This is a genomic window from Psychroserpens luteus (genome assembly GCF_015319355.1).
Lineage (GTDB): Bacteria > Bacteroidota > Bacteroidia > Flavobacteriales > Flavobacteriaceae > Psychroserpens > Psychroserpens luteus.
Genome location: NZ_JADILU010000008.1, coordinates 1 through 57,671, shown reverse-complemented (window position 1 = coordinate 57,671; position 57,671 = coordinate 1). Strand labels below are relative to the sequence as shown.

The following is a 57,671-nucleotide window of genomic DNA, read 5'->3' as shown; positions in this document are numbered from 1 at the left end:
TCCACTCTCAGTTCCTGGCACTTTATAAACTTTAATTGCTTCGTTATTTCTATCCCATGTTAAAGGTGATCCTGAGACACAAGTTTCTGGCTCAAAATCTGTAACACAATTAGCTTGTAAAAAGTAAGCAAACTCATCATAAGCTGGATATTCACCATAGACATAAGCTTTCCCGTCTGGCTCTACGCAAACTGCTGTGTATTCATTACAAGCAATTCCGAAGGAACGTGTAGCATTATCTGTAGCTATTCTAGCTAACATTACACTATGTCTTGCTCTTCTATCTGGATCGTCATAATGAGAATCTGTAATAACATTATTCAAATATGGGATATCCAAAAAATCATTTTCTCCTATGGCTACTCTAGGATGATAAGGGTTACTTAAAGCTACTGCATTAGTAAGCGTGCCATATTGAGCAGAAAAATAATTACCACCTAAAATTGCAAGTCCTGCACTTGTACCTCCAATAACTCCTTGTTTTACATTAACAAAATTATTGAGTGCATCTTCCATTGCATTGTCTTTAAAATAGCTTACATAATCATATTGATCGCCTCCTGCAAACCAAATCGCTTCTGCATTTTCTACGCTTTGTAATACATAAGGATCTATAGCTCCTGCTACATTATCAATCACAAATGTGGTTACTGAATTAATTGTAACACCCAAATCTGTATAAAAATAATTATTATAACCATCGCTTCCTGATGCTCTCAATACTACAACATCTCCTCCATCTGCTTTATTTAAAAACCAAATCATGGCATCCTCTTGTTCTGTAGCTCCTCCCATCAAACAAGCTCCAGGTTGGTGATTGGTTATAACATCTGTCGTACTTCCTGTTTGGTATTCGGTATAATTTTGAGCTACAACAATGTGTATACTAAATAAAAATAATAGTGTAATTTTTCTCATTGTTTTTTTTGATTTATTACAGTTTAGAATTTACTAATCTGTACATTAATACTGCTGTTATTTTTGCTTGAATAGCGACAGTTTTTAAATTTCCAGTTTCATTAATAGTATGGTCTCCTCCTCCACCTGTAAGTCCAAGACCATCAATTGCCATGTCTACATATTCTGAAGTAAATGATATATCTGCTGCACCAGCATTTCTTGGGTTTACAGCAGTTACTGATCCAAAACCTAAATCTTGACTCACTATATTAAAATACTCTAACAATTGCGTATTTCCTTTAGTTAAAGTTAATGGTGGATAAGCGCCTTCACCAAAAATAAGTTCAGCATTCGTTTTTGGATAGTTTTCTGAAACAATTTTTTTCATTGTCGCTTTTGCCTTTATGAGTTGATTTAAAGACACAGCTCGTAAATCTCCTCTAACAATAGTTTCTTGTGAAACGACATTAGTTTTTCCAAAAGCAGAACCGCCAGTTTCATCTGCTTCTGGCTTTAAGGTTGTACCTCCAATAATAAATCCTGGATTAAACGTTAAGTCCTTCTCTTTTGATAATTGAAGATAAAATTCATTTAAAATTCTTGAGGTTTCATATATTGCTCCTGCTCCAATATCGTCGGTGAAAATTTGAGACGAATGTGCAGGATTACCTGTAACTTTAAGTTCCCAATCTGCAGATCCTCTTCGAGACACTACAATGGTTTTTGGGTTGTTATCTCCATTTTCAAAACCTAAAGCAATGTCTGCACGTTTAGCAGCATCAATCAAATCTTTTTTAGAAAGTTCTAATGGATCTCCACTTTTTTCTTCATCGCCAGTCATGACAATTTCTATAGACATATCATCTAAAACACCTGCTTCTTTTAAGGCTTGCATTGCTAAAATTATAATAACATCTCCACCTTTCATATCTGCAACTCCTGGACCTTTCATTATAGAATCGTTGAGCATGGTATACTCTTGCAACGGACTTTCTAATTCAAAAACGGTATCTAAATGACCAATTAAAAGAAATTTTGGTCCTTTATTTCCTTTTCTAGTAGCTACTAAATGTCCTGCTCTACCATAAGCGTCTCCATTGGTAAGCTCTGTTTTAAAACCTAATTTGTCAAGTTCTTTTTGAAAAAGAGCTCCTACTTCTCTAACACCTTCAAAATTCATTGTACCACTATTTATGGTAATGGCTTTTTTCAATAATGTAATTGAACTTTCAGTATGATTATCTACAGCTTTTATGATTTTCTTCTCCTTTTTATTGTTTTGAGAAAAACCTAAAAGTGAAAAGCAAAAAAGTAATGTAAAAACTAAACTTTTATAATTGAATTTTAAAATCATCATATTAATCTATTGTAAATGTTTCACCTGGTAAATATATATTCAATATAATACCTTGAGCACCAAGTTTGTCATTAAATGTGTTTTTTGATTGTTCCGGATTTTTAAAAACAATCACTTGAGAGTCTCCAACAACTTCCATAGTATTACCTGTCACTAATATTGCTGTGGACTCATCTATACCAATTCCTACTAATTCAGGATATTCGATTATTGCTGTTAACAAACGATTATATCTACTTCGTTTTACAAAATGCTGGTCGACAATAATAGTAGTTATCAGACCTAAACCTGTTTTAGTTTCTATGTTTTCAGATTCTAAATTTCTGAATGTAGAAGCATATTTAGGATGCTTTAATTCGGTTCCAGTAATCATCATTTTACTCATTACCGCTGCTCCTGCACTTGTTCCCGCTATAAGTGATCCATTTTTATACGCTTCATGAATTGCTTTTTCAATATCTGTTCCTCCAACAATATCCATAAATCTATTTTGGTCGCCTCCTGAAATATAAATAAGTTTTGCGTTTCTAATAGAATCGAGTTTTGATGCTGTTAATTTTTCATCTTTAATAAACTGTAAACCATAAACATTTTTGACTCCTTGTTTATAGAATTGATTAGTCGCATAATAAGCAGAAGAATCTGGTATTGAGCTGGACATTGGTAACACAATTCCGTAACCACTTTTATCAATGCCAGATTCTTTAACAATACGATCTACCATAGATGCTGGTCTTGAGCCACCACCTATGATAAATAGTTTTCCTTTTACTTCAGTATTTTGGGCATTACCTTGAAGCATGAACCCAAAAAACAAACTAAGTAGTATTATTTTTTTTATTATCATGCTATTCTAATTCTCCAATAACAATTCCTCTGGTATCTCCTGTATGCGTAAACCATACTTCTGGACTAGAACCATCTAAATTAGCTCTCATCATCACATCTGTATTACGATCTCCCCAATAAATTTTATCTTCGTTAGCATCGTAACCTATTCCATAAACAACTCTACCAATATTAACTGCTATAGTTGTAATGTTAGTCCCATCTAAGTCTGCAGATTTTAACCTAATATCTCCAGAAGCGACATATTCATCATAAAAAATTCGATTACCAACGACTAACATGCTTCCTCCTTCAATAGCTGGAATTAGTTCAGACTCTCCTGTACCATCTAAATTTTTCACCCAAACGCCTCCATTGTAATTGATCCAATAAAGTGTTCTGTTTACTAAATCTATTGACAATCCGTCTGGATCATTAGCTTGTCCTGTGACAAAATCTTCTACTTGATTCACATCTGAATCATCAATATCTCCTCTTTGAATTCCAGAACTAGTATCCCAATAAATTTGGTTTTCTTGGTAATCAATGGTCATTCCGTTAGGTCCATCGACGCCAACTCTAAAGTCTTCAAAATTACTTCCATCTAAATTGGATCTGTAAATTTTATCTGCACCATAATCACTAATGTAAAGCTTACCGTTCACATTATCAATCACCATTCCGTAAGACGATTGTGCTACGACACCATTTAAAGGCGTAAAAATTGGAGCTTGTGTGTTTATTAATCCTTGATAAACCTGAACACCATCAATAAAATATATAGGTACTCCTGTTGCATTTGGATCTTTAATCACAATTGTTTTTGTGACTTCGTTTATTTCTAAAGACTCAGAAGTTGTCACAACCAAATTCACACTATAAGCTCCAGGCTCAGTATATAAGTGCGTTGGATTTTCTTCGGAAGTAGATTCTCCATCACCAAAATTCCAATAATACGTAGCTGCACCAACATGGGTTGGCACAATAGAATTATTTGTGAACGTAACTGTTGCAGGTGCAAACTCATCGTTATCAATTACAAACGTAAATTCAGGAACTGTACTTGCAGGTGGCACTGGAAAATCATCATCAGAACACGACTGAAACATCCCAACAGTACAACACATTGTGATTATAAAAATTAAATTTCTCATCTGTTTAAACTATTATTTTATTAAAGCTATTCCTCTAGGGCTTGCGATTCCTGTTCTTAAAACTACTCGATCTGTACCATCTAAATTTGCACTGTACAATTCTCCAGAGTCACGTCCAGACCAATATAATTTTCCAGCTTCGTGATCAATTTGCATTCCATAAATCCTTGTGCCTTCAGCATCAATAGTTTGAATATTTGATCCATCTAGATTAGCCACTTTAAGTAAATCATCATTTTGATCATCAAAATAAATTTTGTCATTTACGGTATCAACTAGAAGTGCATAACCATAGTTTCCTGTGATAATTACATTAGGGTTTGTTCCGTCTAAATTAACTTCATAAACCTCTTCAATATTTACATCATAAACATACATTTTGCCATTTTCAACATCTAAAGAAATTGCTCTCCAGTTCACTCCTGGTAAATTAAAAAATCCGATTTCCGGATTAGAACCATCTAAATTTGCTTTTGACACATTACCCTCATCATCAACCCAGTAGATTTTGTTTCCAGCAACATCTAAAGCAATCGCATAAGGATCACCAATATTTGTCGCAATAGCTTCAATTCCTGTTCCGTCAAGGTTCATTCTCCAGATATTTCCGAAGGGGTACGTATCAAAATCACTGAAATATAATTTCTCATTCACCTCATCATAAGCCATACCAACACCGCCTTTACCAACAGCATCATAAACATCATTTACAGTTCCTGAACCATCTAAAATCAGGTTTCTAATATATTCATCTCCAATTGCCATATAATATAATTCGGCTGGTGCTTCTGGAGCTTCGCCTATAACAACGTCTTTTGAAAATATTTGTGAACCAAAAGCGCTACTTGCTGTTAAACTTACTGTAAATGTTCCAGCAGATGGATAAGCAAACTCTGGGTTTTCTTCTGTTGACGTCGAATTATCTGCATCACCAAAATTCCAAGAATAACTATCTGCACCTTCAGAGATATTCACAAATTGAACTGGTATTGTTGCAATAAGATCTTCTTCATTTTCTACGGAAAACAAACTTGCAGGTGTTACTGTAATCTCCATATTAGAAATTGTAGAACCACCAGCTCCTGTTGACACTAAGCTCACTAAAAAGACATTACTAGTCTCATACGTTTTTCTTGGTGACACTTGATTTGATGTTGTACCATCTCCAAAACTCCATGCATAAGCTGTAGCATTTTGAGAATTATTAGTGAATTGAATTTCCTCACCAACAGCAACTTGAGTTGCACTAGCAGTAAATTCTGCTTGAGATTGTGGTGGTACAGTGTCATCGTCTTCACAAGTAAAAAATGTGAAAGATAATAGAGCTATAAAAATGTAGCTGAAATATTTAGTTGTCATAAATTTTATTTTAATCATGATGAGTCGTTTTTAGTATCCTGGATTTTGAACCATTCCTGGACTGTTATTAGTTTGAATTTCGTCTGTAGGTATTGGAAAAAGCATTTGGTTAGTGCTATTTACATTTGGTAATACCGTAATTGCGCGATCTGTTCTTACAAGATCAAACCAGCGTTGACCTTCAAAAGCGAATTCTATTCTTCTTTCGTCTTCAATAATTCTAAGTAATTGTGTAATAGAAGATTCAGATGTTGGCTGCAAGTTTGCACGAACTCTAATCTCGTTGATATCAGATTGAACAGATGATACATTTGGCGCTTGCAAACTCGCTTCTGCTTCTGCTCTAATAAGATACATATCTGCTAATCTTAGCACAATAAAGTTTCCTGTTCCTAAACTTAAATCGTCGTATTTAATGGCGTAAGCTTTATCACCTTCAAAAGCAATACTCGCTTCAAATCTTTCGTCATTAGCTTCGTAAGCGTCTAATAAATCTTGCGACGGTTCTACTTCTCTTCTTCCATTAAGTGAAGTAGGAAAATTATACTCTGCAATACGGTTTCTTTCTAATTCTGAAAATGATATTTCAAAAATAGATTCGTCTGATTCATCATCTTCAAATACATCACGATAATTATCTGGTAATGTGTAACCACCATCTGATATCACTTCCGAAGCCATTAAAATCGCTAAAGGATATTCTTTTTTATACAAATATACTTTTGCCAATAACGCTTTAGCAGCAGCATTAGACGCTCTAATTTTTGTACTAGATACAGGAAGATGCTCGACAGCAAATATTAAATCGTTTATAATTTGATTATACACTTCTTCTTCAGTATTTCTAGGTGCATCCAGATTATTAACGCCAACAGTTGGTGCTACTTTGATTGGAACTCCTCCAAAATAGTTTAACAGATTAAAATGATTTAAAGCTCTAATAAAATATAACTCTGATAAAGCCTCATTCTTTTCTTGTTCTGTCATATCTGTAATAGTTGGTACTTTATCAATGACATTGTTGGCGACATTAATACCATCATAAGCAATACTCCAAATCCCATCTACCGATCCATTTTCTGGTAGAATACTATTATTATCAACTTCTGCGTACGCTGTAGCTGTAGCATCAACAGGATGTGAAAGGTTATCTGCAGCTAGGTCTGAAAATATTCCAAATGTTCTTCCGTAGTAACTTAAACTCTGAAACGATGCATAAGCACCTAAAATTCCTTTATCTATATCTTCTTTTGTATTAAATGCTTCTTCCGCAGAAATAGAATTTTGAGGTTCTACATCTAAAACATCACACGAAAGTGCTGTACATAAGATTAAGGTTATAAAAATTATCTTTTTCATCTTTTAAAATTTTAAATTAACACCTAGAGTTACTGTTTGCGCTTGTGGATACGTAAAGAAATCTGTACCAATAACAGAGTTATCATCACCTCTATAATTCACCTCTGGATCTAAACCTGAATAGTTTGTAAACGTGAATAAGTTTTGTGCACTTACATACACACGTAAACTAGAGAACATTGTTTTCTCTAACACCTTTTTATCAACCGTGTAACCAAGCGTTACATTTTTAACTCTCATGTAAGAACCATCTTCAATAAAACGAGATGACACGCGCTTATTTTGTGCTGACGCAATAGGATCTGTGGTTGCTCTAGGAATATCTGTAATATCTCCAGGCTGTTGCCAACGTCTTGTTATGGATGCTAATTGATTATCACCTCCTTGTAAAGATTCTAAGAACAATCTAGATCCATTGAATACATCGTTACCATAAGAACCCTGTAAAAAGACACTTAAATCAATGCCTTTATAAGAAAAGTTATTTGTTAAACCGAAAATGAAATCGGGATGTGGATTACCAACTATTGTTCTATCTGCTGATGTGATTTCACCATCAAAATTAGTATCTGCATAAACAATATCTCCTGTAGAAGGATCAACTCCTAAAGACTTATAACTATAGAAAACACCTATAGGTTGACCTTCCATAATTCTATTTCCTCCACGACCAATATCATCAATAGGTTGACCATTATAAAGCTCTAATACTTTATTTCGGTTGCCAGAGATATTAAAATTTGTATCCCAAGTAAAGGTTTCTCCAATAAAGTTATTAGTCGCAATTGAAATTTCAATTCCTTTATTTTCTACGCTACCTACATTTTCAGTAATTGAAGAAAAACCAGAACTAGAAGGCAACGGTCTGCTTAGTAATAAATCTTTGGTTTGTTTATTATAATAGTCTGCAGTTATGGTGATTCTATCATCAAAAAGCCCAAAATTCACTCCTAAATTAAACTGCGCAGTACTTTCCCATTTTAAATCTGGATTTGGGATATTACTAGGGTAAATAGCTGGTTGTCCACCGTAAGATGTATTTCCGTAGAGTTCTGAAAACAAAAACGGACTAATATCATCGTTTCCTGTAAGACCATAACTCACTCTTAATTTAAGATCTGAAACAATCTCTTGATTTTTTAAAAAGTTTTCTTCGGAAACACGCCAAGCTACAGAAGCAGCTGGGAAAAATCCAGTTCTATTATTCTCACCAAACTTTGTCGATGTATCAAAACGACCAGAAACTGTGGCAATGTATTTATCGTCAAAATTATAATTTACTCTCCCTAAATAAGATCTTATACCAGCATCTGATGCATTAGCACTTGCAGAAACTATTGTAGAAGCAGAACTTATATATTCTAAATTATCATCTACATAATCCTGACCTCTAATAAATGAAGATCTGTATTGGTACTTTTCAAAAGTATAACCCACTAAGGCTTCAAATTTATGGTTGTTGATTTTCTTATTATACTTTAATAAGTTGTTAGATACAATATTTGAAACGTTACTATAAGTTTCAAAACCTAAGCCATTATATTTTGCACCTTGAACCGTTTTAGTAGACTCATAAGCATGTTCTCTAAAATTTAAGAAATCAATTCCCCATTTTGTTGAAAAGGTTAAATCTTCAAAAATTTCATAGTCTAAATAAATATTAGAATTCGTTCTATAAGAAAAGTTTTCATTAATAGCTTCGTTTGCAATAGACACTGCATTAGAATATGGACCACTTTGATTATAAGATCCATCTTCATTATATACCGAATATATTGCTGGTGTCGAGATTCCATTAGGTAATGGACCATGAAGCGTTTGATCGCTTTCTACACGATTTGTTTTTGCATAAGTCAACCCTATACTTGTTCCTATTTTGACTTTGTCAGATAATTGATGATCTACATTAACACGCGCATTTATTCTTTGATAATCTGTACCAATTAAAATTCCTTCTTGATCAAAATATGTTCCGCTCATAAAAAATTTCGTCTTTTCAGAACCTCCTATTGCAGACAACTCGATACTATTTATTGCTGCGTTTCTAAAAATAACATCTTGCCAATCTGTATCTACTGTAATATTATTCATTTGTTCTTCAGTAAAAACAGTGCTATTAGTAAGATCATTTCTATACTCCATCCATTCTCTAGCATTTAACATGTCTAACTTATTCCAAGCACGTTGTACACCAGAATACACATTGACATTAACTACAGATTTTTGCTCTTTACCACGCTTTGTAGTAATCAATACAATACCATTTGATCCTCTAGCTCCATAAATTGCAGTTGCTGATGCATCTTTCAAAACACTTATAGATTCAATATCACCTGGATTTAAATCTGCAAGTGCACTTGAGCCTTGACCAGAGTAACCAATTTGTCCAAAATCACCAGTAGTAACTGGTATTCCATCAATAATATAAAGTGGCTGATTAGAACCACTGATAGAACTTAGCCCACGAATTCTCACAGACATTTCTCCACCTGGAGTCCCAGAATTTTGTTGTACTTGTACACCTGCTGCCTGACCTTGAAGAATCCCATCTACTGACGAAACTGGCAAATCTTTTACTTGTTTAGAACTGATAGAAGTTATCGCATCACTTAATAATGCTTTTTTCTCTGTACCATAACCAATAACCACGATTTCATCTAAAGCAGCATTATCTGGCATCATTTTAACATCAATAATAGTTTTGCCAATAATCTCAACTTCTTGAGGAGAATAACCTAAATAAGAAATAACTAAAGTTGTTGTATCATCAGGAACCGACAATTCAAAATTACCATCAAAATCTGTGATGACTCCAGTGTTAGCGCCTTTAACCATCACTGTTGCTCCAACCAAAGGCATACCTGTATCATCAACAACCTTACCTGTAATGGTTTTTGTTTGCTGAGCACTTTTAGAATTATTAGCTTTTACATTAACATCTTCTTTAATAACAACTTGTCTTTCATCTACTTTATAAGTTAAATTAGTCCCTGCTAATGCAGTGTCTAAAATTGTAGAAAGTGTTGCGTCTTTAAGATTTAATGACACATTATATTTTAAGACATCGTCTTTGTAAAAAAATATAAATTCGCTTTTACTCTGTATATCTTTAAATAATTCTTCTAAAGTTACATTGCTTACGTTTATATCTATTTTAGTCTGAGCATTTGTAGTATTTGCAAAAGCAGAACTTAAACCAATGGTTATTAATAATAGAAAGATTCTCATAATATTTACCAAATAGTATCTTAAAGGCTTTGTGCGTTCAAAAGCACAAAGGTTCTTATTTTTATTCATAATTTTGTTTTAGTGGTTAATATTACTGCTTCATGCAGTTGTGTTAATTTTTTAAGCTAGAAGGTGTTGGCGCATCTTCTAGTTTTTCACTTCTACTGATTTTGTTTCATAATAGCTCGTTTTTTAATTTATGATTAGTTGATTGTTTTTTGTCAGTTCATATGTAAAGGGAGACGTTTCTGCCTCATTAATGATTTGCAATACATGATCTAAATCTTCATTTACATCCAAATAGCCTGAAAATGTTTGATTAGATAAATTATCGTCATTGATAATGATATCTACATTATAATACCTTGATAGTTTTTTCATTATCGTCTTTAAGGCATCATTTTTAAAGATAAAAACACCGTCTCTCCAAGAAAAATAGGTTTCTACGTCTACCGTTTTTGTGAAAACATTTTTATCTTTTTTATTATAAGTTGCTAACGTATTTGGAACTATCTTTAAATGACTTTTAGATGAGATTAGGTTGTCATTATTATAGTGTATTTGAACGCTTCCACTTTTAAGTACTGTGAATATAGAATCATCATCAGCGTAATTACTCACATTAAATATGGTACCTAATACCTCAATATCTTGATCTTTTGATTTTACTATAAACGGTTGTTTTTTATTGTGAGTCACTTCAAAAATAGCTTCTCCTTCGAGATAGACTTCTCTTTTTTCTTTGGAAAAAGAAGCAGGAAACACTAATTTTGAACCAGAATTTAACCAGACCTTACTACCATCAGACAATACAATTTCTGAACGTTTGCCATAAGGGACAATTAATGTATTAAAGACGATTTCTTTTTGTGCTGAAAGCTCTTGACTTATAGTTTTAGAATTTCCGAAGGAAACATTTTGACCATTATTAGAATAGGTTATGGCCGAATCATTTTCGGGAATTTCAATATCCTTTGCATCACTTAAAATAAGTTTTACTTCATTTGATTTGCCTTGATCCTGTGTTGTGTTTACAAATTCCTCTATAGGAGAAACATCTTGTTTCATGTAATTAAAAACACCTATAGAAAATAAAAGCACTACTGATGCTGCAACAAAACTCATCGTATATTTTACACGACGTTTTTTCTGCCTATGGAGATGAGCAGAGTTTATTATTTTATCTTTTAATTGAGATTTCTCTTCTTTAGATATCTCATCAAAATTCATTTTATATGACCTATTATCTTTCATCTTTTTCTAAAACTATATTTAAGACACACTGATTTAAAATATAAAACCTAGTGGTCTCTATCATAATAAGTCCAACATCTAAAAGACATAGACAAAAAAAATGAGAAATTTTAATAAAAAATTTGAAACAGAGAAAATAAAGAGGCTAACATATTCTTTCTTAGAGATTTAATCGCTCTATAAATAATAGTTCTGGAAGTTTGCACAGAGACATTCATAATTTTAGCAATGTCTTCATAATCCTTTTCTTCGTTAAACCTTAAAAACAAACCTTGTCTTTGCTTTTTACTTAACAAGTTTATGGATTTAGATAACCTATGAGTGCGTTCGTTTTCAATCTCACTAACAATAATTTCTTCTTCTGCGGAAGCACTAAAATCTGATAAAGAAAGAACATTATCATCAATAGACTCTATTTGGAACGTCCTTTTACTCTTTTTAAGTATTTGATTTTTTAATGATCGTAGTAAATAATATTTAACGTGATTTGTATCTGCCAGATTATTTCTGTACTTATAAAGGTTTAAGAATACATCATGGATACTATCCATAACCTCAGTTTTATTATAACTAAATTGAATCCCATAACTAAATAAATCATCAATATAAAGGTCATACAACTTACCTAAAGCCTCAATATTTCCGTCTTTGAGTTTTGCCCACAAAAGAAGATCTATATCTTTTTTAGATTTCAAAATTATATAAGCTTTAGATTAATTAATTTAAAATAGTGATAGGTAGACAGCTATTTACTTCCAAATATATAAATAACAATAATGATATAGAACAAAACCAAGAGATCTAACCAAGATACTTTGAATAATGACATTTCATTCTAATATGGAATATACCAGATTTTAAAAAAACTAATGGAACTCCAGGATATAAATGGTTAAAAATGTGATATTACTATGTATTATTGAAGTCTTAAGAATTTTCTAAATTGGTCCTGAATAGTAAATAGAATGCTCAATAAAATAATGGATATGATTCTTAATTCATATAACCTTTCTCAATATTTAGTAATTGAAATATCTGATTCTTATTCTTGATGTAAATAATTCTTTTATCTACTTCAATAATCCCTTCATCCTTAAACTGCTTGAGACTCCTGCCCAAACTTTCAGGTGAAGTGCCAATAATATTAGCCAAATCCTCACGTGTTAAATCAATACCTCCTTCTTTATAATGTTTTTGGAATCGATTTTCTAAAATGAGCAAATTAATAGCTAATCGTGCATTTAAATTCTTTTGAGCTAGTACTGTGATAATATTAGCCAAAACCCCGAACTCATGACCTATATTTTTTATAAAAGTTCGTTGTAAAGCAGGAATATCCTGTAACAATTTTAAAAAAACATCTTTAGCTATGAAATTAACTTCCATGTCCTCTAAAGCTTCACAAGAATCTTGATAACGCTCTTCTCCAAATAAAGCATGATATCCTAATACATCACCAGTTGTGTAGATATAGAAAATTTGTTCTGTTCCAGAAAAACCACGTTTAAATTTCTTCGCTTTCCCTTTCTTAATTTGAAAAATACCAGTAGGAACACCTTCTTCATAAAACAAAAGGCTTCCTTTCTTTATGATTAGAGGCTCCATTGAATTATACACTATTTTTTTTTCTTCAGAAGTTAAAACCTCGAAAAGTAATTCACTTTGAAAATCAAATTGCGAATAAAAATTTTTCATCGTCCAAATATATAATAAATAACATATAAAAATATAACATTTGTTATGTTTTTATATAACATTTAATGTATTTTTGTATTAAATTGAACATCTACGAATTATGAATGAAAGCAACATCTATCTCATTAATGAAAAATTACATGTCCCAAACAAACCCATTATCCCCTTTATTGAAGGGGATGGTATTGGGTCAGATATTTGGAAAGCTACCAAATTAGTAATTGATAGTGCTGTACACAATGCCTATGGAAATTACAGAAAAATTAAATGGAAAGAAGTGTATGCAGGTGAGAAGGCTTTCGAAAAAACAGGTGAATGGTTACCTAAAGAGACCATAAAAAGTATTGAAAAATACTTGGTAGCGATAAAAGGTCCATTAACAACACCTATAGGAGGTGGTATGCGATCGCTTAATGTGGCTTTACGTCAACAACTGGATTTATATGCTTGTGTACGACCAGTAAAATGGTATGAAGGTGTGCCCTCTCCAGTAAAGCATCCTGAAAAAGTAGATATGGTTATTTTTAGAGAAAACACTGAAGATATTTATGCTGGAATAGAATGGTTAAATGGTACTCCCGAACTTGAAAAAGTAAAAAACTTTCTAATCAATGAAATGGGTGTAACTGCAATCAGGTTTCCTGATACCGTATCTATTGGTATTAAACCGGTCTCAAAAGAAGGAACCGAGCGTTTAATGAGAGCTGCTATTCAATATGCTATTGATAATGAAAGAAAATCGGTCACAATTGTTCATAAAGGCAATATTATGAAATTTACCGAAGGTAAATTTAAAGAATGGAGCTATCAATTAGCCAAAGATGAATTTGGCGCAAAAGATCACGAAGGAGGTCCTTGGCAAGTTATTACGAAAAACGGACATCAAGTAATTATCAAAGATGTTATTGCCGATGCATTTTTGCAACAAATCATTTTAAGACCAGAACAGTATGATGTTATTGCAACTCTTAACTTAAATGGTGATTATATTTCTGATGCTTTGGCTGCTATCGTAGGTGGAATAGGAATTGCACCAGGTGCCAATATAAATTATCAAACAGGTGTTTCTATATTTGAAGCAACACATGGTACTGCACCCAAATACAAAGACCAAGATAAAGTGAACCCTTCTTCCGAAATTCTTTCTGGTGTCATGATGTTAGAATATTTAGGCTGGCAAGAAGCAGCAGACTTAATAGTTAAAGGATTAAAGGGAGCTATTCATAAAAAAACTGTAACCTATGATTTTGAGAGATTAATGAAAGGTGCTACACTACTTAAATGTTCTGAATTTGGGGAAGCTATTGTTAACAACATGTAAGTCTATCAAAGCCAAACATTTGATATCATCACTCAGAAAATAGTCTATGAAAAAGGGAACCAAGCTTTACAGTATTTTAAAATTAAAATGTCCACGCTGTCAAATTGGAAATTTATTCAGCAATCCAGGATTAATCGTGTTTTCAAGAATTTTAGAAATGCCTGACAAATGCCCTCATTGTGAACAGAATTTTAAATTAGAACCTGGATTTTATACCGCTGCTTTATGGATTAGCTATCCCATTGTTCTTATTGTTCTTATTCCATTATTAACATTAGGGTTTTTATTGGATAGCATGAATAGTTTTTTCAAACTTCTTTATCCATTAATTATACTATTTAGTTTCATGTTACAGATTCCATTAATGCGCATTGCAAGAGCTATTTTACTCAATATGATCATCGATTATACAACGAAGTGGTAAACTAAAGTGAAAGTTTAATAAGAAATTAATCAATAGTACGATGTACAAAGAATTTGTCCCAAAGCTTTTTTCTCTTTTAAAAGAAGGCATTTCGAAAGAAATAGTAACAAAAGATATTCTTTCGGGAATAATAGTGGGAATCGTTGCTTTACCCTTGGCAATTGCTTTTGCAATTGCCTCTGGAGTCTCTCCTGAAAAAGGAATCTTAACCGCAATTATTGCAGGTATAATCATTTCAACATTTGGCGGTAGCCGAGTTCAAATCGGAGGCCCAACAGGAGCTTTCATTGTAATTGTTTATGGTATTGTTGAACAATATGGGACAGATGGTTTAACCATAGCCACTTTTATGGCTGGTTTTATTATCATTGGATTTGGATTGGCAAGGTTAGGTAATTTATTAAAGTACATCCCATATTCTCTAATTGTAGGCTTTACCAGTGGGATTGCACTCATTATTTTTAGCTCACAAATTAATGACTTTTTTGGTCTCCATATTTCTAAGGTTCCAGCAAATTTCATAGATAAATGGACGGTATATTTTAATAATATTCACAAAATAAATTGGTATGCTATTAGTATTGCTCTCGTAACTATATTTATTACTTTATATTTTCAAAAACTAATAAAAAAAATCCCAGGATCTATTGTAGCTATAGTATTATCAACCATAGTTGTATTGCTATTTGACATTCCTGTAGATACTATTGAGAGTAATTTTGGGACTATTCCAAATAAGTTAGGGCTTCCGCATATACCAAATGTTGATTTTGACACCATCAAATCACTTATCCAGCCCGCATTTGCCATTGCTATATTAGGAAGCATAGAATCGCTCCTTTCTGCTGTGGTTTCAGATTCAATGATTGGAGGAAAACACCGTTCAAATATGGAATTAGTAGCACAAGGAGCAGCGAATATTATGTCATCGCTCTTTGGTGGCATTCCTGCTACAGGAGCTATTGCCAGAACAGCTACCAATGTTAAAAATGGAGGAAGAACACCAATTGCAGGTATCGTCCATGCTTTAGTCTTATTGGCTATTATGCTTTTATTTGCTCCTTACGCGAAATTAATTCCTATGTCATGTCTAGCTGGAATTTTAATGGTTGTAGCATATCATATGAGTGAATGGAAACAATTCAAATCTATTTTAAAAGGGAATAGAATGGATATTATTATTCTGCTCACTACTTTTTTTCTTACCGTTATTTTTGACTTGGTAATTGCCATAGAAATTGGAATCGTATTATCTAGTTTCATGTTTATGAAACGAATGAGTGAATCAGTTAACATTCAAAATATTTCTTCTAAAAACAAAAACAAAGAACACCTTTTTGATGAAGAGCTACTAGATATACCTAAAGGAGTATTGTTATATGAAATTAATGGACCTCTATTTTTTGGAGCAGCCAGACAATTTCAAGAAACTATTACCAATACGCAACTGCAACCTAAAGTTATCATTATTAGAATGCGCTACGTACCGTTAATAGATGCTACAGGATATCAAAGCATAAAAGAAATATTAAAAACCTATAAGGCACGAAAAATAAAAGTAATAATTTCGGGTATTAAAAAACCATTGAGGAAAAGTTTTGAAAAAAATGAGATGTTTTTATTTATAGAACATGATCTTGTTGTTGAAAATATACATACTGCCATTATGAGAGCTAAAGAAAATTTATAGTATTATTCTTTTATACTTCACGTAATCTAGTAACGAATAATTTTAGTTCTTTTATTGCAATAATCTCATCTTTATTAATAGGGTTAGATCTGTTTTTCAGAAAACTTAAAAAATACAGCTGATAAATGTCGTCAGTTAAAATATTAAGAATGGTAACATTTTCAAAACCAATGATTTTAAGCTTTTCAACACCTTGTATTAATAATTCCTTCTTGCTTTTTTGAATGTGATTTTCATGTTCATTCATAACAATCAAAATTTCTTTTCCCAAAAATTTAGTTTACCATTATAGGCTGTAAATTCTAAATCAAAACCCTCTGGAATTTCCGACCACATACTCCAATACGTAACAAGACGTGTTCCTACAGGTGTGTTTTTCAATTGATTTTCTACATATTCTGAATATGAAAAATATAATTTTTCATCTATAATAACTTTATTGTCTATTAAAAGTGAATCGTCTATGTTTTCATAAAAGGGATTATAAAAATAAAAGGCATTATAATCGGAAAAAGATATTTGTGTAATGTTGGAGTGAATGAATTCTACGTTATTGACATTATTTGTTTTCGCTATCTTTTGAGATAACTTTACAAGACTATCTCGTTGCTCAACACCATAAAAACGACCTTTTGTTGTGGAAGCTCCTATCAAACAAAACTTTCCTGCTCCAGAACCAATATCTAAAACTTTGCAGTTTGGTTTATCTACTAAGTAATCGGCAGCCAGTTTAGCTACTTCTACAGATGTCCAATGTCGCTCAGAAAGCTTTTTGATTCGTAAAGGGTAAAGTGTATTAAAAAGGTGATCATTAATCTCTATATTTAAATGTAGGTTTTTGAATATCATAACTTTAACTGTATAATCTTTAAAATCAATAGAGAAACTGGATCTATTTCTATTCGTAATCGTTTATGTTTAAATTGTTGAAGGTGTTATTAATTGTTTTTTTTGCGATTTAGGACATGACACATCACTATACACACAATATACACAACAATCACTCATATTGTTTATTCCAAAAACAGTATGACAAAAAACACATTCACTATTGATGTGCTTTCCTATCTGTGGCATTATTTTTTTGTATTTAGAACCACAAATAGGACAGCTCATTATAGCTTCCTTATTAATTTTAATCATGTACTATGCTTTTTCGAGATTGACAGCTACTTTAGGTGCTCCAGATCGGATTTCACCATTCGCAAAAGATTGATACATTTTAAAGTTTTCATTGAATTGTGCCGCAAGTTTTTCTGCAGTTTCATCATATTTTTGCGGATTCTCCCAAGTATTTTTTGGGTTTAGTATATTGGATGGCACACCTTCACACTCTATTGGCATTTGCAAACCAAAAACAGTATGCTTCAAATAATCAACTTGATCTAATTTTCCGTCAAGCGCAGCTATAATCATTGCTCTCGTATAACTTAATTTGATACGTTCTCCAATTCCGTAAGCACCACCAGACCAACCTGTGTTAACAAGCCATACATTTACATTATTTTCTTTCAGTTTTTTCCCTAATAATTCTGCATATTTTGTTGGATGTAATGGTAAAAATGGTTCTCCAAAACATGCTGAAAACGTGGTTTGAGGCTCTGTAATCCCAGCTTCAGTTCCTGCGACTTTTGCAGTATACCCAGAAATAAAATGATACATCGCTTGCCCTACTGTTAATTTAGAAATTGGAGGTAATACTCCAAAGGCATCACAAGTTAAAAAGAAAATATTTGTAGGTGCACCACCAATAGAAGGGTTCTTTGCATTATCTATGAAATTAATTGGATAGGCAGCTCTGGTGTTTTCAGTAACTTGAATATTATCATAATCAACGATATCTGAACCTTCATAAAAGCGAACATTTTCAAGTAAGGTTCCAAAACGCACAGCAGAAAATATTTGTGGTTCTTTTTCTTCACTTAAATTTACACATTTCGCATAACAACCTCCTTCAAAATTAAAAACATTTTCTGAATCCCAACCATGTTCATCATCACCTATAAGCGCTCTGGATGGATCTGCAGATAAGGTTGTCTTCCCTGTTCCTGAAAGTCCAAAAAAGACTGCTGTTTTTCCATCTTTACCAATATTTGCAGAACAATGCATTGATAGTACATTTTTATCGTGTGGTAAAATATAATTTAAAATAGTAAAAATTCCTTTTTTTATTTCACCAGTGTACGCACTGCCTCCAATTAGGATTACTTTTTTTGTAAAATTGATGATTGTAAAATTGTGTTGCCTAGTTTTATCTATTTCTGGATCTGCCTTAAATTCTGGAGCAGCCAGTATCAACCATTCGTGTTCAAAAGTCTCCAATTCCTTTTTTGAAGGTCTTAAAAAAAGATTATTCACAAATAAACTTTGCCAAGGCGTCTCTGTAATAACACGAACATTTAATTGATACTCTTTTTTACTTCCTGCTTGTGCATCTTTAATATAAATTTCTCTATCAGAAAGGAATGCTGTAACACGGTTGTACAAATTATCAAAATCTTCTGTTGAAAACGGATGGTTTACATTTCCCCACCAAATAGAGTCTTCAGTAACACTATCCTTAACAATATATTTATCTTTTGGTGACCTACCTGTAAACTCTCCAGTATCACAAGCTAAAGCTCCTGTGCTTGTCAATACACCTTGCTTTCTTTGAAGGGTATGTTCTACTAATTTAGAAACTGGTAAATTCCAGAAGTATTCTTTTCTAGGATTAATTCCAAGCGCATTTAATTGTTCTATTTTTTTCATAAAAATGATAATTTCATTGTAGTTACAAAACTACAATGCTCAAACACAATAGCTATTGACTCAAATCTTGGTAAAATTTGATTTAAATCAAATTTTAGATTAAAAAGCAAATAAGACGTAACTTTGAAACTCAATTATGATCACTAAATTCACATTCAATAGCCAGTATATTTTAAGCGAATTACCTTTGCCTGACAGAGAATTTCTTGAAAACATTATGGTTGACAAAAAGTATCGTAAAAACCAGCCTATATTCACAGAAGGCACATTACCTTCTGGTATTTTTTATTTACAAAGTGGTAAAGTAAAAAAATACAAAATGGATAATGATGGGAGAGAACAAATAATATACATTTATAATGCAGGTGAATTTTTTGGCTATTCATCCGTTTTAAGTGAAAGCACTTATGGAGATACAACAGTTTCCATAGAAAACTCTATAATCTCATTTATAACCATAAATGATTTTAATAAAATACTTGAAAATTCTTCGTCATTTTCACGTTTGCTACTAAAAAGTTTAAGTCACGAATTTAGTGTTCTGGCAAATCTTATGGCAGTATTATCCCAACGTACCGTTAGAGAAAGAGTAGCACTTAATTTATTAATTTTACATGATAAGTATAAAGTTGATAATGTAGATATCACTTATATCATGCTTTCTCGCTCTGATTTAGCAAATATGACAGGCACTGTTATTGAAACCTTAGCTCGTGTACTACACGATTTCAAAGATGATAGTCTCATTTCTACAGATGGTCGTAAAATTGAATTACTAAATATTGAACGTCTTATCCAGATTGCTAATTTTTATTAAAAATCTCATTTACAATAACATTAGATAAATAAATTTTAAGCAATAGCAGTTTAATTGCAGAGTTGTAAGCACATAAATTGAACACTCAGTTGCTCCTTTTATACAAATTTTCAATGAATAATAAACTTTCAAAAGATCCTATATTGATCATTTAGTGGCTCAATACAATACATACTTGAGGTTCGATTTACAATTAAGATAAAGGCTCTGTTATATAATACATTAATCTATTTTTGAATCAATTTGTTAAATTAATCAAGAACTTATATGAGTTTTTTGGATACAAAAAAAACTTCTAATCTATAAAAGATTGAAGGTTTATCTCTACTGAAGACTTAAATTGACTGCGTCGAATCCTATATCAATATCTTAAGAAAATCGGATTCAAAAAATATTAAATTGTTTTTTTTGTTTAAAAAAGCTTCCTTGAATGCAAGCATGAGCTGTTTTAATATAACAAAAACGGGAATTGACTGCGTCGAGTCCCATATCAACTTCTTGAGAAAAGTCTATTCAAAAAATTGAATCACTTTTTTGGTTTCAAAAAGCTTCCTTGAATGCAAGCATTCGGAAACTTTTTAAAACCAAAAAAGTCGAAACTTTCGTTTCGACTTTTCATCTGTACTGAAGACGGGACTTGAACCCGTACGTCCTAATGGACATTGGATTTTAAGTCCAACGTGTCTACCAATTCCACCACTTCAGCTTGGTATATTTTAAAGTTGTAGAGCGAAAGACGGGATTTGAACCCGCGACCTCCACCTTGGCAAGGTGATGCTCTACCCCTGAGCTACTTTCGCATTATAGCAATTTATTAAATGAACGTTTGTAGTAATTGCGAGGGCAAATTTAAGATTTTTCTTTTAAAAGCAAAGCCTTTTAAAAGAAAAAATAAACTTTTTTTATGCACGCTTCTTTTTCAGCAACATACGCTTGATTTCATTGAGTTTCATAAGTGCTTCTACAGGTGTTAATGTATCAATATCTATGTTTACAATCTCTTCTTTGATCTGTTCTAACAAAGGATCATCGAGATTAAAGAAACTTAACTGCATTTCATCATTCAAAGTTTTCATCTTATCTGTCAATTCTTCGGTAGAATGTGATTTCTCTAATTGCAACAATATTTTATTTGCGCGATGGATGACTTGTTGTGGCATTCCTGCCATTTTAGCAACGTGAATTCCGAAGGAATGGTTACTACCACCTGCGACTAATTTCCGAAGAAATAATACATTATCCTTTAGTTCCTTGACAGAGACATTGAAGTTTTTGATACGATCAAACGTTTCAGACATTTCATTAAGCTCATGATAATGCGTTGCAAATAATGTTTTTGCTTTACTTGGATGCTCATGTAAGTATTCGCTTATCGCCCAAGCAATGGAAATTCCATCATAAGTACTTGTACCACGACCAATTTCATCGAGAAGCACTAAACTTCTATCTGAGATATTATTCAAAATAGAAGCAGTTTCATTCATCTCTACCATAAAGGTTGATTCTCCCATAGAGATATTATCACTCGCTCCTACTCTTGTAAAAATTTTATCGGTTAACCCTATAATAGCTGTTTCCGCAGGAACAAAACTTCCCATTTGAGCTAACAACACAATTAAGGCTGTTTGTCTCAAAATTGCTGACTTACCAGACATGTTTGGTCCAGTAATCATAATGATTTGCTGCTCCTCTCTATCTAGATATACGTCATTAGCAATGTAAGGCTCGCCATGAGGTAATTGTTTTTCTATGACTGGATGGCGACCGTTTTTGATATCGAGTTCATAACCCTCAGTTAAGGTTGGTCTCGTATAATTGTTTTCTATAGCGAGTTGTGCAAAACCAGTTAAACAATCTAGTTGTGCTATTAATGCTGAATTTTTTTGAACTGGCTGAATAAAATTAATAATCCAATTCACCAACTCTCCAAATAACTGTTGCTCTATTAATAAAATGCGTTCTTCGGCTCCAAGAATTTTGGTTTCGTATTCTTTAAGTTCTTCGGTGATATAGCGTTCTGCACTAACGAGTGTTTGTTTTCTAATCCAATCTTCGGGAACTTTGTCTTTATGTGTGTGACGCACTTCAATATAATATCCAAATACATTATTGGATGCTATTTTAAGTGAAGTGATACCAGTGCGTTCACTTTCGCGCTCTAGCATTTTATCGAGATAATCTTTTCCGGAAGCCGATAAACCACGAAGTTCTTTTAATTCCGAAGAAAAATCTGATGAAATCGTATTCCCTTTTAAAATATTTACTGGAGCTTCTTCATTTAAAGTCGCTTTAATTCGAGTACGCAACTCCTCACACGAATCCATTTGTTCACCTAACTGTTGTAATGCTTTATTTTTAGTATTGAGTGCTAGTGCTTTTATAGGAACAATCGCTTCTAAAGCATTTTTTAGTTGAACAACCTCACGAGGTGAAATTTTTACTGTAGCCACTTTTGAAATGAGTCGCTCGATATCGCCAATTTGTTTTAATTGCTGCTGAAATTTGCCCAACATCAAACTATCGCTTTTTACATACTCAACCACATGATGACGCTGATTTATTTGCGCCAGACTAACCAATGGCAACGCTAACCAGCGCTTAAGTAATCGTCCACCCATTGGTGAAATTGTTTTATCAATTACATCAACAAGCGTTACTGCATTTTGGTTTGTAGATTGATATAACTCTAAGTTTTTAATCGTAAAACGATCCATCCAAACATGCTCTCCTTTTGTTAAGCGCTGAATAGATGTGATGTGTTGTAATTTATGATGTTGCGTTTCTCCTAAATAATGTAAAATTGCTCCAGAGGCTACGATACCTTCGTATAAATCCTCAATCCCAAAACCTTTTAGAGACTTTGTATTGAATTGTTTCAACAACGTTTCATTAGCATAATCATCTTGAAACACCCAATCTTCCAAATAGAATGCATGAAAATCATTACCAAAAGCCTCGTTATACTTTTTACGATTAGGTTTTGAGACTAATACTTCACTTGGTCTAAAATTTTGAAGGAGCTTATCTACATATTCGCTATTACCTTGAGAGATAAAAAACTCTCCTGTAGAAACGTCTAAAAATGACACACCAACGCTGTTAAAAACCGTTCCGTTAGATTGCGAAGCAGAGCTTGTAGAAGGAAAATAAACTGCAGCTAAAAAGTTATTTGTTTTAGAATGTAAAATATCATCATTAAGTGCTACTCCTGGAGTTACTAACTCTGTAACACCACGCTTTACAATATTTTTGGTCAGTTTAGGATCTTCTAATTGATCACAAATTGCAACACGTTCACCTGCTTTTACCAACTTTGGTAAATAGTTATTTAATGAGTGATGTGGAAAACCAGCCAACTCAATTTCGCTCTCGCTTCCTGCACTTCGTTTGGTTAAAATAATGTCTAAAATCTTAGATGCTTTTATAGCATCCTCACCAAAGGTTTCATAGAAATCTCCAACTCTAAATAATAACAATGCATCAGGATATTTTACCTTGATGGCATTATATTGCTTCATTAAAGGCGTTACTTTTTTTGCTTTTTTAGCCAAGTTGCTTCTCTTTTAAATTATGAAGTAATTTAAGCCTTTTCCCATTCGCTAAAAAAACGCTTTTTCACCCACTTTTTGTCTTTTTGTATTTGCGTAGCGATGCTATGCAAATAAAGAAAGTCTTCAATTGGTCAAAAAATCAATAATTTTCACTTAAATGCTAAAAGTTTAAATCACTTCCTTGTATTTTTACTTCGGAAATTCTCAAAACCGTAAGATTGCTAAAGTACTTATATTTTGATGTTTTCTGAAATGTGAAACCTAGAAGTTATCTACAATTATTGGTAGATTTCAACAATAATTATCATTCTTGTCCAGACAGGAATGACAGATTAAAAAAGAATACCGCTTTCGCGGAAACTAAAGATGAGAAAACTAAAAAATAGCGAACTCGATAGATTAAATGTGGACGAATTTAAACAAGCCACAAAAACACCTATCATTATAATTCTTGATAATATTAGAAGTCTAAATAATATTGGCTCTGTATTTAGAACGAGTGATGCGTTTTTGGTTGAAAAAATTTATCTCTGCGGAATTACAGCAACGCCTCCACACAACGATATTAGAAAAACCGCTTTAGGAAGTACTGAAACGGTAGATTGGGAATATGCTGAAAACACAATAGATGTTGTTAATAAACTAAAATCTAAAAACGTCAAAGTGATTTCTATTGAGCAAGCAGAACGTGCAACGATGCTCGACACATTTCAACCTGAAGCGAATCAAAAATATGCACTAGTTTTTGGAAACGAAGTAAAAGGTGTAGCTCAAGATGTGGTTGATACTAGTGATCTTGTGATAGAAATCCCTCAGTTTGGAACAAAACATTCGCTTAATATTTCTGTGAGTTGTGGTGTAGTGGTTTGGGATTTGTTTTCTAAAATGACTTTATAAAAATTATCGATGTCATTCAGAAGGAGGCACGACTGAAGAATCTTTTTAATTTAGTAAGACAAGAGATTCTTCGCTGCGCTCTGAATGACAGAATCACAATTTTTATATTCTTTATTCTAACGTCTAGCTTTCTCCTTCGCAATTATTTATCAGCCCAGTGCTCAATCTTAACCAATACTTTATCTGCCCATTGGATTTGATTTTTATCTATAACTTTTAAATAGTGGTTTCTCAAAATAGTTTTTCTCAATTCAGAATTAGTCATTTTAGGAATTTCGACCCTGAAATTATTATTTTTCAAATTACTTATAGCAAGGGTTTTAGTTGTAATTTCCAGTTGTTTTCTTTTATCAAGAAAATTCATAAATCCAATCCTCGCAAATACATAAAACTCTTCAATACTTTCAGCTTTAACATCATTTAGCTCAAAAACATTTGAAGTACTATTTTCTAAAAAATTATTATTGCTGTAGCCAGAAATCACAAAAAACAAAGAACTATCAAGTCCTTTTTCTTTTAATTCACTAATTAACGGGCTAACTATCTCAATTTTTACTCCAGAAATATCCGGATTATAGGATTCAAATAACTTTGTATCAAATTCATTATCATATTTATCTATTTCCGAACTTAAATTAAGAAAACCATTATCTAATTTATATGAACCATTTGATAATGTATCTATTTTTGAAGTAGGAATATCATAACTTAGTAAATAATAATGACCTGAATTATCAAATTTTAAAGCGCCAATATAGACATCATTACTATTATAATAAGTCCCAACAAATGCATTTTTATTTATAGAACATGATAAACACAAAATACCTAATACAATTATTAATATTATTTTTTTCATAGTTTATATTCTAATAGGTTAAATCAAATTTACACTCAGTAGTTAGACTACTTTTTTATTTAAAAAACTAGAGATTCTTCGCTTCGCTCTGAATGACAAAACGACAATCTTCTGTCTTTAGACTTCAAACTTCGGTCTTCTGTCTTCTAGCTTCTTTCCTCTCCACAAATCTCACCCAAAACCCATAAATAGTCTGCACGATTATTCACGAAATCTCGATCTGAAATATCGATGATTTTTACATTGAGTTCGCTTTGATTTTTTAAGAAGTCTAAATAACCTGAGTTGATTTTCTCAAGATACTCATCGTCTATATTTTGCTCGTAATCTCGTCCGCGTTTTTTGATATTTTCTTGTAGTCGTTCTGTATTTTGATACAAATAGACATACAATTCTGGTTTTGCGATGTCTTTGTACATTAAATAGAAGAGTTTACGATAGAGCTTAAACTCATCTTCTGGTAAAGTAATTTTTGAAAAAATTAGTGATTTGTAGATATCATAATCACTCACGATAAAATCTTTAAACAAATCTAATTGCGATAAATCATCACTAATTTGCTGATAACGATCTGCTAGAAAAGACATTTCTAAAGTAAAGGCATAACGTTGTGGCTCTTCATAGAATTTTGGTAGAAAGGCATTATCTGCAAAACGTTCTAAAATTAGCTTTGCATTAAAATCTGATGCGATTTGATTTGCCAAACTTGTTTTCCCTGCACCAATATTACCTTCTATTGCAATGTAATTGTATTTTGAAAAATCAAATTGCTTTGAAGGATTCTTTAACCATATATTAATTGCTTCTACATCGCTCTCATCTTCGCAAGACTCTAAAAGCTGCGCAACGGTTTTTTCTAGTTGTGGATGTTTCAGTTTTGAAGCGATGTCGTGCAATGGTTTCAACACAAACTTGCGTTTTGGTAGTTGAGAATGTGGTACGTTTAAATTTTTAGAAGCAATAATATCACAATCAAAAAGCAGGATATCTAAATCTATGGTTCTTGATTCATAACCTTCGGTTTGTTTACGCTCACGACCTAATCGTTTTTCTATAGTTTGGAGTTTTTCTAAAACTTCTTCCGCAGAAAAAACAGATTCAATATAAATACAAGTGTTTAAAAAATCGTCGCCTTCAAATCCAAAAGCTGGTGTATTGTAGACTTTTGCAATAGCGTTTACCTTGCCTATTTCAGCAAAAATAGCATCAACAGCGTCTTGCAGATATTTTAATCTGTCGCCTTTATTGCTTCCAAGAGCGATGTAAACGTGGTGGATCGTATTCATATTGAATCTTCAAATTAATGAAAACAAAATGGTATTAACGTATATTTGCACCAAGTTTTTATTCACAATTTATGACCATAAAAGACAAACTTTCTGCTCAAAAAATTTATTTATTTCTTGCTGCACTGTTTATCACGTCTTTGGTGGTTTCAAATTTAATATTTCAAAAGTTTTTTTATTGGTATCCTTTTGATATTGAAATTTTTGGTTCTAAGCTTTTTGAAATTTCGGTTGGGATTTTACCTTATCCTATTACGTTTCTAATTACAGATTTAATTAGTGAGATTTATGGGAAGAAGCGAGCGAATCAAGTTGTAGTTGCTGGAATTTTTGCTTCGATATTTTCGTTGCTTATTATTTTTGTAGCAGATAGTGTTCCTGCAATTCCTAATTCTCCAGTTCAAGATTCGCTATTCACTAAAGTTTTTGGCAATTCAATTATAGCTGTGTTTGCGAGTATGAGTGCTTATTTGTTTGCTCAGTTTATTGATATTCAAGTGTATCATTTTTGGAAGAAACTCACAAAAGGGAAACATTTATGGTTGAGAAACAATTTCTCAACATGGTTTTCTCAATTTATAGATACGTTTTCTGTATTATTCCTATTATGTTCTTTTGAAATTCTACCTTGGACAAGTTTCAGAGGTCTATTAATTAGCGGTTTTATATTCAAAGTGCTTGTCGCCTTTCTTGATACACCATTTTTATATTTTGGCGTTTATTTATTTAGAAAACGCTTTAATTTAAAAGTTAATGAAGAAATTGAATTAATCTAACACATCAATAATCATTTTAAATGGGTTAAAGTTTTATTAAACTTTTGTTTTTATTGGGCTTAATATCTACTCTAGACGTATATATAGAACCAACTAATCGTTTTCTTCAAATTACGAAACCGAAAATAAATATTAAATGAGCCGAACATGCTAAAAATACTATTAGTTAAGAGAATGATTAATAGCAAACAGCACGTGACTACTAAAATACAATATATATAAACACATGAAAAAAGCATTAAAAATAATTGGTATTACTTTATTAATTATCCTAGCCTTATTAGTCGCTATTCCTTTTGCCTTTCAAGGTCAAATTAAGGACATGGTTAAAACCTTTATCAATCAAAACCTCAACGCCAAAGTTGAGTTTAGCGATGTGAGTTTGAGTTTTATTAGAAGTTTTCCGCAAGCTCATGTAAGCGTAGAAGACTTGGTAATTACAAATTTTAAACCTTTTGAAGGCGAAACTTTTGTGACTGCAAAAAATATTTCTTTTGACATGTCTATTAAAGAACTCTTCAAAAATGCAAGTGAAGATCCAATTGTTGTAAATTCTATTTCTATTGACGAAGCGTTGTTAACTTTAAAGACCGATGCTTTAGGGAATAATAATTATGATATCACTAAAGAGAATGAGAATGAGAATGCTCAAGCAACTACAGATTCTTCAAGCGGATTTGCTTTCGATATCAAAGATTATAGTATTAATAAAAGCGCATTAACATATATCGACGAGAAATCTAAGACCCAAATGTATATTACAGAGCTTAATCATTCTGGTAACGGGACGTTTTCCGAAGAAAAATCGCAACTCGACACAAAAACCGAAGCGAATGTGAGTATGAGCATGGACAGCGTACAATATCTAAATCAAAATAAGATAAAATTAGACGCGCTTATTGGGATGAATCTCAAGGAGCAAAAATACACGTTCATGAAAAATGAAGGTATGATCAACCAATTACCTCTTGTTTTTGATGGCTATGTACAAATAATAGAAGGTGGTCAAGATATTGACATCACGTTTGAAAACCCTGGATCAACGTTTAAAGATTTTCTGGCTGTAATTCCAGAAACGTATTCTAAAAATGTTGAAAATGTAGAGACTACAGGAGATTTTAAGGTTAAAGGTATTGTGAAAGGGAAAATTACAGAAGAAACAATCCCAACTTTAGACATAAATATTTCATCAACTAATGCATCATTTAAATATCCAGATTTACCAAAACGTGTGAGCAATATTAATATTGATACGTCTATTAAAAATACGACTGGTAATGTTGATGACACATTTGTAGAGATTAAGACACTCAACTTTAAAATTGATGAAGATGTTTTTAAATCTAACGCTGTCATCAAAAACCTAACTAAAAACATGTTGGTTAATGCTAATATTGATGGCACTTTAAATCTAGCGAATATCACCAAAGCCTATCCTATTGACTTTGATAAGGAATTGAGCGGGATTTTAAAAGCAAAACTCAATACATCTTTTGACATGAATGCGATTGAGACTAATGCTTATGCGAGAATCAAGAACTCTGGAAGCGTAAATATTAGTGATTTTATTTTTTCTTCGGAAGATATTGTCAATCCAATACAAATTAATAAAGCAGACATGACATTTAATCCTGAAAGCGTATCTCTCAATAGTTTTGACGCCAAAACAGGAACTAGTGACTTTAAAGCTACTGGAACCATTAAAAATATTCTTGGGTTTCTATTAAGCGATAAAAAACTACAAGGAAATTTCAATTTAAATTCTAATAACTTAGTGGTTAGTGATTTTATGGTTGAAGATAAAGATGCTTCGGAAACATCTAATAAAACAACTTCAGCTGCTCAATCAATGAAAATTCCTGATTTTCTAGATTGCACAATCAATGCGAAGGCAAATACTGTTATATATGACAACCTTACTTTAAAAAATGTTGACGGAACATTATTAATTAAAGATCAAGAAGCAGATTTAAAGAATCTAACATCTAATTTATTTAATGGTGTTTTAGCCTTAACAGGAAAAATATCTACAAAAACAGATACACCAGTTTTTGATCTTAATATAGGAGCAGATGGTTTTGACATTGCTCAATCATTTCAAAGTTTAGAATTACTGCAAAACTTAGCACCAATTGCAAAGATATTACAAGGAAAACTTAATACTGTAATCAAACTCCAAGGAACTCTAGGTAGTGATTTTACGCCTAATCTAAATACAGTTTCTGGTGATGCTTTTGCTGAGTTATTGACAACAAGCATTAAAGAGAATGAATCTTCTGTTTTAACCAAGTTAGATGGCGCTTTAAATTTTATAGATTTTAGCAAATTAGATTTGAAAGACATAAAAGCCAAATTAGACTTTTCTAACGGTCAAGTCAACGTTAAACCTTTTGATCTTAAATACAAAGACATCAATATTGTAGTTTCTGGAAGTCATGGTTTTGACAAAACATTAAAATATAATGCTGTTTTTGATGTACCTGCTAAATATTTGGGTAGCGATGTCAACCAATTGCTTGGCAAAATCAGTGATCCAGAAGTTAATAAAATTACAATACCTGTAACTGCAAATATTACTGGAAGTTATACAAACCCAAAAGTGCAAACCGATTTAACTAGTGGTGTTTCAAATTTAACAAAACAATTAATTGAGATTGAAAAACAAAAACTTTTAAATAAAGGTAAAGATAAGGTCACCGATTTATTAGGTGGACTATTAGGAGGATCAAATAATGGAACCACAAAAGATTCTGCCACAATAAAAACAGATTCCACAAAAACCACAACCACTAATACAGTAACCGAAGGTGTGAAAAACATTTTAGGAGATTTATTAAATAACAAAAAAAAGAAACAAGATTCAACCAAAAAACAGTGATTTTAGGGGTCTAATGTTAAAATATTCATAAAAAATCGTCTTTTTTAGCGAATTTTCATAAAGAAGACAACTTTTATTTGCTTTTGTCAAATTAAAAGTTACATTAGACTCTTGCAAACTTTTTAAAACAAGACAGAATATATGAGGCAATTAAAAATTACCAAGCAAGTTACCAACCGTGAATCAAAATCATTAGATAAGTACCTACAAGACATTAGTAAACTCCCAATGATTACTGCTGAAGAAGAAGTTGAATTGGCTCAGCGTATTCGAGAAGGTGATCAAGTTGCACTTGATAAGCTCACGACCGCTAACTTACGTTTCGTAGTATCTGTTGCAAAACAATATCAAAATCAAGGACTTACACTTCCAGATTTAATTAATGAAGGAAATGCAGGACTTGTAAAAGCAGCAAAGCGTTTTGATGAAACCAGAGGTTTTAAATTCATTTCTTATGCTGTTTGGTGGATTAGACAAGCAATTTTACAAGCTTTAGCAGAACAATCTCGAATAGTTAGATTACCTTTGAACAAAATTGGTTCTATAAACAAAATTAATAAAGCATTTTCGTTTTTAGAACAAACGCATCAAAGACCTCCTAGTGCTCAAGAAATTGCGCAAGAATTGGATATGACGGTTTCAGAAGTGAAGCAGTCTTTAAAGAATTCTGGGAGACATTTATCAATGGATGCACCTTTAAAAGAAGGTGAAACATCAAGTTTATATGATGTTGTCAAATCTGGTGAATCACCAAATCCTGACAATCAATTGATGAAAGAGTCTTTAAATGTTGAAATTAACAGAGCATTAGACACATTATCACAAAAAGAAAGTGATGTGATTCGTTTAAACTTTGGATTAAGTGATGAGCCACCAATGACACTAGATGAAATTGGAGCTACATTTGATTTAACGAGAGAGCGTGTTAGACAAATTAGAGAAAAAGGAATCAAACGTTTACGTCAAGATTCAAAAAGCAAAATATTAAAAACGTATTTAGGATAGTCCTAAACCAATAATTACAAGTATTACAATGATTAAAATTTTAGTAAAAGAAGGAGAAAGCATTGAACGTGCTTTAAAACGTTACAAAAGAAAACACCGTAACGTAAAGACGATGCAAAATATACGTGAAAACCAGTTTTTCACAAAACCATCGGTAAAAAGAAGACGTGAAATCCAAAAAGCTGGATATATCCAAAACATGAGAGATCAGGAGGATATTTAGTAGTTTTTTTGCTTTATAACATATATAAAAGGTGCATCTAAAATAGATGCGCCTTTTGTTGTTTTTTATTGTTTGTAAGTTTTTCCGAAGAAAACCTACCAACACTACATGGTTATTTTATATTTTTTAATAGGAGTTTTTGCGAGTTTTATTGGAGCATTGCCATTAGGTGCTTCTAATATTGCAGTCATTAACACAACCATCAAACAAAATGCAAAGCAAGCTTTCAAAATAGCTATTGCAGCTGGTGTAGCAGAAGTACTATTGTCATACTATGCACTACATTGTAATATGATAGTGAGAGATTTTTTTGATCGCAACATGTGGATTCAAATTGTAATCGTCATTATATTAATGTTTGTTGGTAGCTTTTTACTTTTCAAGAAAGAAAAAGTTCCTGAAAAAAGTAAATTTACATCCTCAAAATACGTAACTGGGTTTCTTTTAGGGATATTAAATCCGCCAGTTCTAATATATTGGATTGTCGCTTTCGGTATCATTAATAACAATAACTTAATGTTATCACTAAGTTCTCCCTTATTGGTGCTTTTCTTATTTTTTACAGGTGTTTATCTAGGTAAGACATTAACATTATATCTCTATAGCAAGTTTAGTATAAAACTAAAAAGTAAGGTTCAAAATATTGGGCTTATAATCAACAAAGTTACAGGGATTTTACTCATCGTTATTGGAATTGCTCAAGCAATTAAATTAAGTCTTTAGATAATTATCATACTCTCTAATAGGGTGATCTTCGTAATAATCTTCAAAGCTTTTATTTGTTGTATAATTATCTTTTAATACTTTATAAACCATAATCACTACAAACATTTGACCAATACAAGTTAAATAAAAGATCCAATTTAGAGGTGTATTTAAATTGACTGCAATAGTAATAATTACTAATAGCAATGTCGTAATTGCGACATATAACATAACAGGAATTTTCATATTGTTTTATTTATAAGATACTAAATAACAATAATTTAACACAATATGGTTTTATAAAATTTCGTTAATATTTAAACGATAGAAAATCTAACCACCAAACCCTCATTACCTCTCACGTTAAAAACTCTATCATCTTCAAAAATGAGGTATTGCCCTTTTATGCCAACTAGTTTACCTGTGTAAGATTGCTCTTTCTCAATATTGAGACTTTTAGGTTTTTCTGGATATTTTATAACAGGAAAATTAATATTAGTTTCTGTATTAGAAGCGATATAATAATCTTGAGCTTCCGCAGGAATAAAACCCTTTAAACGCTCTCTCCATTCTACTAGATTTTCATCTTCGATATCATTTTTCAACATTTTTCGCCAATTGGTTTTATCTGCAACATGATCTTTTAGAGCAATCTCAGTAATACCAGCAAGATATCTATTTGGAACTTCAACAATTTCTATTGCTTCATGAGCACCTTGATCTATCCATCGTGTTGGTACTTGCCCTTTTCTGGTGACACCAACTTTGACATTACTAGAATTAGCTAAATAGACGATATGTGGTTGCAATTGAACTTTCTTTTCGTATTCTAAATCACGATCTTCTTTTCCTAAATGTGCAGTACTTAGCTCTGGTCTCATAATCCAATCTCCGGCTTGTGGAATATCGAAAAAATCATCTTTACAGAAGCCTTGACGGTAAATAGGTTTATCTAATCCGCATTTTAAACATTGGTGTTTTACGAACTCCATTGTGATGGTTTTACCTAGTAACTGATTCATATTCAAGAAATCATTCTCCAAGATTAAGTAATATTGAATGGGCTCAGCGAACTCTGTTTGCATTTTTGTTAAAACACCTTGATAAAACATATGAAAAAAAGTATTATTTTTAAAGCAGAAAGATAATTAAAATATGTCGATTCCATTAGTAAATTCTATTGCTTCGTGGTTTTTAAAAAAACGATTTCATCAAATTGAATTGTTTTTAAAATACCCAAATGAAGTCCAAAACGAATTGCTTTTTCAGCTCCTCGCAACTGCAAAGGACACTGAAATTGGAAGGAAGCACGAATTTAGCACCATTTCCAATTACAAAACATTTAGTGAGCGTGTTCCTATTTCAACTTATGAAGAGTACCAACATGTGATTGAACGTTCTCGTCAAGGCGAGCATAATATTTTTTGGCCTAACCCTATAAAATGGTTTGCTAAATCTAGCGGAACAACAAATGCAAAAAGCAAATTCATACCAGTAAGCACAGAATCTTTAGAAGATTGTCATTACGCAGCAAGTAAAGATTTACTATGCATGTACCTTAATAATAATGAAGACTCACAATTATTCACAGGTAAAAGTTTACGTTTAGGTGGTAGCAAAGAGCTCTATAAAGAAAACGGGACAGCCTTTGGAGATTTATCTGCAATACTAATTGACAATATGCCATTTTGGGCAGAGTTTAGTAGTACACCAAGCAGTAAAGTGTCCTTAATGAATGATTGGGAACATAAAATGCAAGCCATTGTTGAAGAAACCCGAAATGAGAATGTAACCAGTTTAGCTGGTGTGCCTTCATGGATGCTTGTATTACTTAACAATGTTTTAGAAACTACAGGAAAAGATAGCCTATTTGACATCTGGCCTAATCTAGAAGTCTATTTTCATGGTGGTGTGAGTTTTGTACCATATGTTGACCAATACAAAGCTATTTTACCTAAATCTAATTTTAGGTATTATGAAATTTATAATGCTTCGGAAGGATTTTTCGCCATCCAAGACCAGAATAGTAGCAGTGAATTATTGCTGATGTTAGACTATGGAATTTTCTATGAGTTTATCCCTATGGATTCCTACGGAACATTGGACCAAAAGGTTATCCCGTTGAGTGACGTTGAAATTGATAAAAACTACGCAGTAATTATAACAACTAACGCAGGACTTTGGCGTTACAAAATTGGAGACACTGTAAGATTCACATCAATTAACCCTTATCGTATTAAAGTTTCTGGACGTACCAAACACCATATTAACGCGTTTGGAGAAGAACTCATCATTGAAAATGCAGAAGACGCACTTAGAGAAGTTTGCAGTACGACACAGTCTGAAATTGTAGATTATACTGCTGCTCCAATTTTCATGAAAGGCAGAGACAAAGGATCACATGAATGGTTAATAGAATTCAAAACACCTCCTCAAGACCTCAAGACCTTTAATGAATTGCTAGACACCAAACTCAAATCGCTAAATTCAGATTATGAGGCAAAACGTCTTAATAATATGACCTTGAATATGCCAACTGTTCATATTGCTAGAGAGCGTTTATTTTATGATTGGTTAAAACAACATGATAAACTTGGCGGACAACATAAAATCCCTAGACTCTCTAATAGCAGAGAATATATTGATGAGCTTTTACAATTGAATACAACTTCTTAATTTTTTAGGAATTTAACTGTTAAGAAAACACTTTAATTCACAAAACAGCTTTAATTACCGTTAAAAATATAAAGGATTTCAATAAATATTCGACGAACAACAACTTATTTTCCCAAACAACGAGAATATATTAGTGTTCATCCAAAATGAGTGGAAGTCCTTTTTTTTATGGACTTAATGCAGTTATATTTACAAAGTCTTATCTAAGCAAGTATATAGAATTACTTGTTATAAGACCTAAATTAGAAACAAAGTATTCAAAATATTGTTAAGCAATATTAATTATTAAATCCAATAAAAAACCACTCTCGGGAAAAGAGTGGTTTTTTTATATGTATTTAAAGCTATATTTTTCTACGATACTGCTTTCAACTTTTTAATTGTTGTTTTAGACAGTTTTCCCTCAGCATAAGATCTTGTTACATTCAATTTTTCATCATCATTACTAGGCATTTCAAACATCGCATCTGTTAAAATTTCTTCGCATAGTGAACGTAGTCCTCTTGCTCCTAACTTATACTCTATAGCTTTTGTAACTATGAAATCTAAAGCACCTTCTGTAATAGTCATTTCTACATCATCCATCTCAAACAGTTTTTTATACTGCTTGATAATGGCATTTTTAGGTTCGGTTAAAATTGCTCTCAATGTTTTAGCATCTAATGGATCCATGTATGTCAAAACAGGAAGACGACCAATAATTTCTGGAATTAAACCAAAATCTTTTAAATCTTTAGGTATGATATATTGTAATAAATTAGTTTTATCTATAACCTCACTGTCATTGGAAGCAGCTTTATATCCCATAGCTGCCATATTTAACCGTTTTGAAATTTTCTTATCAATACCATCAAATGCTCCTCCTGCAATAAACAAGATATGCTCAGTATTTACTTCAATGAACTTTTGGTCTGGATGCTTTCTCCCACCTTTTGGAGGTACGTTAACAACTGTTCCTTCTAAAAGTTTCAATAACGCTTGTTGTACACCTTCACCAGAAACATCTCTAGTGATAGAAGGGTTATCACTTTTACGCGCTATTTTATCAATCTCATCAATAAAAACGATACCTTTTTCTGCCTTTTCTAAATTGTAATCTGCAGCTTGAAGTAAACGTGTTAGAATACTTTCTACATCTTCTCCAACATAACCAGCTTCTGTCAATACAGTAGCATCAACAATTGCTAATGGCACATTTAACATTCTAGCGACAGTTTTTGCCATTAGAGTTTTACCTGTACCTGTTTCACCTACCATGATAATATTTGATTTTTGAATCTCAATATCATCATCACTTGGTGGTTGTAATAAACGTTTGTAGTGGTTATAAACTGCAACAGACATTACTTTTTTAGTGTATTCTTGACCAATAATATATTCATCAAGAAAGTTTTTTATCTGTTGTGGTTTTTTAAGCATTAAATCTGAAGACAACTCTTCATTACCAGCTTGTTTAGATTCTTCTATAACAATACCATGAGCTTGCTCGATACAACGATCACAAATGTGTGCATCTAAGCCTGCTATTAATAAACTGGTTTCTGGCTTTTTTCTTCCACAAAACGAACATTCTAATTCTTCCTTTGCCATTCTTTAAATTTAAAATTTATAGTTTATAATTCTTAATCGAATTCAACTACAACTTTCTTTTTATTGTTTTTATATATTCGGAAAACATCAAAACTCTCAAAATCGTAATGCTATTACAAGATGTTTGAGAATTCCAATTTCCGAAGTAAATGATAGTTTATCCTCTTGATAATACTTCGTCTATCATACCGTATTCTTTAGCTTTATCTGCTTTCATCCAGTAATCACGATCACTGTCTTCATAGATTTTGTCGTAATCCTGACCAGAATGCTTACTAATTATTTTATATAATTCCTCTTTAAGGATTAATATCTCACGAGCTGTAATTTCTATATCACTCGCTTGACCTTGCGCACCTCCTAATGGCTGGTGAATCATTACACGAGAATGTGTTAAACCACTACGCTTACCTTTTTCTCCTGCACATAACAACACTGCTCCCATTGAAGCTGCCATTCCTGTACAAATCGTTGCTACGTCTGGCTTAATTAACTGCATTGTATCGTAGATACCTAAACCTGCATAAACACTTCCTCCTGGAGAGTTAATGTAGATTTGAATATCTTTAGTAGCATCTGCACTTTCTAAAAATAATAATTGTGCCTGTATAATATTTGCAATTTGATCATTGATTGCAGTACCCATAAAAATAATACGATCCATCATCAAACGTGAAAACACATCTAATTGAGAAATATTTAACTGACGTTCTTCTATAATATAAGGTGTCATACTAGTTGGATACATACTGCTAACAATCTTGTTGTAATATGTACTGCTGATACCTTGATCTTTTATTGCGAATTTTTCAAATTCTTTTCCGTAATCCATATATCTTTTTCTGAAATTTTATTGTGAAACAAAAAAGCGTAAAACTTATAAAGTTCTACGCTCAAATATACTAATTATAAATATAATTTTTTAGCTATAAAACTCTTTTACGAATTCGTCGTAAGTTATTTCTTTTGTCTTTAAGTTAGCTTCTGCTTTGTAAAGATTTAACAGTTTAGTGCTCATTAATTGTTCAGATAAACGCTTCACCTCATCTTTATTAGATAAAATTCTTGCTGCAATCCCGTCTAATTCTTCATCACTAGAATTCATTTGACCAAATTGTGCCATTTGCACTTTAATCATTTCTCTAGCGTGAGCTTGTAAATCTTCAAATTTTACTTGAAGTTCATGCTTCTCAATTAATTTACCTTCAATTAATTGGTAACGCATGCTTTTTTCTGACTTTTCGTATTCTTCTTTAGCTTGATCTGCATCCATTTGAGTCTCACCTGCAGTTTGCATCCATTTTTGCAAGAATGAAGCTGGTAAGTCAAATTTTGTGTTTTCTACTAAATTTTCGGTTACGTCATTTAATAGTTTTTGATCACCTTGCTGTAAAAATTGCTTTTCAGAATCTTCTTTGATTTTGTCTTTAAGCTCTGTTACTGATGTTACAGCTCCTTTTCCGAAGAGTTTATCAAACAATTCTTGATCTAAGTCTGCTAATTCTCTCTCATTAATTTCATTAATTGTGAAATTAACTTCGATATCTAAACCATGAGCATCATCATGAGATACTTTTAAAAAGTTCATCAAGTCATGATCGTCATTAAATAATCCTTTAGTTTTTAAAGTAACAACATCCCCTACTTTAGCACCTATAAATTGCTTCTCTGTTGATTTACCTTTAAATTTATCTAAGGTAATCATTATAGAGTTGTTGATTTCTTTTTCTTCGTTTTCAAAAACCCCAGTAATCTCAGAGTCTTTTGCTACTTCTGTTTGAGGTGTTATTTTACCGTATTGTTTTCTAATATGAACAATTTGGTCATCAATCATTTTTTTATCTGCAACGATATTGTAATGAGTGATTGCTTTTTTACTTTTTAAGTTGACTTCAAAATCTGGTGCTAAACCTAATTCAAATTCAAAAGAAAAATTATCGCTATCCCAATCTAAATCATCTTGAGGTTTTGGTAACGGGTTACCTAAAACATCTAATTTCTCTTCTGTTAAATATTTACCTAAAGCATCTTGTAACAACTTATTAACCTCATCTACCAATACAGCTTTACCATATTGCTTCTTTACCATTGTCATTGGCACATGTCCTTTTCTAAAACCAGGTATGTTTGCCGATTTACGGTAATCTGCTAATATTTTTTCTACTTGATCGCTATAATCTTCTTTAGCGATGTCTACTTTTACAACTGCATTTAATGCATCGATGTTTTCTCTTGTGATGTTCATTTTAAATCATATCAAAATTGGGCTGCAAAAATACGTATTTTTTTGCAACTCGACAATAGTTTAACTTCTGTATATCAGACTATTTTTTATCGTCGCTCAAAAGCGAATAGGCAATAGATTGACAGATGGATAATAAAATACTAAACAGTAAGGCGATCCAGAAACCGCTCACGCCAAATCCATCAATAAAATTATCTGCCAGTAAAATGATACATGCATTAATGACGAATAAAAATAATCCCAATGTCACAATGGTAATTGGAATCGTTAAAATAACAAGAATTGGTTTTACAATAAAGTTAAGTAGTCCCAATACAATGGCAACAATAAGAGCTGCAACAAATCCTGTAACTTCAACACCTGGCAGAAAATGTGCCAAAAGCATTACAATTCCTGCTGTAACTATAAGTCTGATTAATAAATTCATTTTAAAAAAGTTTAATTGATTATGAGTTTAAGGTAATAAATTTAATCACAGCGTCATAGAAATCTGTTGGGTTTTCTGCATGCAACCAGTGACCTGCATTACTTATGGTTTCTATTTCTGCTAATGGAAAATGTTGTTTTATGAGTTTCTCATCTGTTGGCATCACATATTCGCTTTTATCACCTCTTAAAAATAAAGTTGGTTTTTCAAACTTTGAATGGATTGGTAGAGCTTCTCCAACCTCAGCAACATTATCTTTTAATACATCAAGATTAATGCGTAGCGCAAGTTGCCCTTTTTCTATCCAATATAAATTTTTAAGTAAAAACATACGTGTACCAATCTCGTGTACATATTTAGATAATTGCTTATCTGCTTCTCCTCTACTTTTTACTTCGGAAAAATCTAAAGCAGACAATCCCTCTAAAATAGCATCATGATGAACTGGATAAAAACGCGGACTGATATCTGCTACCAACAATTTAGAAACTAGTTCTGGATATTCTGTAGCAAAAAGCATTGCAGTTTTTCCACCCATGGAATGACCTAATAGAATAATATCTTCAAGGTTGTGGTCATTGCAATAGGTTTTTAAATCTTTTGCTAATACTTCGTAACTAAAATCGTCATCGTGGAAACTTCTACCATGATTTCTTTGATCTACAAGATGCACCTCAAAACCTGCTTCACTGAATTTATTTCCTAAGGTTTTCCAGTTGTCGCTCATACCTAAAAATCCGTGGAGGATTACGAAGGGTTGACCTTGTCCTATTATTTGGGAGTGTAGTTTCATTTTTTCTTTTTAAATAATGAGATTTCTCATAAGCTGTACTTAGCTACTTTCAATAAAAATTACTTTTCACTTCAGAAATGTTCAAAACGACAAAAATCAAGATTTTTTATTTAAGTCTCTGTAAATACATCTGTACTACATTTTCAATCCCTAAGTATAAACTTTCAGCAATCAAAGCATGACCTATAGACACTTCTAATAATCCTGGAATATTGTCTTTAAAAAACTTTATGTTATCTAATGACAAATCATGTCCTGCATTGATACCTATACCTATTTCATTAGATAACTCTGCAGCTTCAGTAAAAGGTATAATTGCTTTTTCGTTTCCTAGACTGTATTGATGCGCAAAACTTTCGGTATAAAGCTCAATTCTATCTGCTCCTGTGAGTTTTGCACCTTCTATCATTTCTAGTACTGGATCTACAAATATTGAGGTACGTATTCCGTGGGAATTAAATTCCTGAATCACTTCTGTCAAAAAATCTTTGTGCTTAATCGTATCCCAACCAGCATTCGACGTCAACGCATCAACAGCATCTGGCACTAAAGTAACTTGCGTTGGTTTTACCTCTAAGACCAAATCCATGAATGATTTTATCGGGTTTCCCTCTACATTAAACTCTGTATAAACCTCTGGTTTTAAATCTCGAGTATCTTGATACCTAATATGTCTTTCATCTGGTCTTGGATGAACCGTAACACCTTGCGCTCCAAAACGCTGCACGTCTTTTGCAAACTGCACCACGTTTGGTGTATTACCACCTCTAGAATTTCTTAGCGTAGCAATCTTATTAATATTTACACTTAACTTAGTCATATATTCATAATTTACAGATACAAAAATACAAACAAGTTGATGCTTATTGTGGTTATTTTTAATTAATTTGCAATAGAATTAAACACGAATATGCCATTACAAGAATACATCATAAACGATATAAAACCGCTTAACATTAACGAAAAGGTAAGCGATGCTCAACTCCTGTTTAACGAGTTGACATATTCTCATATCCCAGTAGAAAGAGATGGAGTTTACCTAGGCTGTATTTCAGAAAATGATGCACATTGCTTTGAGTCACAAAAAATTATTGCTGATTGTAATTATTCTATTGAAGGCTTCTTTGTGAGACCTGAAACTAATTGGTTAGACGTTCTTGAAACCTTTGCTCAAAACTCGTGTAATATTATGCCTGTTCTTGACAAAAACAATAACTATCTAGGATATTATGAGCTTGGTGATATTATTGGTTTGTTTAATGAAACACCATTTTTTGCAGAACCTGGTGGTATACTAATTGTTGAAAAAGGAATACAAGATTATTCGTTTAGTGAAATTAGTCAAATTGTAGAATCCAATGACGCTAAATTATTAGGTGCTTTTATCTCTAAAATGGATAATGATTTGGTTCAAATCACCCTTAAAATTGGCAATACAGGACTAAATGATGTGGCACAAACTTTTAGGCGTTACAGTTACAATATCATTTCTGGTCATGAAGAAGATACATATATAGAAAATTTGAAGGAACGGTCTGACTACCTCAAAAAATACTTAGACATATAATTATGAAGGTAGCGGTTTACAGTTTGTATTATCCTGAAAAATCTTTAGAATGTTTTGAAGAGCTTATTGATGTTCTTCGGAAAAATAACGTTGACATCCATATTGAGAGTAAATTTTATGAACAGCTCGTTTCCGAAGAAAAAAAAACGGATACGATCCAGACGTTTTCAAAATTAGACGAAAGTTTTGACCTCTTAGTTAGTGTTGGTGGTGATGGTACTATTTTAAGAGCCATTACCTTTGTTAGAGATTTTTCTATTCCAATTGTGGGAATTAACACTGGACGTCTTGGTTTTCTAGCCACTATTCAATCTGATGAAATTGAAACCGCCATTGAACATATACTAAATGGTAACTACAAAACATCTGATCGCACTTTATTAAGTGTAGAAACCAATACTAAAAATGAGGCTTTAACCGAAACAAATTTTGCGCTTAATGAGATTGCTGTAAGTAGAAAAAACACAACCTCTATGATAACTGTAGAAACACATCTCAATGATGAGTATTTGACGTCTTATTGGGCTGACGGACTTATTGTAGCTACACCAACAGGGTCTACAGGGTACTCCTTAAGTTGTGGTGGTCCAGTAATCACACCAGATGCAAACAGTTTTGTATTAACACCTATTGCTCCTCATAATTTAAATGCAAGGCCATTAATTATACGAGACGATACAACGATACAATTACAAGTTGATGGTCGTGAGGATCAACACTTAATGTCTTTAGATTCTAGAATCATTACGCTAACCAACGCAACCGTCATTACAATCAAAAAAGCAAGTTTTAAGATAAAAATGGTAGAACTGCTTAATGAGAGTTTTATTGATACCTTAAGACAGAAATTACTTTGGGGAGAAGACAAAAGAAATTAAGAGTTAAATACGCAATAAATCCTTATATATTCTGTTTTTAGGAAGACTATTTGCCTCAAATTACCAAAGGCAATTCAGAATTATTATATTTGCAAACTTTTAAAAATTTATGAGGTATTTAATCTTATTTTTATTGGGTCTATTTTTCACACAGACAAGCCACTCTCAAATTTATGAGGTTGGAGTGTTTGCTGGTGGAAGTAATTTTATTGGTGATATTGGTTCTACAACTTACATAGCACCAAATGCACCAGCACTTGGCGTTATTTTAAAATGGAATAGAAGTCCAAGACATTCTTGGAGAGTCTCTTTAATATATTCAGATTTAGTAGGTGAAGATTCAAAATCTGATGATCCTAGACGAAAAGCTAGAAATTATTCTTTTGATAGTAATTTACTAGAAATTTCAGCAGGAATGGAATATACGTTTTGGGATTTTGATTTGCATAAAAGTGGATTAAAGGCTGTTCCTTATTTATATTCTGGAATAAGTACAGCTAAATATAATAACTATTATTTTAATTCGGTAGGACAATATACATCTGAAGGAACAGATAGTTGGGCTTTTGGAATCCCAATGGCTTTAGGTATCAAATCTAACATTACTAATCATTTAATTTTAGGATTTGAGGTTGGTGCACGATATACGTTTACTGATGAATTAGATGGTAGTGTTCCAGATGCAACAGAACTAGAAGGATTTTCCTTTGGAAACATAAACAGTAATGACTGGTATGTATTTACTGGTTTTACATTAACTTATACATTTGGTCAACGACCATGTTATTGCAATTTTTAAATGGATTTGAAAGATCAAATACAACTCAATAAATTACCTCGCCATGTTGCTATCATCATGGATGGCAATGGTCGTTGGGCAAAAAAACAAGGATTGCTTAGAGTCATTGGTCATGAAAATGGAACAAAATCTGTAAGAGATGTTATTGAAGCTAGTGCCGAAATTGGCATTAAAAACTTAACGCTTTATGCTTTTTCTACGGAAAATTGGAAACGACCAAAACTAGAGGTTCAAACCCTTATGAAGCTTTTAGTAAAATCATTAAAGAAGGAAATCAAAACACTCCAAGATAATAACATAAAATTATCTGCCATTGGAAATCTAAATGATTTACCTAAAAACGCTCATAAAGAACTTTTAGAGGTTATTGAAAAAACAAAAGACAATACTCATATGACCCTAACTTTAGCACTTAGTTATGGATCAAGAGAAGAGATTGTTAACGTTATCAAAGAATTAACATATAAAGTTAAAAATAATATAATTTCTATTGAAAGTATTGACGAATCAATTATTAATAAGCATCTTTACACGCAAAATTTACCAGATGTTGATTTGTTAATTCGAACCAGTGGTGAACATAGAATAAGCAATTTTTTGCTATGGCAAATCGCTTATGCAGAATTATATTTTACAGATATTCTTTGGCCTGATTTTAAGAAGAAGGACCTATATGAAGCTTTGGTTAATTATCAAAAAAGAGAACGACGATTTGGAAAAACAAGTGAACAACTTAGCTAACAACTTACTTTTGAAAACATATATTAAGCCACTGCTTACAGCATTTATTTTTATTACATCTTTTGTAGTAACTGCACAACAATCTGATTTTAATCAAGGTAAGAAATACATCTTAGAAGATATTCAGGTTACTGGCAATACAAATTTTAATCCATCTACAGTTATTTCTTTTTCGAGATTAAAAGTAGGCGAAGAAATTGTCATTCCTGGAGAAGAAATTAGTAATGCAATTAAAAAGCTTTGGGATTCTAACCTCTTTAGTAGTATAGATGTATATCTAGCCAAAACAGAAGGCAACAAAGCTTACTTAGAAATTAATCTTGTTGACTTACCAGAATTAAATGAGGTGACAATACAAGGTGTCAAAAAAGGTAAAATTGAAGGTCTAATAACTGAAAACAGCCTTACTAAAGGAGCTAAAGTAACCGAAAACTTAGTAACAACTACACGTAATTATATTTCCAATAAATATAAAAAGCAAGGTTTTTTAAATGCTAAAACTACAGTAACTACTAAAGAAATTACTGGTGATTCTATTGAGAAAGCAAGAGTAAATATGCTTGTTTTTATTGATAAAGGTCAAAAAGTAAAAATTGACCATATTAACTTTAATGGTAATGATAAGATTTCTGATAAAAAACTCAGGAAATCCATGAAGAATACCAAGCAAAAAAATCCAATTCGTATTTTAAAACGTTCTAAATATATTAAAGAAGATTACAAAGAAGATTTAGTAAGCGTGATTGATACTTATAAAGAAAATGGTTATCGTGATGCGAGAGTTATTGGAGACTCTATTGTTTATCGAAATGACAAGACTGTTAGTCTGTTTATAAATGTAGAAGAAGGTGAACAATACAAATTTGGTAAAATTAAGTTTGTAGGTAACGCTGTATTTACTGACGAGCAACTTCATTCTATTTTAAGGATTAAGGAAGGTTCTACTTACAATGGAGTAGAATTGCGTAAACGTATTGCAGATGACACTAAACCTGATGCAGTTGATATAACAAACCTATATCAAGATAATGGTTATTTATTCTCTACTATAAATCCAGTAGAAACAAGTGCTGTAGGAAATGTTATTGATATGGAGATTAGAATTTCCGAAGGAAAACCAGCATACTTTAATAATGTAAGTGTTAGTGGTAATGATAAAACAAACGATCATGTTGTTTATAGAGAATTAAGAACTAAACCAGGGACATTATACCGTAAAAGTGATGTGATTAGAACTATTAGAGAACTAGGTCAACTAGGATTCTTTGATGCACAACAATTAACTCCTAATATGAAAAACTTCAACACACAGGATGGTACTGTTGATATTGACTATGAAGTTGTTGAGCGTGGATCTAGCCAGATAGAACTGCAAGGTGGCTATGGTGGTGGAGGTTTTATTGGAACTTTAGGATTATCATTTAACAACTTTGCAATAAAAGATATTTTTAATAAAGAGGCTTACAAACCAATACCATCTGGTGATGGTCAAAGTTTAGCTTTACGCTTACAAGCTTCTCGTTTTTACCAAACCTATAGTTTCTCATTTTCTGAACCTTGGTTAGGAGGAAAACGTCCTGTTCAATTATCAACATCTATATCGCATACCAAACAATTTTTATATAATGCAGTAACTCAAGACGCAGATAAGGATAAACGATTTAATATTACAGGGATTTCTGTAGGGATTGCAAAACGTTTAAAAGTACCAGATGATTACTTTACACTATCTCAAGCAGTAGCATTTCAACATTATAACTTAAAAAATTATAATACTGGTCTATTTACATTTGGAAATGGATATTCTAACAACCTATCTTATACTATTGGTTTATCTAGAAACAATTTATCTGTCGATCCTGTTTATCCAACAGGAGGTTCTAGTTTTTCTATTACAGGAAAATTATCATTACCATACTCATTATTTAATAATGTTGATTATGAAGCGCTAATTAATGAACGTGATGAACTTGACGCTACAGATGCAGATGATTTGGTTAGAATTGGAGAAATAGATCAAGAACGTTTTAATTGGTTAGAATTTTATAAAGTAAAACTCAAAGGAGATTGGTACACTAGAATTTGGGATAAATTGGTTATCAAATCTGGAATGGAATTTGGTTTCCTTGGTGCTTATAACCAAGACAGAGGTGTTGTACCATTTGAGCGTTTCTTCCTTGGTGGTGATGGCTTAGCTAATTATGCACTAGATGGAAGAGAAGTTGTTCAACTTCGTGGATATCCAAACCAATCGTTATCTTCAACAGATGGTGGTACGATTTACAACAAATTCTCGATGGAGCTACGTTATCCAATTACATTAGGTGCTCAAGCAAAAATTTATGGTTTAACCTTCATAGAAGCAGGTGCTTCATTTGATAACTTTAGAGATTATAATCCATTCGACCTTCAAAGATCTGCAGGTGTCGGACTTAGAATCTTCATGCCAGCATTTGGATTATTAGGTATTGATTTTGGTTATGGATTTGATGCTTTACCTGGAGAAACTCAAAAGAATGGTCAAGAAATTCACTTCATTATTGGACAGCAATTTTAATCTTGGCACGATATTTTCTATTAACAATTTGACGATTTAATGTGTGTGTTAAAATTTTTCTAAATATATTTCGTTAATTTGAAAAACTAAACACAATGACAGAATCGTAATTTAATCTGTCTTTTTAAAAGTTTATAGTAAATACATAACTAATAAAATTATACAGATGAAAAGTAAAGTTCTTTTTTTAGTGGCCATAATAAGTCTAATGAGCTTTGTTTCCAATGCACAACGTGGTGTTAGAATAGGTTATATAGATACTGAATATATTTTAGAAAATATTCCAGAATATCAACAAGCTAATTCTCAACTAGAGAGTAAAGTTCAACAATGGAAAACAGAGATTGAGCAACGACTTACTGCGATTGATTCTAAAAAGAAACAATTAAATAGTGAAAGTGTTTTATTAACCAAAGAGTTATATGAAGAACGTTTGGAAGACATTTCATTTGAAGAAGCAGAGGTTTTAGACTATCAACAAAAACGATTTGGACCAAATGGAGATTTGATGATTCAAAAGAAACAGTTGATTCAACCTATCCAAGATCAAATTTTTGCTGCAGTTCAAGAAATTGCAGGTGGTAAAAAATATGATTTCATCTTTGATAAATCTGCAGATGTTGTGATGTTGTACTCAGCAGAGCGATTTGACCTTAGCGAGCTTGTTATAAGAAGTATTACAAGATCTTTTAAACGAACACAAGCAAAATCTAGATCTGAGCGTAAAGAAGCAGAAAAAGAAGATGTTGTACCTATTGTGAATAAAGAATTAGATGAACGTCAACAAGCCATTGAAGATAAAAAATCTGCACGTGAATCTGAAATAGCTAAACGTCAAGAAGCACAATTAAAAAGAAGAGATTCTTTAAAAGCTGCTGCTGCAGAAAGACGTCAAAAAATATTAGACGAGAGAGCAGAGGCTAAAGCAGAAAGAGATAGTACAAATGGTGAAAAAGTTCAAACCTCAGAAAAAGGTGAAAACACTAAAAAACAAGATTCTAGTAAAGCTAAAGTAAATACTGGAACTAAAACTCCAGCTCAAGTAGCCGAAGAGAAGAAACAAAAAAAAATAAAAGATCGTGAAGAGCGTAAAAAAGCACTCGAAGAGCGAAAAAAGAAAATATTAGAAGAGAGAAAAAAAGCAAAAGATGAACGAGAGGCAAAACAAAAAGAAACTGACTCTGTTCCTGACGATAACTAAAAATAATAATTATAACACGTAACAAATTTAAAAATGAAACATTTAAAAACCCTTGTATTAGCAGCTATACTATTTGTTGGAACAACAACTCTTGCAACAGCACAAAGTAAAATTGCACATATCAACACTACTGAGTTAGTACAATCTATGCCAGATATGAAAGCTGCTCAAGCTGAAATTGAAAAATTATCTAAGACTTACGATGCAGATTACAAAACGATGGTTACTGAGCTTCAAAACAAAGTAACACAGTACAGAGCAGAAGTTGATACTAAAACTGAAGAAGAAAACACAAAACGTGCTCAAGAAGTTCAACAAATGGAACAAAGCATTCGTGAGTACCAAGCAGGAGCTCAAGAAGATCTTGGTAAAAAAGAAGCAGCTTTATTAAAGCCTATCTTTGAAAAAGCTAAGGCTGCAATTACTAAAGTATCTAAAGCTCAAGGTTTCCAATATGTATTAGACTCTACTCAAGGTGGTGGTGTACTAGTTGCAGATGGTAAAGACCTTTTAGCAGATGTAAAGAAAGAATTAGGATTCTAAGAGAATTCTAAAATAAATCACAAGGAAGCCACTTTTAATAAGTGGCTTTTTTATTTTTGTTATATGAGTAAACAAGCCATAGGTGTTTTTGATTCTGGAATTGGAGGCACATCCATATTCAAGGAAATCAATGCGCTATTGCCTCATGAAAACACCATCTACTTAGCAGATAGCAAAAATGCGCCTTATGGTAATAAATCAAAGGATGAGATTATTGCTTTGAGTATTAAAAATACAGAGTTACTCCTAGAGAAGAATTGTAAAATTATTGTTGTGGCTTGTAATACAGCTACAACAAATGCTATTTCTCATTTACGCGAAACCTATAATATTCCATTTATTGGTATAGAGCCTGCAATTAAACCTGCTGCTTTAAACACACAATCTAAAGCCATAGGGATTCTTGCTACAAAAGGAACGTTAAGCAGTGCGCTATTTCATAAAACTACAGATTTATATAGTAATGGCATCAAAATTATCGAGCAAGTTGGCAAAGGTATTGTAGAATTAATTGAAGCGGGAGAAACGAATAGTGATGAGATGAAATCACTTTTACACGTATATTTAAAACCAATGCTTAGAGCAGATATTGACTATCTCGTTTTAGGTTGCACACATTATCCATACCTTATTCCATTATTATTGGAAATCCTTCCTAAGCATGTCAAAATTATCGATTCTGGTTTGGCAGTTGCAAAGCAGACCCAGGCTGTTTTAAGGCAACATGAGCTTCTAAATATGACGACTCAAAACACTGAGAATATTTTTTATTCCAACGGAAATGTAACTGTCCTGAAAACTATTTTAGATGATAAGTTTATTGTGAAGAGCTTGGATTTTTAGTAATCATCCCGATAATTATCGGGACCGAAGTTATTTTTAAAAGAATAATTATCATTCAGAGCGTAAGCGAAGAATCTATTGATAAATATTAGATTCTTCAGTCATTCTTCCTTCTGAATGAAATTTCAACTATTCTTTAAACCAACTAGAATACTCCAAATAATTATCTGCAATACGATTAATCTCACCAGAAATTAATTCTTGACTAATATCCTTTACCTTTTTTGCTGGAACGCCTGCGTAAATACTGCCAGACTCTACAATTGTATTTTTAGTCACTACTGCTCCTGCAGCAATAATACTATTGCTTTCTATGATGCAATCGTCCATAACAATGCTTCCCATACCAATAAGCACATTATCTTGAATGGTGCAACCGTGAACTATCGCGTTGTGACCAATTGAGACATTGTTACCAATAGTTGTAGGGGATTTTTGATAGGTCGCATGAATCACTGCTCCATCTTGAATATTAACCTTATCTCCTATTTTAATAAAATGTACATCACCTCGAATAACAGCATTAAACCAAATACTACATTGTTTTCCTATAGAAACTTCACCAACAATGGTTGCGTTTTCTGCGATGTAACAATCATCTGAAATTTGTGGATGTTTTCCTTTTACTGGTTTTATAATTGGCATATTATTCCTTTAAAAAAAGGAATCTCTTTTGGTTTAGATCATTCCTTTCTGATTAGACTATGTTTTAGTTTTTCTATTATGAGATCCCTTTTTTCAAAGGGATTGATTATTTAAAATAAGACAACAAATCTGATTTCTTAGAGGCAGATACCATAATTTCCTTTCCGTTGCTTAAAACAACGCTTCCTCCTTTTCCTTTGATGTATTTGGTAACTTCATTAACGTTGACCAGATAACTTTTATGAACTCTTGCAAAACCACTTTCAGTCAATGCATCTTCAAAATACTTTAAGGTTTTACTAACGAGTTTCTTTTTATTATTATTGAGATAGATTTCTGTGTAATTATCATCTGCTTTACAATACATAATGTCTGCTGTTTGTAGAACTTCAAACCCATCTTGTTGTGGAATGGTAATTTTACCATTGACAGTATTCATTTTTGGAACTAGAACTTGATCTTGTAGTGCGTCTTCTTTTGTTCTGATTTCGGTCACATAATCTACCGCTTTAATGAGTTCATCTATAGAAATAGGCTTCATCAAATAATACGAAGCATGTGCATTTAAAGCATCTATTGCATAATGATTATAAGCGGTTACAAAAACCGTTTCAAAATTTACATCACCAACTTTATCTAATAAGTCAAACGCATTACCATAAGGCATTTCTACGTCTAGAAACACTAAATCTAATTCTGTATTACGAATTAAAACCAAAGCCTCTTCTACATTTGCTGCCTCTCCAAGCACTTCAACATTTGGGCAATACTTGTTGAGATAATTCCTGAGGATTTTTCTGCTTGTTTCTTCGTCTTCTACGATTATTGATTTTAGTTTCATAGTTTAAATCCTTACTTTAAGATAATAGTATTACCTCTTTTAATATTTTCTTCCGTTTTGGTAATAAGTCTAATGAGGTTTACACTAACATTTTCTTCGGAAGTTTTAATTTCTTCTACAGAAACCACCATTATAAAATGTTCATCAATCAAAAAGTCATCACTTTTAACATTAAGTATAGTTTCATCTAATTGAAAAATTTGTGGTAGATCATTCAATTCTAAATGAGTTCCAATAAAATCCTTCAAGGAAATTAATTTTGGCTGATAACCATCAACTAAATTGATAAATATTTTTCCAATATATAAATCATCATTAATTGTTATTGAATCTTTTTCTACCGATAAAGATTTAATCTTTTTTGGATTAATAGTTTTTAATATTGAAGCATTACTTATAAAATCTCCATTTATATAAAATGCTACTTTAGTATCTTCAAGTGTGCTTTTACCCGTATTGTGATACACTTTTATTTTAGAACTATCAGAATACACTACTCTTTTCTCAGTATGCGAGGTTATTAGTTTTTTATCTGTTTGACTAAATAAACTACTTGATGAGAGCACCAAAAACAATAAAATCTTAAAACTCATATAATTAGTTAGTTTAATGAAAATTCATTTAATCTTTTTTTAATGTCACTACCACTTTAGTTCCTGCATCTTCTTCCGCAGAATTATCGTCAATAAACACATCAACCTTATCTTTATACATATCGTTAAGAATAGCCACACGTTTTTTTATGTTACCCATTCCTTTTGACTTTTGTTTCTGTTGGTTTTCGGTTTTTAAATCTTTGGATCGCGTTCGTCCAATTCCATCATCTGCTACTGTGATTGTTATTTCGTTATCACTCTTTTTGGCGACGGTAATTTGTAGATGGCCTTTTTCGGTCTTATAACGTAATCCATGCCATACCGCATTTTCTATGTAAGGCTGTAATAACATGGGCGGAATTTGATACTCACCAACAACCACATCCTCATTAACCGTAATATCATAATCAAACTTATCTTGAAATCTGAAATGTTCTAACTTGGTATATAATTCTAAAAGCTCAATTTCTTTTTGCAACGGAATAAAATCTTCTTCACTATTCTCTAAAACTGCTCGCATTAGATGTGAAAAATCTGATAAATATTTATTCGCTGTGCGTTCATCATTACTCGCAATAAAGCTATTAACCGAGTTTAAAGCGTTAAAAATAAAATGTGGATTCATTTGACTACGCAAAGATTTTAAAGCCAGTAAGTTATTTGCTAAACGTTGCTGCTTAATGTATTTGTACATAAAAAAGGCGGTAACGGTCAATAAAACCAAACCTGCAATTAACGAATAGATAATCAATTCTTGGTTTTTACTACGCTCATTAGCCAAACTAGAATTAAGCTGTCGATCACTTTCTAGACTAGTAATTCTATTTTGTTGTTCAATAATATTACGTCTAAAACGATCAGATTGTGAGAGCTCTTGCTCTCGTTTTATATATAATTCATCAACAACCAATTTATAAGCTTCAAAAGCCAATTTTGCATTTTCAAAATCACCTGCATCTACATAAACATCTGAGATTTTTCGTATTGCATCTTTTTTTACGACCAAATCACCCTTAGCATCTGCTTCTTCTCTACTTTTTTCTAAATAAGGGATAGCATTTGCATAATCTTTTTGCAAGAAGTAGGCATTACCAATTTTATAGTTTTGTTTTTGTAATGTGAGTGCACTTTCGTTTTCTACTATAGAATCACGTTCTACATCTTCAACATCCTTTACAATTTCTTTTCTAAGTTGAATTTCTTCGGAATAATTGCGATTAATATTATTGAATTCTGCTACAGTTTCTTTCTCTTCTAAGGCACGTTTTTTACTTCCTTCTTCAGCAAGATTTAGAGAATTATCAAAAAAGTATCCTGCTTCAACAACGCTACCATTACTATTATAGGATTGTGCAATTTTTGAATTTAGATCTACAACCTTTGGTTTTATTAAATGTGTATTAGAAATTTCCAGTCCTTTTTTATAAGCTGTAATTGAAGCATCGTAATCCTTGATACTAAAATAAGTATCTCCCAAACCTTCATATAGAGATACCAACTGATAATTACTCAATTCCTTTTTATCAATAGCTTTATAAGTGTCAATACTCTCTTGATAGTTTTTATTACGTTCATAAGCCTTTGCTAAGCCTAACTTTGCTTCATTAGACTCTTGATTTTGTAGACTTACTCTATAATTTGTTAGTGCCAAATCGTATTGTTTCCAATACATGTAAACTTCTGCTAAAACCAAATAAGCTTCTGCATTTTGTTGCTGAGATCCACTTTGAGATAAAGCTTCACCAGCAAAATTTATACTTTTTCCAATATCTACCTTTTTGTATTTGCTTATAGAATCTACTAATGCATTAAAAGTTTTTACATCTGTTTTAAACTTTGATCGAGATTGTTTGCTTTTAGTCGCTGGCTCTACTTCTACTGTAATACGTTCATCATCTTTAATGGTATAATAAACAGTCTCAAAATCTTTGTGCCTAATGACTAATTCGTCTCCTTTTTTGGCTCTAATAATAAAAGCACCATCAATACTCGTCATTGTATAAGCGCCTCCATTAATTTCAATATTTACTTTTGAAATTGGCTTGTAAGTATCACTTTCTCTAACCGAACCTCTAATTGTAAATAATGTAGCTTCTTTTTTATCGTAAGCTTTATCATCTTGTTGAGCTGTTAGATTTCCGAAGGAAAATAACAGTAACATTAAAAAAATATATGTAAGTATTTGCTTCATTTCATGCCCATTAATTGGGTCTATTATTATTGAACGGAATAAACTTACATACTTTAATTGATTAAATAAAATTGCGTTGAGACGATAAATCACATTTACGTAGCAAAATGTGCAAGGTCACTCATTTATAAATCTCATTGCCTAAACCAAATGACCATTTTACTCATTCTCGTTTTTTTTCAAATTAAGATGCTTCTAAATTTACGGTTCAAATCAAAAAACACATCAAAAAATGAAAAACAACATTTTAAGCCTGTTACTAATTTTAATTTTCTTCGGAAATGTAACAGCACAACACAAAGGAAATTACGATCAAATTTCTCGCCAAAATGTTTTACACTCTGGTAATGCAACGATTTATAATCCAACAGTTCAACAACAAATTTCTAAAACACTCAGTCCAAGTACACATGTGCTTATTGATGTCAAAGCATTACAAAATGTTGAAGCCACAACCTATACTGCCATTTTTAATATCTCTCAAATTGGACCAACTGCAGATAGTACAAACCTTTTAATCAATCAAAGAATTGATAAAATCAAAAGTCAGTTAAAATCAATAGGAATCACAGATGATGATTTTGCTGTAGATGTCATTTCATTTGTTCCAAACTATGAAATTGAAGTACAGAAAAAATTGTTTAGTAAAACTTATACCGAAGTTCCTAATGGGTTTGAATTACAGCAAAATTTACACATACAATTTACAAAAACCAATCAATTTGAAACCATTTTAACTGCTTGTGCCAAAAGTGAAATATACAATCTAGTAAAAGTTGATTATTACATTGAGAACATTGCAGAGGTCTATAAAAACCTACAAACAAAACTTCTTAAACTCATAGAGGAGAAAAAAGCCTATTACAAAGTTTTAGGTTTTGATTTAACAGATTATAATGTGGCAATTGCAGATGACCAATATTGTTATTTCCCAAAAGATTTTTACCAAAGCTACCAAGCTTTTAACAGTGTTTCTTTTGAAGCTATTAAAAAGAAAAAAGGTGTTACTACTGTAAAAAAACAAACCTCATATTACTATCAACCCTTGTCTTATGAAAACTATGATGTGGTTGTGAATCCGTCAATTTTAGAACCTGTTGTACAAATAGGCATGAACATAAGATTGCAATACTCACCAAAACCTAAGGAAACTAAAGTAGAGCCAGTGGTAAAAACAGAAATCAAGCACAAATATTATGTTGTGTCTCCAAACGGAACTATAGACATCAAAGCATTACAAACCGATTAAAATGATAACCATGAAAACAGTATTAATATTATTATCCGTTTCGTTATTAATGTGTTCCACTTCGGAAACTCAAAAACTAGACTTCCCTAAAGCTAAAGTAAGTTATAGCGACTTTGAAGGTTTAGTAAAAGTGGTAAAAGAACACAGAGAGCATAGACTGATAAGCTTTAATGAATTTTCAGAAAAAAGCAAAAAACCAAATGTCATTATTTTAGATACACGTTCTAAAGATATGTATGATAAAAAGCATGTAAAAGGTGCTTTGCATTTAAACTTTTCAGATTTCTCTGTAAGCAATCTAGCTAAGATCATTCCAGATACAAACACAACCATCTTAATTTATTGTAATAATAATTTTGATGGCGACGAGGTACATTTTATGAGCAAAACTTTGTTAATTCCACCTTCCGAAGAAGAAAAAAAGAAGACTTTATCATTGGCTCTCAATATTCCAACTTATATCAATTTATATGGTTATGGCTATAAAAACGTCTATGAGTTAGATGAATTAATTTCCTTTTTTGATCATAGAATCGTGTATGAAGGCACTTCAATTAATCAAGAATACACAATACTAAATAATAAATAACAAACAGATGAAAACAAAATTTAAAACACTCGCAATCTTATTCTGCATGATTGGATTTATGTCTTGTAATGCAAATGAGAAGAAAGAAACAAAGCAAATAGCACTTTTAGAAACTGAAACACATCACCCAAATAAACAATCTATTAAAGTTGCATTATTATTAGACACAAGCAATAGTATGGATGGATTAATTGATCAAGCGAAAGCACAACTCTGGGATATCGTCAATGAATTGTCTTATGCAAAATGTGGTGATGAGCAACCAAACCTTAACATTGCACTTTATGAATATGGCAATGACAATCTCAATGGCGAAGAAGGTTTTATAAGACAAGTCATTGCTTTTAGTGATGATTTAGATGAAATCTCAAAGCAACTATTTTCTCTCACCACAAATGGCGGAAACGAATATTGTGGCCAGGCGATTCAGACCTCTTTAAATCAATTAAAATGGGGAGATAACCAAGATGATTTGAAACTTATATTCATTGCAGGCAACGAGCCTTTCTCACAAGGTAAAATAAGCTATCAAGATGCAGCGAAGCAAGCTCATAAAAATGGAGTTAGTATAAATACTATTTTTTGTGGTGATTATAATCAAGGTATTTCTTCCTATTGGAAAGATGGTGCAGATCTCGCTCATGGTGATTATATGGCGATAAATCATAATCATACAACAACTTATGTTGCTACACCTTATGATGACAAAATTTTAAAATTAAATCAAAAACTTAATAGCACTTATGTTGCTTATGGCAACAATGGACGCAAAAAAATGGCACTCCAAGCAGAACAAGATGATAATGCTCAAGGTTATAGTGATGAAAATGCAGTAAGTAGAACCGTAAGTAAAAGTTCACACTTATATAAAAACTCGTCTTGGGATTTGGTGGATGCCGAAAAAGAGAAAGATTTTAAATATGATTCTTTAAAAAAAGAAGAATTACCTGCAGAACTAAAAGATAAAAACGCAAAAGAAATAAAAGCTTATATCGCAACAAAACGCAAAGAGCGTGAGGTTATTCAAACAGAAATTCAAAACTTAAATGAGAAGCGTAGACTGTTTATAAAGACGCAACAAAAAGAAGGCTCTAATGATTTGGAAAATGCTATGATAAAAGCGATTAAAACACAAGCAAAAGAAAAAAAATATACTTGGTAATTAAGAATAAAACACAATAAATATATTCAACAAAAAAGTCTCGATTAATAATCGAGACTTTTTCTTATTTATAGAAAAGCAATTGTTTTAATTAATTGCAGGACAATTACATTCGTATTTCTCTCTTCTAACATTAAAGTTATAACCCAATGTTATTTGATGAAAACCTCCATTATTAAACACAACCGAATTTGCTTGGTAAGAATATGTATAAGCAAAAACAAAATTATTATAGTCTACACCAACAAAAGGTGTGAAATATTGTAATTTTTGGCTACTTACACCAGACCCATCTAAAAACTCAGCACCATCTAAACTTCTTCTGTAAGATAATCCTCCCCAAACTTTACCAAAATCCATTTTTTTGTAAGCTTTTGCATTGATATCTATAGAAGCTTCTTCAGTTGCATCTTTATATAAAAACATCATAGATGGTTCAAAACTCCAATCGCTATTGTATTTACTAAATGTATTTCCTGCAGAGAATACATAGGTTCTTAAATTATTATAGCTTAAACCTTGTTCGTTAAAATTGATACCATCGTTATTCAATACGTTTTTAACCGTTGCATGTGCATAAAAATCAATTAAATGATATGAGAATCCTACGTCAACATTAAAGTTAGTTGCACTTTGCTCAACACCAGCAATAATTGGATCAAAACCATCTGCTAAAAATTCTGTTTCATCTAATTTATACTGAATAAACCCAGCACTTAATCCAAAGGATAACATATTTAAATCAATCTCATTACGAGAAAACATTAAATGATGTGCATACGTAAAATACGCACCTGTTTGAGAATGATATCCATTCTTATCATTATAAACTATACCTCCAATTGCAGATTGAGAATCTCCTATTCTACCATTAATACTTAAAGTTTGAAGATTAGGCGCTTCATCTTGCCCAAACCATTGTGCACGAGCGGTTAATCTTACTTTAGCAGAATTCCCTACACCAGCCATAGAAGGATGGATTAGGTAGTAATTATCAGTTAAATAATCAGAATAAATGGGTAATCCTTCTTGTGCAGTTCCGACTTGACTGAACAGAATTAAAATTGTTATTAAACAAAACTTTTTTAGATTCATATCGATTTATCTTTTCAGGGTAAAATGGGCTTTAAATTCTTTACGGTCACCTGTATTAGGTTCATTATACTCTACTACAAACCAGTAGTCGCTTGTTGGCAATTGGTTACCATTGTAGGTACCATT

The 57,671-nt window shown here is 32.0% G+C and carries 53 protein-coding genes and 2 tRNA genes (1 of these 55 running past the window's edge); 22 read left to right on the top strand and 33 right to left on the bottom strand.

Going from position 1 to position 57,671, the window contains the following annotated elements; genetic code table 11:
* The 10 genes from IM744_RS17445 to IM744_RS17400 all read right to left on the bottom strand — a co-directional run.
* Window positions 1–918: the 5' portion of a T9SS type A sorting domain-containing protein gene (locus IM744_RS17445; RefSeq protein WP_194509461.1), read on the bottom strand. The gene continues 363 nt to the left of window position 1, outside the view; the window shows 918 of its 1,281 coding nt (coding positions 1–918); it begins with the start codon at window positions 916–918; its stop codon lies beyond the left edge, outside the window.
* Window positions 919–934: 16 nt separating this feature from the next.
* Window positions 935–2,257, bottom strand: coding sequence for a M20/M25/M40 family metallo-hydrolase (locus IM744_RS17440; protein WP_194509460.1), 1,323 nt, complete (start codon window positions 2,255–2,257; stop codon window positions 935–937).
* A 1-nt stretch (window position 2,258) separates the two neighbouring features.
* Complete coding sequence (locus IM744_RS17435) at window positions 2,259–3,104, bottom strand: cyanophycinase (RefSeq protein WP_194509459.1); 846 nt, start codon at window positions 3,102–3,104, stop codon at window positions 2,259–2,261.
* A 1-nt stretch (window position 3,105) separates the two neighbouring features.
* A complete protein-coding gene (locus IM744_RS17430; protein ID WP_194509458.1) occupies window positions 3,106–4,239 on the bottom strand; it encodes a PKD domain-containing protein in 1,134 nt (377 codons plus the stop codon).
* A 12-nt stretch (window positions 4,240–4,251) separates the two neighbouring features.
* Window positions 4,252–5,616: a PKD domain-containing protein gene (locus IM744_RS20855; protein ID WP_194509457.1), complete on the bottom strand. Its 1,365-nt coding sequence runs from the start codon at window positions 5,614–5,616 to the stop codon at window positions 4,252–4,254.
* A gap of 12 nt (window positions 5,617–5,628) precedes the next feature.
* On the bottom strand, window positions 5,629–6,957 hold the full coding sequence (locus IM744_RS17420) for a RagB/SusD family nutrient uptake outer membrane protein (RefSeq protein ID WP_194509456.1): 1,329 nt from the start codon (window positions 6,955–6,957) through the stop codon (window positions 5,629–5,631).
* A 3-nt stretch (window positions 6,958–6,960) separates the two neighbouring features.
* Window positions 6,961–10,254 (bottom strand): TonB-dependent receptor, encoded by a 3,294-nt coding sequence (locus IM744_RS17415; RefSeq protein ID WP_241738360.1) that lies wholly within the window; start codon window positions 10,252–10,254, stop codon window positions 6,961–6,963.
* Window positions 10,255–10,377: 123 nt separating this feature from the next.
* Entirely contained in the window at window positions 10,378–11,439 is a 1,062-nt protein-coding gene (locus tag IM744_RS17410) for a FecR family protein (protein ID WP_194509455.1), read from the bottom strand.
* Window positions 11,440–11,549: 110 nt separating this feature from the next.
* On the bottom strand, window positions 11,550–12,134 hold the full coding sequence (locus IM744_RS17405; protein ID WP_194509454.1) for an RNA polymerase sigma factor: 585 nt from the start codon (window positions 12,132–12,134) through the stop codon (window positions 11,550–11,552).
* Window positions 12,135–12,432: 298 nt separating this feature from the next.
* A complete protein-coding gene (locus IM744_RS17400; RefSeq protein WP_194509453.1) occupies window positions 12,433–13,134 on the bottom strand; it encodes a Crp/Fnr family transcriptional regulator in 702 nt (233 codons plus the stop codon).
* Between the two features lie 100 nt (window positions 13,135–13,234).
* On the opposite strand from IM744_RS17400, the gene icd reads away from it, so the two are divergent.
* Genes icd through IM744_RS17385 form a run of 3 tightly spaced genes read left to right on the top strand, consistent with a single transcriptional unit; the run spans window position 13,235 to window position 16,569 of the window.
* Window positions 13,235–14,455 (top strand): NADP-dependent isocitrate dehydrogenase, encoded by a 1,221-nt coding sequence (icd, locus tag IM744_RS17395; protein ID WP_194509452.1) that lies wholly within the window; start codon window positions 13,235–13,237, stop codon window positions 14,453–14,455.
* A 46-nt stretch (window positions 14,456–14,501) separates the two neighbouring features.
* Complete coding sequence (locus IM744_RS17390; RefSeq protein WP_194509451.1) at window positions 14,502–14,879, top strand: DUF983 domain-containing protein; 378 nt, start codon at window positions 14,502–14,504, stop codon at window positions 14,877–14,879.
* A 40-nt stretch (window positions 14,880–14,919) separates the two neighbouring features.
* Window positions 14,920–16,569, top strand: coding sequence for a SulP family inorganic anion transporter (locus tag IM744_RS17385; RefSeq protein ID WP_194509450.1), 1,650 nt, complete (start codon window positions 14,920–14,922; stop codon window positions 16,567–16,569).
* Window positions 16,570–16,579: 10 nt separating this feature from the next.
* On the opposite strand, the gene IM744_RS17380 is transcribed toward IM744_RS17385, so the two are convergent.
* The 4 genes from IM744_RS17380 to pckA form a co-directional block, all read right to left on the bottom strand.
* Window positions 16,580–16,840: a hypothetical protein gene (locus tag IM744_RS17380; RefSeq protein WP_194509449.1), complete on the bottom strand. Its 261-nt coding sequence runs from the start codon at window positions 16,838–16,840 to the stop codon at window positions 16,580–16,582.
* The gene (locus IM744_RS17375) at window positions 16,822–17,418 is read right to left on the bottom strand and encodes a methyltransferase domain-containing protein (RefSeq protein ID WP_194509448.1); all 597 of its coding nucleotides are present in this window, start codon (window positions 17,416–17,418) and stop codon (window positions 16,822–16,824) included. Before IM744_RS17375 ends, IM744_RS17380 begins: the two co-directional genes overlap by 19 nt.
* A 69-nt stretch (window positions 17,419–17,487) precedes the next feature.
* The gene (locus tag IM744_RS20925; RefSeq protein WP_394355001.1) at window positions 17,488–17,685 is read right to left on the bottom strand and encodes a GDCCVxC domain-containing (seleno)protein; all 198 of its coding nucleotides are present in this window, start codon (window positions 17,683–17,685) and stop codon (window positions 17,488–17,490) included.
* Window positions 17,686–17,715: 30 nt separating this feature from the next.
* Window positions 17,716–19,320 (bottom strand): phosphoenolpyruvate carboxykinase (ATP), encoded by a 1,605-nt coding sequence (gene pckA / locus IM744_RS17370; protein ID WP_194509447.1) that lies wholly within the window; start codon window positions 19,318–19,320, stop codon window positions 17,716–17,718.
* Between the two features lie 136 nt (window positions 19,321–19,456).
* Between pckA and IM744_RS17365 the strand changes: the two genes are divergently transcribed.
* Window positions 19,457–20,137 carry a Crp/Fnr family transcriptional regulator gene (locus IM744_RS17365; RefSeq protein WP_194509446.1) on the top strand — a complete coding sequence of 227 codons (681 nt, stop codon included), beginning with the start codon at window positions 19,457–19,459 and terminating at the stop codon, window positions 20,135–20,137.
* Between the two features lie 622 nt (window positions 20,138–20,759).
* On the opposite strand, the gene IM744_RS17360 is transcribed toward IM744_RS17365, so the two are convergent.
* The 3 genes from IM744_RS17360 to mutS form a co-directional block, all read right to left on the bottom strand.
* A tRNA-Leu gene (locus IM744_RS17360) sits at window positions 20,760–20,843 on the bottom strand.
* A 22-nt stretch (window positions 20,844–20,865) separates the two neighbouring features.
* Window positions 20,866–20,937, bottom strand: a tRNA-Gly gene (locus tag IM744_RS17355).
* A 102-nt stretch (window positions 20,938–21,039) separates the two neighbouring features.
* The gene (mutS, locus tag IM744_RS17350) at window positions 21,040–23,688 is read right to left on the bottom strand and encodes a DNA mismatch repair protein MutS (protein ID WP_194509445.1); all 2,649 of its coding nucleotides are present in this window, start codon (window positions 23,686–23,688) and stop codon (window positions 21,040–21,042) included.
* 366 nt (window positions 23,689–24,054) lie between these two features.
* On the opposite strand from mutS, the gene IM744_RS17345 reads away from it, so the two are divergent.
* Window positions 24,055–24,585, top strand: coding sequence for an RNA methyltransferase (locus IM744_RS17345; protein ID WP_194509444.1), 531 nt, complete (start codon window positions 24,055–24,057; stop codon window positions 24,583–24,585).
* Window positions 24,586–24,727: 142 nt separating this feature from the next.
* Here the strand turns inward: IM744_RS17345 and IM744_RS17340 are convergent, their stop codons facing one another.
* Together IM744_RS17340 and folK are read right to left on the bottom strand one after the other, a co-directional pair.
* The gene (locus tag IM744_RS17340; RefSeq protein WP_194509443.1) at window positions 24,728–25,444 is read right to left on the bottom strand and encodes a hypothetical protein; all 717 of its coding nucleotides are present in this window, start codon (window positions 25,442–25,444) and stop codon (window positions 24,728–24,730) included.
* Between the two features lie 146 nt (window positions 25,445–25,590).
* Entirely contained in the window at window positions 25,591–26,730 is a 1,140-nt protein-coding gene (folK, locus tag IM744_RS17335; protein WP_194509442.1) for a 2-amino-4-hydroxy-6-hydroxymethyldihydropteridine diphosphokinase, read from the bottom strand.
* 71 nt (window positions 26,731–26,801) lie between these two features.
* Here folK and IM744_RS17330 point away from each other — a divergent pair, with 71 nt between their 5' ends.
* The 5 genes from IM744_RS17330 (at window position 26,802) to IM744_RS17310 (ending at window position 32,335) form a co-directional block, all read left to right on the top strand.
* On the top strand, window positions 26,802–27,506 hold the full coding sequence (locus tag IM744_RS17330) for a queuosine precursor transporter (protein ID WP_194509441.1): 705 nt from the start codon (window positions 26,802–26,804) through the stop codon (window positions 27,504–27,506).
* A 226-nt stretch (window positions 27,507–27,732) separates the two neighbouring features.
* Complete coding sequence (locus IM744_RS17325; RefSeq protein ID WP_194509440.1) at window positions 27,733–30,384, top strand: AsmA family protein; 2,652 nt, start codon at window positions 27,733–27,735, stop codon at window positions 30,382–30,384.
* 141 nt (window positions 30,385–30,525) lie between these two features.
* Window positions 30,526–31,389, top strand: a complete 864-nt coding sequence (locus tag IM744_RS17320; RefSeq protein ID WP_194509439.1) for a sigma-70 family RNA polymerase sigma factor — start codon at window positions 30,526–30,528, stop codon at window positions 31,387–31,389.
* A 28-nt stretch (window positions 31,390–31,417) separates the two neighbouring features.
* Window positions 31,418–31,612, top strand: coding sequence for a 30S ribosomal protein S21 (gene rpsU, locus IM744_RS17315; RefSeq protein WP_028873183.1), 195 nt, complete (start codon window positions 31,418–31,420; stop codon window positions 31,610–31,612).
* Window positions 31,613–31,720: 108 nt separating this feature from the next.
* Window positions 31,721–32,335, top strand: a complete 615-nt coding sequence (locus IM744_RS17310; RefSeq protein ID WP_194509438.1) for a LysE family transporter — start codon at window positions 31,721–31,723, stop codon at window positions 32,333–32,335.
* On the opposite strand, the gene IM744_RS17305 is transcribed toward IM744_RS17310, so the two are convergent.
* Window positions 32,324–32,563 carry a hypothetical protein gene (locus IM744_RS17305; protein ID WP_194509437.1) on the bottom strand — a complete coding sequence of 80 codons (240 nt, stop codon included), beginning with the start codon at window positions 32,561–32,563 and terminating at the stop codon, window positions 32,324–32,326. The genes IM744_RS17310 and IM744_RS17305 overlap by 12 nt on opposite strands.
* A gap of 71 nt (window positions 32,564–32,634) precedes the next feature.
* The gene (locus IM744_RS17300; RefSeq protein ID WP_194509436.1) at window positions 32,635–33,429 is read right to left on the bottom strand and encodes a DUF2797 domain-containing protein; all 795 of its coding nucleotides are present in this window, start codon (window positions 33,427–33,429) and stop codon (window positions 32,635–32,637) included.
* Window positions 33,430–33,472: 43 nt separating this feature from the next.
* On the opposite strand from IM744_RS17300, the gene IM744_RS17295 reads away from it, so the two are divergent.
* On the top strand, window positions 33,473–34,993 hold the full coding sequence (locus IM744_RS17295) for a GH3 auxin-responsive promoter family protein (protein WP_194509435.1): 1,521 nt from the start codon (window positions 33,473–33,475) through the stop codon (window positions 34,991–34,993).
* 354 nt (window positions 34,994–35,347) lie between these two features.
* On the opposite strand, the gene clpX is transcribed toward IM744_RS17295, so the two are convergent.
* The 6 genes from clpX to IM744_RS17265 all read right to left on the bottom strand — a co-directional run bounded on the left by clpX (window position 35,348) and on the right by IM744_RS17265 (window position 40,868).
* Complete coding sequence (gene clpX, locus IM744_RS17290; RefSeq protein ID WP_194509434.1) at window positions 35,348–36,583, bottom strand: ATP-dependent Clp protease ATP-binding subunit ClpX; 1,236 nt, start codon at window positions 36,581–36,583, stop codon at window positions 35,348–35,350.
* A gap of 157 nt (window positions 36,584–36,740) precedes the next feature.
* Window positions 36,741–37,415, bottom strand: coding sequence for an ATP-dependent Clp endopeptidase proteolytic subunit ClpP (clpP, locus tag IM744_RS17285; RefSeq protein ID WP_194509433.1), 675 nt, complete (start codon window positions 37,413–37,415; stop codon window positions 36,741–36,743).
* Window positions 37,416–37,505: 90 nt separating this feature from the next.
* Window positions 37,506–38,828: a trigger factor gene (gene tig, locus IM744_RS17280; RefSeq protein WP_194509432.1), complete on the bottom strand. Its 1,323-nt coding sequence runs from the start codon at window positions 38,826–38,828 to the stop codon at window positions 37,506–37,508.
* A 79-nt stretch (window positions 38,829–38,907) separates the two neighbouring features.
* Complete coding sequence (locus IM744_RS17275) at window positions 38,908–39,255, bottom strand: phage holin family protein (protein WP_194509431.1); 348 nt, start codon at window positions 39,253–39,255, stop codon at window positions 38,908–38,910.
* Between the two features lie 19 nt (window positions 39,256–39,274).
* Window positions 39,275–40,048 (bottom strand): alpha/beta fold hydrolase, encoded by a 774-nt coding sequence (locus IM744_RS17270; RefSeq protein WP_194509430.1) that lies wholly within the window; start codon window positions 40,046–40,048, stop codon window positions 39,275–39,277.
* Window positions 40,049–40,154: 106 nt separating this feature from the next.
* The gene (locus tag IM744_RS17265; RefSeq protein WP_194509429.1) at window positions 40,155–40,868 is read right to left on the bottom strand and encodes a pyridoxine 5'-phosphate synthase; all 714 of its coding nucleotides are present in this window, start codon (window positions 40,866–40,868) and stop codon (window positions 40,155–40,157) included.
* Window positions 40,869–40,958: 90 nt separating this feature from the next.
* Here IM744_RS17265 and IM744_RS17260 point away from each other — a divergent pair, with 90 nt between their 5' ends.
* The 8 genes from IM744_RS17260 to murI all read left to right on the top strand — a co-directional run bounded on the left by IM744_RS17260 (window position 40,959) and on the right by murI (window position 49,177).
* On the top strand, window positions 40,959–41,615 hold the full coding sequence (locus IM744_RS17260; RefSeq protein ID WP_194509428.1) for a CBS domain-containing protein: 657 nt from the start codon (window positions 40,959–40,961) through the stop codon (window positions 41,613–41,615).
* Between the two features lie 2 nt (window positions 41,616–41,617).
* Complete coding sequence (locus IM744_RS17255) at window positions 41,618–42,493, top strand: NAD kinase (RefSeq protein WP_194509427.1); 876 nt, start codon at window positions 41,618–41,620, stop codon at window positions 42,491–42,493.
* A 109-nt stretch (window positions 42,494–42,602) separates the two neighbouring features.
* Window positions 42,603–43,292: a type IX secretion system protein PorG gene (gene porG / locus IM744_RS17250; protein ID WP_194509426.1), complete on the top strand. Its 690-nt coding sequence runs from the start codon at window positions 42,603–42,605 to the stop codon at window positions 43,290–43,292.
* Complete coding sequence (locus tag IM744_RS17245) at window positions 43,293–44,033, top strand: isoprenyl transferase (protein WP_194509425.1); 741 nt, start codon at window positions 43,293–43,295, stop codon at window positions 44,031–44,033.
* Entirely contained in the window at window positions 43,966–46,590 is a 2,625-nt protein-coding gene (locus IM744_RS17240) for a BamA/OMP85 family outer membrane protein (protein ID WP_194509424.1), read from the top strand. The genes IM744_RS17245 and IM744_RS17240 overlap by 68 nt, the downstream gene beginning before the upstream one ends.
* 166 nt (window positions 46,591–46,756) lie before the next feature.
* The gene (locus IM744_RS17235) at window positions 46,757–47,791 is read left to right on the top strand and encodes an OmpH family outer membrane protein (protein WP_194509423.1); all 1,035 of its coding nucleotides are present in this window, start codon (window positions 46,757–46,759) and stop codon (window positions 47,789–47,791) included.
* A gap of 33 nt (window positions 47,792–47,824) precedes the next feature.
* The gene (locus tag IM744_RS17230; RefSeq protein ID WP_194509422.1) at window positions 47,825–48,334 is read left to right on the top strand and encodes an OmpH family outer membrane protein; all 510 of its coding nucleotides are present in this window, start codon (window positions 47,825–47,827) and stop codon (window positions 48,332–48,334) included.
* Window positions 48,335–48,397: 63 nt separating this feature from the next.
* Complete coding sequence (gene murI / locus IM744_RS17225) at window positions 48,398–49,177, top strand: glutamate racemase (RefSeq protein WP_194509421.1); 780 nt, start codon at window positions 48,398–48,400, stop codon at window positions 49,175–49,177.
* A 129-nt stretch (window positions 49,178–49,306) separates the two neighbouring features.
* Here murI and IM744_RS17220 read toward each other — a convergent pair whose 3' ends face one another.
* From IM744_RS17220 to IM744_RS17205, 4 genes are all read right to left on the bottom strand, one after another.
* The gene (locus IM744_RS17220; RefSeq protein WP_194509420.1) at window positions 49,307–49,822 is read right to left on the bottom strand and encodes a gamma carbonic anhydrase family protein; all 516 of its coding nucleotides are present in this window, start codon (window positions 49,820–49,822) and stop codon (window positions 49,307–49,309) included.
* A 106-nt stretch (window positions 49,823–49,928) separates the two neighbouring features.
* Complete coding sequence (locus tag IM744_RS17215; protein WP_194509419.1) at window positions 49,929–50,663, bottom strand: LytR/AlgR family response regulator transcription factor; 735 nt, start codon at window positions 50,661–50,663, stop codon at window positions 49,929–49,931.
* A gap of 11 nt (window positions 50,664–50,674) precedes the next feature.
* A complete protein-coding gene (locus IM744_RS17210) occupies window positions 50,675–51,256 on the bottom strand; it encodes a hypothetical protein (RefSeq protein ID WP_194509418.1) in 582 nt (193 codons plus the stop codon).
* A gap of 28 nt (window positions 51,257–51,284) precedes the next feature.
* Complete coding sequence (locus tag IM744_RS17205; RefSeq protein WP_194509417.1) at window positions 51,285–53,450, bottom strand: tetratricopeptide repeat-containing sensor histidine kinase; 2,166 nt, start codon at window positions 53,448–53,450, stop codon at window positions 51,285–51,287.
* A gap of 232 nt (window positions 53,451–53,682) precedes the next feature.
* Here IM744_RS17205 and IM744_RS17200 point away from each other — a divergent pair, with 232 nt between their 5' ends.
* From IM744_RS17200 to IM744_RS17190, 3 genes are read left to right on the top strand one after another with little or no spacing between them, the layout of a single operon-like run.
* A complete protein-coding gene (locus IM744_RS17200; RefSeq protein ID WP_194509416.1) occupies window positions 53,683–54,699 on the top strand; it encodes an SIMPL domain-containing protein in 1,017 nt (338 codons plus the stop codon).
* Between the two features lie 10 nt (window positions 54,700–54,709).
* Entirely contained in the window at window positions 54,710–55,288 is a 579-nt protein-coding gene (locus tag IM744_RS17195) for a rhodanese-like domain-containing protein (protein WP_194509415.1), read from the top strand.
* Between the two features lie 7 nt (window positions 55,289–55,295).
* On the top strand, window positions 55,296–56,450 hold the full coding sequence (locus tag IM744_RS17190) for a vWA domain-containing protein (protein WP_194509414.1): 1,155 nt from the start codon (window positions 55,296–55,298) through the stop codon (window positions 56,448–56,450).
* An 87-nt stretch (window positions 56,451–56,537) separates the two neighbouring features.
* On the opposite strand, the gene IM744_RS17185 is transcribed toward IM744_RS17190, so the two are convergent.
* Together IM744_RS17185 and IM744_RS17180 are read right to left on the bottom strand one after the other, a co-directional pair.
* Entirely contained in the window at window positions 56,538–57,545 is a 1,008-nt protein-coding gene (locus IM744_RS17185) for a PorP/SprF family type IX secretion system membrane protein (RefSeq protein WP_194509413.1), read from the bottom strand.
* 6 nt (window positions 57,546–57,551) lie between these two features.
* Window positions 57,552–57,671, bottom strand: a 120-nt coding sequence (locus IM744_RS17180) for a T9SS type B sorting domain-containing protein (protein ID WP_194509412.1), incomplete at its 5' end; no start/stop codon positions are given.

What these genes read in the sequence shown, in the direction of transcription:
- IM744_RS17440 (WP_194509460.1), bottom strand. Translation starts at nt 2,257, where the DNA reads ATGATGATTTTAAAATTCAATTATAAAAGTTTAGTTTTTACATTACTT.
- IM744_RS17435 (WP_194509459.1), bottom strand. Translation starts at nt 3,104, where the DNA reads ATGATAATAAAAAAAATAATACTACTTAGTTTGTTTTTTGGGTTCATG.
- IM744_RS17430 (WP_194509458.1), bottom strand. Translation starts at nt 4,239, where the DNA reads ATGAGAAATTTAATTTTTATAATCACAATGTGTTGTACTGTTGGGATG.
- IM744_RS20855 (WP_194509457.1), bottom strand. Translation starts at nt 5,616, where the DNA reads ATGATTAAAATAAAATTTATGACAACTAAATATTTCAGCTACATTTTT.
- IM744_RS17420 (WP_194509456.1), bottom strand. Translation starts at nt 6,957, where the DNA reads ATGAAAAAGATAATTTTTATAACCTTAATCTTATGTACAGCACTTTCG.
- IM744_RS17415 (WP_241738360.1), bottom strand. Translation starts at nt 10,254, where the DNA reads ATGAATAAAAATAAGAACCTTTGTGCTTTTGAACGCACAAAGCCTTTA.
- IM744_RS17410 (WP_194509455.1), bottom strand. Translation starts at nt 11,439, where the DNA reads ATGAAAGATAATAGGTCATATAAAATGAATTTTGATGAGATATCTAAA.
- IM744_RS17400 (WP_194509453.1), bottom strand. Translation starts at nt 13,134, where the DNA reads ATGAAAAATTTTTATTCGCAATTTGATTTTCAAAGTGAATTACTTTTC.
- icd (WP_194509452.1), top strand. Translation starts at nt 13,235, where the DNA reads ATGAATGAAAGCAACATCTATCTCATTAATGAAAAATTACATGTCCCA.
- IM744_RS17390 (WP_194509451.1), top strand. Translation starts at nt 14,502, where the DNA reads ATGAAAAAGGGAACCAAGCTTTACAGTATTTTAAAATTAAAATGTCCA.
- IM744_RS17385 (WP_194509450.1), top strand. Translation starts at nt 14,920, where the DNA reads ATGTACAAAGAATTTGTCCCAAAGCTTTTTTCTCTTTTAAAAGAAGGC.
- IM744_RS17375 (WP_194509448.1), bottom strand. Translation starts at nt 17,418, where the DNA reads ATGATATTCAAAAACCTACATTTAAATATAGAGATTAATGATCACCTT.
- IM744_RS20925 (WP_394355001.1), bottom strand. Translation starts at nt 17,685, where the DNA reads ATGAGCTGTCCTATTTGTGGTTCTAAATACAAAAAAATAATGCCACAG.
- pckA (WP_194509447.1), bottom strand. Translation starts at nt 19,320, where the DNA reads ATGAAAAAAATAGAACAATTAAATGCGCTTGGAATTAATCCTAGAAAA.
- IM744_RS17365 (WP_194509446.1), top strand. Translation starts at nt 19,457, where the DNA reads ATGATCACTAAATTCACATTCAATAGCCAGTATATTTTAAGCGAATTA.
- IM744_RS17345 (WP_194509444.1), top strand. Translation starts at nt 24,055, where the DNA reads ATGAGAAAACTAAAAAATAGCGAACTCGATAGATTAAATGTGGACGAA.
- IM744_RS17340 (WP_194509443.1), bottom strand. Translation starts at nt 25,444, where the DNA reads ATGAAAAAAATAATATTAATAATTGTATTAGGTATTTTGTGTTTATCA.
- folK (WP_194509442.1), bottom strand. Translation starts at nt 26,730, where the DNA reads ATGAATACGATCCACCACGTTTACATCGCTCTTGGAAGCAATAAAGGC.
- IM744_RS17330 (WP_194509441.1), top strand. Translation starts at nt 26,802, where the DNA reads ATGACCATAAAAGACAAACTTTCTGCTCAAAAAATTTATTTATTTCTT.
- IM744_RS17325 (WP_194509440.1), top strand. Translation starts at nt 27,733, where the DNA reads ATGAAAAAAGCATTAAAAATAATTGGTATTACTTTATTAATTATCCTA.
- IM744_RS17320 (WP_194509439.1), top strand. Translation starts at nt 30,526, where the DNA reads ATGAGGCAATTAAAAATTACCAAGCAAGTTACCAACCGTGAATCAAAA.
- rpsU (WP_028873183.1), top strand. Translation starts at nt 31,418, where the DNA reads ATGATTAAAATTTTAGTAAAAGAAGGAGAAAGCATTGAACGTGCTTTA.
- IM744_RS17310 (WP_194509438.1), top strand. Translation starts at nt 31,721, where the DNA reads ATGGTTATTTTATATTTTTTAATAGGAGTTTTTGCGAGTTTTATTGGA.
- IM744_RS17305 (WP_194509437.1), bottom strand. Translation starts at nt 32,563, where the DNA reads ATGAAAATTCCTGTTATGTTATATGTCGCAATTACGACATTGCTATTA.
- IM744_RS17300 (WP_194509436.1), bottom strand. Translation starts at nt 33,429, where the DNA reads ATGTTTTATCAAGGTGTTTTAACAAAAATGCAAACAGAGTTCGCTGAG.
- IM744_RS17295 (WP_194509435.1), top strand. Translation starts at nt 33,473, where the DNA reads ATGTCGATTCCATTAGTAAATTCTATTGCTTCGTGGTTTTTAAAAAAA.
- clpX (WP_194509434.1), bottom strand. Translation starts at nt 36,583, where the DNA reads ATGGCAAAGGAAGAATTAGAATGTTCGTTTTGTGGAAGAAAAAAGCCA.
- clpP (WP_194509433.1), bottom strand. Translation starts at nt 37,415, where the DNA reads ATGGATTACGGAAAAGAATTTGAAAAATTCGCAATAAAAGATCAAGGT.
- tig (WP_194509432.1), bottom strand. Translation starts at nt 38,828, where the DNA reads ATGAACATCACAAGAGAAAACATCGATGCATTAAATGCAGTTGTAAAA.
- IM744_RS17275 (WP_194509431.1), bottom strand. Translation starts at nt 39,255, where the DNA reads ATGAATTTATTAATCAGACTTATAGTTACAGCAGGAATTGTAATGCTT.
- IM744_RS17270 (WP_194509430.1), bottom strand. Translation starts at nt 40,048, where the DNA reads ATGAAACTACACTCCCAAATAATAGGACAAGGTCAACCCTTCGTAATC.
- IM744_RS17265 (WP_194509429.1), bottom strand. Translation starts at nt 40,868, where the DNA reads ATGACTAAGTTAAGTGTAAATATTAATAAGATTGCTACGCTAAGAAAT.
- IM744_RS17260 (WP_194509428.1), top strand. Translation starts at nt 40,959, where the DNA reads ATGCCATTACAAGAATACATCATAAACGATATAAAACCGCTTAACATT.
- IM744_RS17255 (WP_194509427.1), top strand. Translation starts at nt 41,618, where the DNA reads ATGAAGGTAGCGGTTTACAGTTTGTATTATCCTGAAAAATCTTTAGAA.
- porG (WP_194509426.1), top strand. Translation starts at nt 42,603, where the DNA reads ATGAGGTATTTAATCTTATTTTTATTGGGTCTATTTTTCACACAGACA.
- IM744_RS17245 (WP_194509425.1), top strand. Translation starts at nt 43,293, where the DNA reads ATGGATTTGAAAGATCAAATACAACTCAATAAATTACCTCGCCATGTT.
- IM744_RS17240 (WP_194509424.1), top strand. Translation starts at nt 43,966, where the DNA reads ATGAAGCTTTGGTTAATTATCAAAAAAGAGAACGACGATTTGGAAAAA.
- IM744_RS17235 (WP_194509423.1), top strand. Translation starts at nt 46,757, where the DNA reads ATGAAAAGTAAAGTTCTTTTTTTAGTGGCCATAATAAGTCTAATGAGC.
- IM744_RS17230 (WP_194509422.1), top strand. Translation starts at nt 47,825, where the DNA reads ATGAAACATTTAAAAACCCTTGTATTAGCAGCTATACTATTTGTTGGA.
- murI (WP_194509421.1), top strand. Translation starts at nt 48,398, where the DNA reads ATGAGTAAACAAGCCATAGGTGTTTTTGATTCTGGAATTGGAGGCACA.
- IM744_RS17220 (WP_194509420.1), bottom strand. Translation starts at nt 49,822, where the DNA reads ATGCCAATTATAAAACCAGTAAAAGGAAAACATCCACAAATTTCAGAT.
- IM744_RS17215 (WP_194509419.1), bottom strand. Translation starts at nt 50,663, where the DNA reads ATGAAACTAAAATCAATAATCGTAGAAGACGAAGAAACAAGCAGAAAA.
- IM744_RS17210 (WP_194509418.1), bottom strand. Translation starts at nt 51,256, where the DNA reads ATGAGTTTTAAGATTTTATTGTTTTTGGTGCTCTCATCAAGTAGTTTA.
- IM744_RS17205 (WP_194509417.1), bottom strand. Translation starts at nt 53,450, where the DNA reads ATGAAGCAAATACTTACATATATTTTTTTAATGTTACTGTTATTTTCC.
- IM744_RS17200 (WP_194509416.1), top strand. Translation starts at nt 53,683, where the DNA reads ATGAAAAACAACATTTTAAGCCTGTTACTAATTTTAATTTTCTTCGGA.
- IM744_RS17195 (WP_194509415.1), top strand. Translation starts at nt 54,710, where the DNA reads ATGAAAACAGTATTAATATTATTATCCGTTTCGTTATTAATGTGTTCC.
- IM744_RS17190 (WP_194509414.1), top strand. Translation starts at nt 55,296, where the DNA reads ATGAAAACAAAATTTAAAACACTCGCAATCTTATTCTGCATGATTGGA.
- IM744_RS17185 (WP_194509413.1), bottom strand. Translation starts at nt 57,545, where the DNA reads ATGAATCTAAAAAAGTTTTGTTTAATAACAATTTTAATTCTGTTCAGT.